This window comes from Streptomyces sp. CAI-85 (assembly GCF_013363615.1).
Taxonomy (GTDB): Bacteria; Actinomycetota; Actinomycetes; order Streptomycetales; family Streptomycetaceae; genus Streptomyces; species Streptomyces antibioticus_B.
Genome location: NZ_JAANNX010000028.1, coordinates 1 through 56,984, shown reverse-complemented (window position 1 = coordinate 56,984; position 56,984 = coordinate 1). Strand labels below are relative to the sequence as shown.

The window sequence follows — 56,984 nt, the reverse complement described above, 5'->3', positions numbered from 1 at the left end:
GCCGGTGTCTGGCGTCCACGGGGTCGACTGGTGGACCATGCGGGCAGCACAGCCCGCTGGGACGAGCGTCCCCGGTCCGTTCGTCTGCAAGGAGTGTCCGGATGACGCAGCTCAGGCCCATGCGCGCGGACGCCCGCCGTAACTACGAGCGGCTGCTGACGGCCGCGGCGGAGGCGTTCGCCGAGCACGGGGAGAACGCCTCGCTCGACGACATCGCCAAACGGGCGGGCGTCGGTTCCGGCACCCTGTACCGGCACTTCCCGACCCGGCGCGCGCTGCTGGAGGCGGCCTACGTCGACCGGATCGAGGCGCTGGCCGCGCGGGCCGATGTGCTCGGCGCGCAACTGCCGCCGGGGGAGGCGCTGGTGGCCTGGCTCGACGAGCTGTGCGTCGGCACGATCGAGGTGCGGGGCATGAAGGCGCTGCTGGGCTCCGCCGTGACGGACGGCAGCGGGGCGCCGGCGACGACGTGCGGGACGCGGATGAAGGGCGCCGCTTCCCGGCTGGTGACGGCGGCACAGCGCGCCGGTGCGCTGCGGCACGACGTCGACGCCATGGACGTGCTGCGGCTGGCGCACGGCATCGCCACTGCGTCCGAACTGGGCCGCGGGGACGCCCGGGTGATCCGGCGCTATGTGGGGCTGCTGATGGAGGGACTGCGGGCGTGACTGCGGCCCGCGGCCACGGAGCCGGGATGCTCCGGGCCGCGAGGCCGTGACGCCGCGAGGCCGTGAGGCCGTGAGGCCGTGAGGCCGTGACGCCGTGACGCGAGAGCCGCAGGGCGCGGCCGTGCGGTCAGAGCGCCTGGGCCGCCGGCTTCACCATGTTGCGGACCGTCCGGGCCTTCACGAAGTCGCCCATCGCGGTCATCTCCCACTCGCCCGAGTACTGGCGGATGAGCTTGGCCATCATCACGCCGGTCTGGGGTTCGGCGCCGGTGAGGTCGAAGCGGACCAGCTCCTCGCCGCTGGTGGCGTCGACGAGCCGGCAGTACGCCTTGGCGACCTCGGTGAACTTCTGTCCCGAGAAGGAGTTCACGGTGAAGACCAGCCCGGAGACCTCCTGCGGGAGCCGGCCGAGGTCCACCACGATCACCTCGTCGTCCCCGCCGCCCTCTCCGGTGAGGTTGTCCCCGGAGTGCTTGATGGCGCCGCCCACGATCGACAGCTTGCCGAAGTAGCAACTGTCGATGTGGTTGCGCTGGGGGCCGTACGCGATGACCGACGCGTCCAGGTCGATGTCCTTGCCGCGGTAGGCGGGCTCCCAGCCGAGGCCCATCTTGACCTGGGAGAGCAGCGGGCGGCCGCCCTTCATCAGGGACACGGTCTGGTTCTTCTGGAGGCTGACGCGGCCCTTGTCGAGGTTGATCTTGCCGGCGCCCGGGGCGGGCGGTGCCGGCGGGGGCGGCGACTGCGGCATCGGCGGGGCGGTCGAGGCGGCGGCCCGGACCGGGGCGGGGGCCGGCGCCGGTGCCGCGGCAGGAGCGGCGGGCGCGGCAGGCTCCTCCACCGACACACCGAAGTCGGTCGCGATGCCGGCCAGCCCGTTGGCGTACCCCTGGCCGACCGCGCGGGCCTTCCAGGCGCCGTTGCGCAGATAGATCTCCACGACCACCAGGGCCGTCTCGGCGCCGAGACGCGGGGGTGTGAAGGTGGCCAGGACGCTGTTGTCGTCGGCGCCGCGGATCGTGGCCGTCGGTTCGATGCCCTGGAAGGACTGACCCGCGGCGTCCGGGCTGGCGGTGACCACGATCTTCTCGATGCCCGGGGGGAGGGCGGCCGTGTCGACGGTGATCGCGTCCGGCGCCGAACCGCCGCCGGAGCGGTAGACCACGCCGGGGCCGGTCGGCTGGTTGTAGAAGATGAAGTCGTCGTCGGAGCGCACCTTGCCGTCGGCGGTGAGCAGCAGGCCCGAAACGTCGAGCCGCACGGGAGCGGAGACGTCCACCGTCACGCGGGTGACGGGGAGAGGGATGTTCGAGCCGGGGGTCATAGCTGTCATGCCGGGTGAACGAACGAGACCACTTTGCCGTTCCCTTACCCACGGGCGGACCCCCGAACGGCTTACGGACGGCCCACGACCAGGCCACGGCCGGCCCGTCGCGGCACGCCGGACGGCTGTCAGACGCGGACCACCTGGGGCCCGAGCAGCGAGTAGCGGTGGGCCTCGGCGGAGGGCAGCAGGGTGCTGGTCACGATCGTCTCCAGCGCGCCGATCTCGGCGAACCGGCAGAAGCTGACCGCGCCGAACTTGGTGTGCACGCCCGCGAAGACCACCCGCCGGGCGGCCCGCACGGCCTGCGCCTTCACCTCGCCGACGGCCGGGTCCGGGGTGGTCAGCCCGTGTTCGCGGGAGATGCCGTTGGCGCCGAGATAGGCGAGGTCGACCACGAAACCGGCCAGCATCTTCGTCGTCCAGTGGTCGACGGTGGCCAGGGTGCCGGAGCGGACCCGGCCGCCGAGCAGCAGCACGGAGACGTTCTCGGCGCCGGCGAGCGCGCCCGCCACCGGCAGGGAGGCCGTCACCACGGTCAGCGCCCGGTCCCCGGGCAGCGCCTCGGCGATGAGCTGCGGCGTGAAGCCCTCGTCCACGAAGACCGTCTCGGCGTCCCCGAGCAGTCCGGCCGCGGCGGCGGCGATCCGGCGCTTCTCGGGCACATGGCTGGTGGCGCGGAAGGCGAGCGTGGTCTCGAACCCGGCGCTCTCCACCGGGTAGGCGCCGCCGTGTGTACGGCGGACCAGGCCATGGTCCTCCAGAGCGCGCAGATCCCGGCGTACGGTCTCGCGGGCCACGCCCAGTTCGGTGGCGAGCGCGGCGACGTCGACCGCGCCGGTGGCACGGGCCGCGCGCACGATCGCGCGCTGGCGTTCCTCCGCCGTCCTCGGCGTCATGTCCGCACCTCGCTCCCTCGCCCGTGCGGGCCCGGTGGGGCCCCTGGGGGCAGTATCGCAGCGGGTGCGGGGGCGATGACCAGGTCCGTTGCGGATCCGGTGGCGCGTGGGCTCAGTACGGCCAGATCGGCGGGTCGCTGACGAAGTGGCCGCCCAGGCACGCGTGCGCGGGGTTGTCCGGATCCAGCTCGCCCTGCTCGGCGATCAGCTTCCCGGCGTACGGCTCGGAGTCGTCCCGCGGTTCGTAGCCGAGCGCCCGCGCGGTCGACAGGTCCCACCACAGACGCGTGTTGGCGGAGGAGCCGTAGCAGACGGTGTGGCCGACGTCCTCGGCGGTCAGGGCCGCGTGGAGGAGACGGGCGCCGTCGGCGGGGCTCAGCCACACCGACAGCATCCGCACGCTGGTGGGCTCGGCGAAGCAGGAGCCGATGCGCACCGACACCGTCTCCAGGCCGTGCTTGTCCCAGTAGAGCTGGGCGAGGTCCTCGCCGAACGCCTTGGACAGGCCGTAGAAGGTGTCCGGGCGGTGCGGGGTGCCGACCGGGATCAGAGGATCGCCGGCGCCGGGGTGGGGGGTGAAGCCGACCGCGTGGTTGGAGGAGGCGAAGACGATCCGGGGGACGCCCTCCTCGCGCGCGGCCTCGTACAGGTGGTACGTGCCCTCGATGTTGGCCTTGAGGATCTTCTCGAACGGGGCTTCCAGGGAGATGCCCGCGAGGTGGATGATCGCGTCGACGCCCCGGACCGCCTCCCGGACGGCCCGCGGGTCGGCGAGGTCCGCGGTGATCGCGTCCGGCGCGCCCTCGACCGGGTGCAGATCGAGCAGACGCAGGTCGTAGCCGTACGCGGGGAGCAGCTCCCGCATCAGGGTGCCGACGCCACCGGCGGCTCCGGTGAGCAGGACGGTGCGGGGAGCGGGCATCCTCGGATCTCCAGAGTCATGAGCAGTCGTAACCATGGACGCTATTCACATGCATGGACAAGCTAAGGATTCCTCCGTGATCCCGTCAAGTGTAGGCTGAGGGTGTTCAGAAATGTGGACATCGGTCAGAAGAACGCACGCGTCGTCCTAGGGAGAGCCGTGACCCCAGCCCCCCTCGCCGCCCGCCTCCGCGACCCCGGCGGGCCGCTGTTCTTCCCCGTCACCGCCTTCGCGTCCGACGGCTCCCTCGACCTCGGCGTCTACCGCGCGCACGTCCGCCGCGGGGTCGAGGCCGGCGCGGCGGCGGTCTTCGCCTGCTGCGGCACCGGGGAGTTCCACGCGCTGACACCCGAGGAGTTCGAGGCGTGCGTGGGGGCCGCGGTGGCCGAGACCGCCGGCCGGGTCCCGGTCGTCGCGGGTGCCGGGTACGGGACCGCGCTCGCCGTGCGCTACGCGCGGCTCGCCGAGGCCGCCGGGGCGGACGGACTGCTCGCGATGCCGCCCTACCTCGTCGTCCCCGCCCAGGAGGGCCTGCTGCGGCACTACCGGGAGCTGGCCGCCGCCACCGCCCTGCCGGTGATCGTCTACCAGCGCGACAACGCCGTCCTCACCCCGGAGACGGCCGTCGGGCTCGCCCGCACCGAGGGGATCGCCGGCCTCAAGGACGGCCTCGGCGACCTCGACCTGATGCAGCGGATCATCAGCGCCGTACGCACCGAGGCACCCGGCGACTTCCTCTACTTCAACGGACTGCCCACCGCCGAACAGACCCAGCTCGCCTACCGCGCCCTCGGCGTCACCCTCTACTCCTCCGCCGTGTTCTGCTTCGCCCCCGCGATCGCCCTCGCCTTCCACCGGGCGCTCGCCGAGGGGGACGGCGACACCGTCCGGCGCCTCCTCGACGGGTTCTACCGGCCCTTCGTCGACCTGCGCGCCGAGGGCCGCGGATACGCCGTCGCCCTCGTCAAGGCCGGCGTCCGGCTGGGCGGCCTCGACGTCGGCGAGGTCCGCCCGCCGCTGCACGAACCGGCCGAGGACCACGTCAAACGGCTCGCCCGGCTGATCGAGCGCGGCCACGAACTCCTGGAGGAGACCCGGTGAAGGCGTCGGCGTTCGTCTACCCCTGGGACGTCGTCGGCGACCCCGCCGCCCCCGACCGCATCGCCGCCCTCGGCGTGGAACAGGTGACGCTCGCCGCCGCCTACCACTCCACCCGCGCCCTCACCCCCCGCCACCCCCGCCACCGCGTCGTCACCGCCGAACACGCCGCCGTGCTCTACCCGCCGGACGACCGCTGGCAAGGGCGCGCCCTGCGCCCCCACCCGGCCGGCGACTGGGCCCCGGGCGACGCCTACGGCACGGCCGCCGACGCCCTCGCCCGGGCCGGTCTGGAGGTGCACAGTTGGGTGGTCCTCGCGCACAACTCCCGCCTGGGCGCCGAGCATCCGGACACCTCCGTCGTCAACGCGTACGGCGACCGCTACCCCTGGGCCCCGTGCATCGCCCAGCCCGCCACGCGCGCGTACCTCGTCGACCTCGCCGCCGAGGCCGCCGTACGCCCCGGCGCGCACGGCACCGAACTGGAGTCCCTCGGCTGGTACGGCCTCCAGCACCTGCACGCCCACGACAAGACCGGCGGGATCGCCCTGGGCGAGGCCGGCACCTATCTGATGGCGCTCTGCTTCTGCCCGGCCTGCCGCACCGGCTACGGCGAACAGGGCGCCGACCCCGACGAGCTGGCCGCCGCCGTCCGTGACGCCCTGGAGCCGCTGTGGCGGGGGACCGCGCGCGACGAGGGCTGGGCCGGGGTCGAGAAGCTGCTCGGACCCGCCCGGGCGGCGGCCACGCGCGCGTGGCGCGACGGCACCGCCCGCACGCTCCAGGAGAGCGCGGTCCGCGCGGTGCGGGCCGCCGCCCCGGACGGCTTCCAGGTGCTGCTGCACGCCGACCCCGTCACCCACCACGTCGGCGCCAACCCCGGCGTCGACCCGGCGCACGTCCTGTCCGTCGCGGACGGTGTCGTGGTGCCCTGCGCGGGCGGCCCGGGGCCGCTCGCCCCCTTCGCCGCCCAGGGCCGCGAGGGCGTGGTCCTCGCCGCCAACCTGGGCGTGGTGTCGGGGATGGGCGGCAGCCCCGGGACCCTCGGCGTCGACATGGCCCGCGCGCGCGGGCTGGGGGCCACGGAGATCCGCCTCTACCACGCGGGACTGGCCTCCGACGACGACCTCGATGCCGTACGGGAGGCACTGGCCGCGCGCTGAGACGGGGCGGGCCGTGCGGCGGGCGATGAGTTTCGCGCCCGCCGGCGGTCCACCCCTCATGACTCCTACGACCGACACCACCAGCGGCACCACGACCGACACCGCCACCGGCACCCTCGACCTCGGCCCCCAGGCCCTGGTCGTGGCCCGTCTCGTGGCCGGTGTGCCGGACGAGCGGCTCAGCGGCCGCACGCCCTGCCCCGGCTACCCCGTCCGCCATCTGCTCGGCCATCTGGCCGGGCTCGCCGTCGCCTTCCGGGACGCCGGCCGCAAGAAGCTGGGCGCCACCACCGACACCAGCCCCGAGGCCGCCCTCCCGGACATCGGCCCCGGCTGGCGCGAGGACCTGCCCCGCGTCCTCGACGAACTCGCCGCCGCCTGGCGCGACCCGGCCGCCTGGACCGGAAAGACCCGGGCCGGCGGCATCGACCTGCCCGGAGCGGTCGCCGGTGCCGTCGTCGCCGACGAACTGGTGATCCACGGCTGGGACCTGGCCCGGGCCACCGGACAGCCGTACACACCCGACCCGGCCGCGCTGCACGCGTCGTACACCTTCCTGCGCGCCGCCGCCGAGTCCGACCGCGGCGACGGCATCTTCGGTCCCGTCGTGGCCGTGCCCGAGGGCGCCCCACTGCTCGACCGGGCGGTGGGCCTGAGCGGGCGCGATCCGGGCTGGACGCCGTAGCCGAACCGGGCGCGGGGGCGTAGACGGGTGCGAAACGGGGCGCGCCGGGGCGGGGCGAAACGTACGCTCGCCCCCATGCCCCTCAGCCTCACCGTCCTCGGAACCGCCTCCCCGCACCCCGGGCCCGGCCGGCCCTGCTCCGGCTACCTCCTGCGCGGGGCGGGGGCCGAGATATGGGTGGACGCGGGGCCCGGAACGTTCGCGGAGTTGCAGCGGCACACGGATCCCGAGCGGCTCACCGCCATCTGGATCTCCCATCTGCACGCCGACCACAGCGCCGATCTGCTGTCCGCCGCCTACGCGTTCGCCTACGGCGGGCTGGTCCCGCCGGTCCCGGTCCCGGTGTACGCGCCGCTGGACTGCGCCCGGCGTCTCGCGGGCTTCTTCGGACGCCCCGAGGTCCGCTTCCTGAGCGGTGTCTTCGACTTCCGTGCCCTGTACGACGGTCATACCGTCCGGCACTGGAACATCCGGCTCACCTCCCGCGCGGTGGCCCACGACACCGAGGCGTACGGGCTGCGCGCCGAGTGCCAGGGGAGCGTCCTCGCGTACTCCGGGGACAGCGGGCCCTGCGAGGCGCTCACCGAACTCGCCTCCGGGGCCGACCTGTTCCTCTGCGAGGCCGACATCGACCGGCATCGCGAGAGCGAAGGGTCGCCCCAGGTCCATCTGACCCCCGAGGACGCGGGGGACGCGGCCCGCAAGGCGGGGGTGCGCGAGCTGTACATCACCCATGTCGGACCCACCCTGACCCGGCAGACGGCGACCGCCCGCGCCGCGGCGGCCTTCGGCGGCCCGACCCGCACGGCACGCGAGGGCGAGACCATCCCGTTCTGACATCCGTTCTGGCATCCCGTTCTGACGTCCCGTCGCCCGACCTCTGTCAGAAGCATTGACGAAACACCATGGCGCTCCTACCTTCGACCGCGTCGTACTTCGTACGTCATATATGAGACGCGATACGCGAGATCCCATACGCGAGATCCGAGAGGCGCGCATGACCTCTGTGCCCACGCCGATCCCCTCCCGCACGCAGTACGTGCTGGAGGAGATCAAACGCCGCATCCTCACCGGGCAGTTGACGCCGGGTCAGGCCCTGGTCGAGACCGAGCTGGCCGCGCAGTTCGGGGTGTCCAAGACCCCCGTGCGCGAGGCGCTCAAGACCCTGGCCGGCACCGGACTGGTCGTCATGAGCCAGTACAAGGGCGTCACGGTGCGCATGGTGGACGCGGACATGGCGCGCGAGGTCTACGACGTCCGGCTGCTCCTCGAACCCGAGGCGCTGCGCCGGGCCGTGGTCCGGGGCGCCTCCCTGGACGCGGCCCGGGACGCGCTGACCCGCGCCGACGAGGCGGCCGACACCGCCGAACGGTCCCTGGCCAACCGGGAGTTCCACCGCGCCCTGTATCTGCCCTGCGGCAACCCGCTGCTCGGCCGGATGCTCGACGAGGTCCGGGACCAGGCCGCCCTGGTCTCCGCCGTCGCCTGGGCGGCCTCGCCGTCCTGGGAGCGCGAGGCCGGCGAGCACCGGGAGATCCTCCGGCTCGCCCTGGCCGGTGACGCGGACGGCGCGGGCCGTGCCCTGCACGCCCACATCGCGTCGTTCGTCGAGCGGGCGTTCCCCGAGGCCGCGAACCAGGAAGGCCAACGATGAGCGGCGTGGCGTTCGAGACCCAGCGTGCGGCCCTGGCCGACGTGGTGGCGATCCCGGTGACCCCGTTCGCCGCGGACGGCACCGTCGACGCGGCCGCCCACCGGGCCCTGCTGCGCCGGCTGCTGGACGGCGGGATCACCACGCTCACCCCGAACGGCAACACGGGCGAGTTCTACGCCCTCACGCCCGAGGAGCGGCGGCTCGTCACGGAACTGACGGTCGACGAGGCCGGGGGACGGGCGGCGATCCTCGTGGGCGTCGGCCACGACGTCCCCACCGCCGTCGCCTCCGCCCGGCACGCCCGCGAGCTGGGTGCCCAGATGGTGATGGTCCACCAGCCCGTCCACCCGTATGTCTCGCAGAGCGGCTGGGTCGACTACCACCGGGCGATCGCGGAGGCGGTCCCCGAGCTGGGCGTCGTCCCCTACATCCGCAACGCGCAGCTCCGGGGCGAACGGCTCGCCGAACTGGCCGACGTCTGCCCCAATGTCGTCGGGGTGAAGTACGCGGTGCCGGACGCGGCCCGCTTCGCCGCCTTCGCGCGGGACGCCGGTCCGGAGCGCTTCGTCTGGGTCGCGGGGCTCGCCGAGCCGTACGCCCCGTCCTACTTCTCGGCCGGCGCCACCGGCTTCACCTCGGGGCTGGTGAACGTCGCCCCCGCCGTTTCGCTGAACATGATCGAAGCGCTTCGAGCGGGAGACTATCCGGCCGCCATGAAGGTCTGGGAGCAGATCCGCCGCTTCGAGGAGCTGCGGGCCGCGAACGGCTCCGCCAACAATGTCACCGTGGTCAAGGAAGCCCTGTCGTCCCTGGGCCTGTGCCGACCCGAGGTCCGCCCGCCGAGCCGCCGGCTGCCCGCGGACGAGCGGGCCGAGGTCGCCGCGATAGCCGCCGGGTGGTCCCTGTGAAGCGCTTCGACGAGAACCCCGGAGAGCCCGGCCGGCCCCGCAAACGCCCCGAGGAACTGCGGAGCCACCAGTGGTACGGCACCGAGGGCCTGCGCTCCTTCAGCCACCGCGCCCGCACCCGGCAGCTCGGCTACCTCCCCGAGGAACACCTCGGCAAGCCGGTCGTCGCGATCCTCAACACCTGGTCGGACATCAACCCCTGTCATGTGCACCTCCGTGAGCGTGCGCAGGCGGTCAAGCGGGGCGTGTGGCAGGCGGGCGGTTTCCCGCTGGAGTTCCCGGTCTCCACGCTCAGCGAGACCTTCCAGAAGCCGACCCCCATGCTCTACCGCAACCTCCTCGCCATGGAGACCGAGGAGCTGCTGCGCTCCTACCCGGTCGACGGCGCCGTCCTGATGGGCGGCTGCGACAAGACCACCCCCGCGCTGCTCATGGGTGCGGCCAGCGTCGACCTGCCGACCGTCTTCGTGCCCGCCGGGCCCATGCTGCCGGGCCACTGGCGCAACGAGGTCCTCGGCTCCGGCACCGACATGTGGAAGTACTGGGACGACAAGCGGGCCGGCCTCATCGGCGACTGCGAGATGGCCGAACTGGAGAACGGCCTCGCCCGCTCGCCGGGCCACTGCATGACGATGGGCACGGCGTCCACGCTGACCGCCGCCGCCGAGGCGCTCGGCGTCACGGTCCCCGGCGCCTCCAGCATCCCGGCCGTGGACTCCGGGCACGACCGGATGGCGGCCGCCGCGGGCCTGCGTGTCGTGGAACTCGTCCACCGGGACCGCAGGCTCTCCGAGATCCTCACCCGCGACGCCTTCGAGGACGCGGTCACCACCGTGCTCGGCCTCGGCGGCTCGACCAACGCCGTGATCCATCTGATCGCCATGGCCGGCCGCGCGGGCGTCACGCTCACCCTGGACGACTTCGACCGCATCGCCCGCACGGTCCCGGTCCTCGCCAACGTCCGCCCCGGCGGCCGGACTTACCTCATGGAGGACTTCCACTTCGCCGGCGGACTGCCCGGCTTCCTCTCCCGGATCCCGGACCTGCTCCACCTGGACCGGCCGACCGTCTTCCACGACACCCTGCGCGAGCAGCTCGCGGGGGCCCGGGTGCACCACGACGACGTCATCCGGCCCCGGGACAACCCCGTCGCGAGCGAGGGCGGCGTCGCCGTCCTGCGCGGCAACCTCTGCCCGGACGGCGCGGTCATCAAGCACATCGCCGCCGAACCGCATCTGCTCAAGCACACCGGCCCCGCCGTCGTCTTCGACGACTACCGCACCATGCAGCGCACCATCGACGACCCGGAGCTGGACATCACCGCCGACAGCGTGCTGGTGCTGCGCGGCTCCGGCCCCAAGGGCGGCCCCGGCATGCCCGAGTACGGCATGCTCCCCCTCCCCGACCGGCTGCTGCGGCAGGGCGTGCGGGACATGGTCCGGATCTCCGACGCCCGGATGAGCGGCACGAGTTACGGCGCCTGCGTGCTGCACGTGGCACCGGAGTCGTACGTCGGCGGACCGCTCGCCCTGGTCCGCACCGGCGATCCGATCACCCTCGACGTCGAGGCGCGCACCCTTCATCTCCACGTGGACGACGAGGAGTTGGAGCGGCGCCGGGCCGATTGGACACCGCCGCCCGCCCGTTACGAGCGGGGCTACGGCGCGCTCTACACCGAACAGATCACCCAGGCCGACACCGGCTGCGACTTCGCGTTCCTCGCCCGCCCGGGAAAGGTGCAGGACCCCTACGCGGGCTGACCGCGGCGGTACGGCCGGGCACACGTCTGCCCGGGTAGAAAGCGCTTCCTGTCTCTTCGAGCAGCAGCACGCTCCACGCACGCACCACGCGACCCGGAGCTCCACGCACGACGCGACCCAGAACGGAGAACAGTCATGGCCCAAGCCGCAGCCGTGGCGAAACCGCCCGCGCCACCCCGGCGGCGCCGTGCCTCCGCCGCGCCCCACAGGCTCCCGTACCTGCTGATCGCGCCGGCGGCCCTGCTGATGCTGGGCTTCATCGCCTACCCGGTGATCAGCGTCTTCTACTACAGCCTCCAGGACTACAACCCCACCAAGCCGTGGCGGAACGGCTTCGCGGGCTTCGACAACTTCGTCCACGCCTTCACCGAGGACCCGCAGTTCTGGGACACGCTGACCTTCAGCGCCCAGTGGGTCGTCGTAGAAGTCGGATTGCAGCTCCTGTTCGGGCTCGCGCTGGCGCTGATCGTCAACCAGACCTTCGTGGGACGGGCGTTGGGCCGCGCCCTCGTCTTCTCCCCGTGGGCCGTCTCCGGCGTGCTCACCTCGGTGATCTGGGTGCTGCTCTACAACTCCCAGACCGGCATCACCCGTTACCTCGCGGACGTGGGCATCGGCTCCTACGGCACGAGCTGGCTGTCGGACCCCTCCACCGTCTTCCCGGCGGCGATCGTGGCCGACCTGTGGCGGGGCGTGCCGTTCTTCGCGATCCTCATCCTCGCCGACCTCCAGTCCGTGTCGAAGGACCTGTACGAGGCCGCCGAAGTCGACGGGGCGAGCAGGATCAAGCAGTTCTGGCACATCACCCTGCCCCATCTCAAGGACGCCATCGTCCTGTCCACGCTGCTGCGCGCGGTGTGGGAGTTCAACAACGTCGACCTGCTCTACACGCTGACCAACGGCGGCCCGGCGGGGGAGACCACCACCCTGCCGCTCTACATCGCCAACACCTCGGTCGACGCCCACAACTTCGGCTACGCGTCCGCCCTGACGACGGTCGCGTTCCTGATCCTGCTCGTCTGCTCGATGGTCTATCTGCGGCTCAGCAAGTTCGGAGGGGGAGGCAAGTGATCACCGAGGAGGCCACCCGGGCCGTGCCCGTCCCCGCGCCCCCGCACCCCGCCGACGACCGGCCGCGGCGCCGCGGGTCCCGCGCCTGGGACGAGGCACCCCGCTGGCAGATCTACGTCCCGCTGTCGCTGTACCTGCTCTTCACCCTGGTCCCGTTCTACTGGATCCTGCTCTTCGCGCTCCGCCGGCCGGGCTCGACCTCGCTCGTGCCGTGGCCGGTCACCTTCGAGCACTTCGAAAAGGTCTGGAACGAACGCGAGTTCGGCGTCTACTTCCAGAACAGCGTGCTCACCGGCGTCGCCACGCTGCTGCTCACCACCCTCGTCGCGCTGGCCGGCGGCTACGCCCTCGCCCGCTTCGAGTTCCGCATCAAGCGCGGCTTCATGATCGCCCTGCTGTGCACCCAGTTCGTGCCGGGCGCGCTGCTGCTGGTGCCGCTGTTCCAGATCTTCGCCGAACTGCGGATGATCAACTCGCTGGCGAGCGTCATCATCGCCGAGACGGTCTTCCAGCTCCCCCTGTCGATGATCCTGATCAGCGGCTTCATCCGGAACGTGCCCTACTCCCTGGAGGAGGCCGCCTGGGTCGACGGCTGCAACCGCTTCACGGGCTTCCGGATCGTGGTGCTGCCCCTGCTGCGGCCCGGACTGATCGCGGTCGGCTCCTTCGCCTTCGTGCACGCCTGGAACCACTTCCTGTTCGCCCTGATGTTCCTGTCCGACCAGAGCAAGCAGACCATCCCGGTCGGCCTCAACACCCTGATGAGCGCGGACAGCGTCGACCTGGGCGCCCTCGCCGCGGGCGGCATCATCGCCGCCGTCCCCGTGGTGATCGTCTTCGCCTTCATCCAGAAGTGGCTGATCACCGGCTTCAGCGCGGGGGCGGTGAAGGGATGACCGCACAGACGGAGCCGCGGGCGATCCCCGTCGTCCTCGCCGGCGCCCGCGGCCACGGCCGCTGGCATCTCGACAACATCCGCCGGCTCCAGGACCGGGGGACCGTACGGCTGGCGGGTGTCTGCGAACTGACTCCGCTGGCCCCCGACGAGATCCCCGACGGGCTCGGCACGCCCGCGCAGTCCGCCGACCTCGGCGCGCTCCTCGACACCACCGGCGCCCGGATCGCCGTGCTCTGCACCCCGATCCCCACCCACACCGACCTGGCCCTGACGGCCGCCGCACACGGTGCGCATCTGCTCCTGGAGAAGCCGCCCGCCCCGTCCTGGGCCGAGTTCCGCAGGATGGCCGACGGGGTCGCCGAGGCGGGTGTCGACTGCCAGATCGGCTTCCAGTCGCTGGGCTCGCACGCCCTCCCGGCGATCCGCGAACTGCTCGCCGACGGCGCGATCGGCGAGGTCACCGGGGTCGGCGGCGCCGGCGCCTGGTCCCGCCCGGAGTCCTACTACCGGCGGGCGCCCTGGGCGGGCCGACGGCGGCTGAACGGCGTCGACGTGATCGACGGCGCCCTCACCAACCCGCTCGCGCACGCCGTCGCCACCGCGCTCGCCCTGGCCGGCGCCACCCGCGCCGAGGACGTCACCGCCATCGAGACCGAACTCGCGCACGCCAACGCCATCGAGTCCGACGACACCTCCTGCGTCCGGATCACCACCGCCGACGGCCTCCCGGTCGTGGTCGCCGCGACCCTGTGCGCCGAGGACCCCGACGAGCCGTACGTCGTCGTGCACGGCAGCCGGGGCCGGATCACCCTCTGGTACAAGCGGGACCGCGTCCTGCTCCAGCGCGCCGGACACGGCCCCGAGGAGCGCGAGTACGGCCGCACCGACCTGCTGGAGAACCTGGCCGCCCGTCTCGCCGACGGCAGGGATCTGCTGGTCCCGCCCGCCGCGACCGAGGCGTTCATGCGGGTCGTCGAGGCGGTCCGGGTGGCCCCCGACCCGGTCCGGCTGCCCGGCACCGCCTGGCACCCGGCCGACGGCGGGGCCCGCAGGGTCGTCCCCGGTATCGACGGCCTGGTCGCGGCGGCCGCCGACGGCCTCGCCCTCTACTCCGAACTGGGCGCCCCCTGGGCGTCCACGACCGTGCACCCGGAAGAGGTGAGCACCCGATGACGGCATCCGGGGCACCGCTCGTCCTGCGCGTCGCGGGCCGCCCGGTCGGCCGGTACGTCGTCCGGCCCGAACTGCCCGCCCGGCTCTCCCCGCGCCCCCATCTGCACCCCGTCACCACGCTGTCCGGCACGGCGGTCACCGAGCTGGCCCCGGCCGACCATCCCCACCACCTCGGCGTCGGTGTCGCCGTTCCCGACGTCGAGGGGCACAACTTCTGGGGCGGGCGCACCTATGTCCGCGGCCGCGGCCCGACCGAGCTGGACAACCACGGCGTCCAGCGGCACGGGTCGTTCCCGCTGCGCGCCTCCGACGGCTTCGTGGAGGAGCTGCGCTGGGCGGCCGCGGGCGGCGGGCTGCTGGACGAGCGCCGAACCGTCGCGGCCGCCGCACTCACCGGCACGGCCTGGGCGCTGGACCTCACCTTCTCCCTCACCAACGTCACCCCGGGCCCGCTGTCGATCGGCAGCCCGGCGACGAACGGCCGCCCCGGCGCGGCCTACGGCGGCTTCTTCTGGCGGGCGCCCAAGGAGAGCGCGGCCCCGCGGGTGTTCACCGCCGACGCGGACGGCGAGGCCGAGGTCCACGGCCGCCGCGCCGACTGGCTGGCCCTCGTGGGCGCGGGCTGGACGCTCGTCTTCGCGGGCGCCACCGACACCACCCGCCGCGACCCCTGGTTCGTGCGCACCGCCGAGTACCCGGGCGTCGGCTCCTCGCTGGCCCCGGCCGAGCGGCTGCCGATCCCGCCCGGCGAGACGGTCGTACGCCGGATCGTCACCGTCGTCGCCGACGGCCGGCTCGGCCGCGACGAGGCGGCGGCGCTGGCCCGGAAGGCGGTCGGCCGATGACCCACCTCGATCCGATGACCCACCGCGATCCGGCGACCGACCGCAGTCCGACGACCGACCGTAATCCGACGCCCCACCGCGATTCGGAGACGTACCGCAATCCGGTGCTCGACGCCGACTGGTCCGATCCGGACGTGATCCGGGTGGGCGACGACTTCTACCTCACCGCCTCCAGCTTCTCCCGCGTCCCCGGCCTGCCGCTGCTGCACTCGCGCGACCTGGTCAACTGGACCCTGGTCGGCCATGCCCTCGAACGCCTGGAGCCGGAGGCCGAGTTCGCCGTCCCGCGCCACGACCGCGGCGTCTGGGCGCCCTCCCTGCGCCGCCACGACGACCGGTTCTGGATCTTCTGGGGCGACCCCGACCGGGGCATCTTCCAGGTCAACGCCCCCGAGATCAGGGGCCCTTGGACCCGGCCGACGCTCGTGAAGGAGGGCCGGGGGCTCATCGACCCGTGCCCGCTGTGGGACGAGGAGAGCGGCGAGGCGTATCTCGTGCACGCCTGGGCGAAGTCCCGCGCGGGCGTCAAGAACCGGATCACCGGCCACCGTATGCATCCTGACGGCACGTCACTTCTCGACGAGGGCAAGGTGATCGTCGACGGCGACCGGCTGCCCGGCTGGTTCACCCTCGAAGGCCCCAAGCTCTACCGGCACGACGGACGGTTCTGGATCCTCGCCCCCGCCGGCGGGGTGGCGACCGGCTGGCAGGGCGCCTTCCGCGCCCGGGACTTCTTCGGCCCCTACGAGGAGCGGATCGTCCTCGAACAGGGGGACACCGACGTCAACGGCCCGCACCAGGGCGGCTGGGTGCGCACCCCGTCCGGCGAGGACTGGTTCCTGCACTTCCAGCAGCGCGGCGCCCACGGCAGGGTCGTCCACCTCCAGCCGATGCGCTGGGGCGCCGACGGCTGGCCGGTGATCGGCGACGCGGGCACCCCGGTCCGCACCCACCGGCTGCCGGATCTGCCCGTCCAGCCGCCCGCCGCGCCCGCCACCGACGACGACTTCCCCGGCGGACGCTTCGGCCGCCAGTGGCAGTGGACGGCCAACCCCCGCGTCGGCTGGGCCACCCAGCACTCCGGCGACGGCCTGCGCCTGACCTGCGTGCGCACCGAGGACGCGACCGGGGCCGCGCACGATCTGCGCCGGGTGCCGAACGTCCTCACCCAGCGGCTCCCCGGTACCCCCTGCGCCGTCGAGACCGAACTGACCCTCCACGGCACCCGGCCGGGCGCCCGCGCCGGACTCGCGGTCCTCGGCGACGCGTACTGCTGGATCGGGCTGGAACGCGACGCCGACGGAGGCGTCCACGTCGTGCACCGGTTCGCCGAGACGGACGCCGGCCGCGAACGCGACGCCGCTCACCCCCGGCCCGCCCCCGGGGGCCGGGTCCGGCTGCGCGTCGAGATCGGCCCGTCCGCGCGCTGCCGTTTCAGCTACGACACCGGCGACGGCCCGCGCCCCTCGGGCCCCGTCTTCACCGCCACCCCCTGGCGCTGGGTCGGCGCCCTGCTCGGCCTGTTCGCCCTCGCCGGACAGCGGGACGCCGGCTCGGCCGTGTTCACCGCGTTCCGCGTCACACCGCTCTGAACTCCGAACTCCCCCCACAGCTCCAGATGTCCACGCATCTCCGCCGTATCCGGAAGAAGAAGAGAGCCGACACATGAAGAGCAGCAGCAACCGCAGAAACAGGCGGGCCGTCCTGGCCGTCGCCCTGGGCTCCGTGCTCGCGCTGACCGCCACCGCCTGCGGTGACGACGGCGGCGGCAGCGCGGGGGACAAGGGGGGCGAGGGCTCGGGGAAGGGCGAGATCACCTTCTGGGACAACAACGGAGGCGTGCGCACCGACATCTGGAAGGAGATCATCGCCGACTTCGAGAAGGCCCACCCCGACATCAAGGTCAAGTACGTCGGGATCCCCGCCGCGAGCGCCCAGTCCAAGTACGACACCGCCATCCAGGGCGGCGGCCTGCCCGACGTCGGCGGCGTGGGCACCGCCATGCTCGCCGAGGTCGCCGTCCAGGGCGCCCTGGAACCGCTGGACGACCGCCTGGAGAAGAGCGCGCTCGACGGCAGGCTGAGCGAGAACCTGCTGGCGGTCAGCCGTGCGGCGGGCGGCGGCGAGGAGCTGTACCAGATCCCGACCTCGTCCAACAACGGCACCCTGTGGTACCGCACGGACCTGTTCGAGAAGGCCGGTCTGGACGCCCCGACCACCTGGACCAAGTTCTACGAGGCCGCCGAGAAGCTCACCGACAAGGACAAGAACGCCTTCGGCTTCACCATCCGCGGCGGCGAGGGCTCCATCGCGCCGGCCCTGGACGCCGCGTACGGCCAGACCGGCATCGACACCTTCTGGAACGGCGACACGACCACCGTCAACGACCCGAAGATCGTCGCGGCGCTGGAGAAGTACGTCGGCCTCTACAAGAAGGCCACCCCGTCCGCCGACGTCAACAACGACTTCACCAAGATGGTCGCCCAGTGGGACAGCGGCACCATCGGCATGCTGAGCCACAACCTCGGCTCCTACCAGGACCACTTCAAGGCGCTGGGCCCGGACAAGTTCCGCGGTATCCCGAGCCCCACCCTGGACGACGGCAGCCGGGTGCAGATCTCCAACCCGGTCGACGGGCTGAGCGTCTTCAAGTCCAGCAAGAACAAGACGGCCGCCTGGACGTTCGTCGAATTCGCCGTCTCGCACGCGGAGAACTCCAAGTACAACGAGTCCGCGGGCCAGATCCCGGCGAACACCGAGGCCGCGAAGGACGCGTGGATCCAGGGGGCGGAGCCGACGAAGCTGGCCGCCGAGGCGCTGAACGGGACCGGCACGAAGATCGTGCAGCTTCCCTACTACCTGCCCGACTGGAACACCATCTCCAAGGCCGACAACGAGCCGAACTTCCAGAAGGTGCTGCTCGGAAAGATGAGCGCGAAGGACTTCCTGGACACCCTGGCCGAGCAGTTGAACGCGGCGCAGGCGGACTGGAAGAAGAACAACGGCTGACACCCGGGCATCGGAAGGAGACCCGCACCATGCGTACACCGAAGCGTCATGCACGTGCCGTCGCCGCCCTCGCGGGATGCACCGCCCTGGTGCTGTCCGCCACCGGCACCGCCTCGGCCGGCCCCCGCACCCCGGCCCACGCCCGCGACCTGGGCCGTCAGGTGCTGCCCGCGAACGACGGGTGGGCCGCGTACGGGACCGGGACGACGGGCGGGGCGGCGGCGGACGCCGCGCACGTCCACACCGTCACCACCTGGGCCCAGTTCAAGGCCGCCCTCGCCGCGGGCGGCTCCGCACCGAAGATCATCAAGGTGAAGGGCGTGATCGACGCCGTCGCCGAGGGCTGTGACTCCTTCGCCGCGCCCGGCTACGACTTCGACGCCTACCTCGCCGCCTACGCCCCCGAGACCTGGGGCCTGGACACCGATCTGACCGGCGAGCCCGACGACAGCCCCGAGGGGCTGCGGCGCGCCTCCGCCGCCGCCCAGGACCGGGCCATCAAGGCGGAGATCCCCGCCAACACCACCATCGTGGGCGTGGGCCGCGGCGCCGGCTTCAAGGGCGTCAGCCTCCAGATCAAGGGCGTCGACAATGTGATCGTCCGCAACCTCACTCTGGAGTCGCCGGTCGACTGCTTCCCGCAGTGGGACCCCACCGACGGCGCCACCGGCAACTGGAACTCCGAGTACGACACCGCCGTGGTGTACGGCTCCACCCATGTCTGGCTGGACCACAACACGTTCACCGACGGCTCCCACCCCGACAGCGCGGCCCCGACCCACTTCGGGATGCTCTACCAGCAGCACGACGGCCAACTCGACATCGTGCGCGGCGCGAACCATGTCACCGCCTCCTGGAACGTCTTCACCGAGCACGACAAGACGATCCTGATCGGCAACAGCGACAGCGAGTCGACGGCCGTCGGCGACCGGGGCCGGCTGAAGGCCACCTTCCACCACAACCTGTTCTCCGGACTGGTCGAGCGCGCGCCCCGGGTCCGCTTCGGCCAGGTCGACTCCTACAACAACCACTTCGTCGCGAACGACGACTACTCGTACAGCCTCGGCATCGGCAAGGAGTCCCAACTCGTCGCCGAGCACAACGCGTTCACCCTGCCCCCGGGGGTCAGCGCGGCCAAGGTGCTCAAGCGGTGGACCGTCGCCCCGGTCACCGCCGCGCACAATCTCGTCAACGGCCGGATCACCGACCTGATCGCCGTGCACAACGCGGAGATCCCCGCCGAGACCCTGGAGTCCGGCGCCGGCTGGACCCCGACCCTGCGCACCCGGGTCGACCCGGTGCGGTCCGTCGCCCGGATCGTCGACCGCGGCGCGGGCGCGGGACGCCTGGGCTGAACCGGCCCCCTCCACACGGCGGCCGGGCCGGTGTTCCCGCTCCGTCCCGGCCGCCCCTCCCAAGGAGCACCCGCATGCATCTGCCCTCCCGACGGCGGTTCCTCGCCACGGCCGTAGGCGCGGCCGCGGGCACCGCCGCCTTCGCCCTCCCCGCCGCCGCGTACGCGGGCCCCGGCGGACACCGCCGTCCGTTCGGCCGCTTCGGCTCTCCGGCCGCCCGCCGCACCCCGGGCACCCTGTACGTCGACCCGCTCGGCCGGGGCGACTTCACCACCGTCCAGGACGCGGTCACCGCCGCCACCGGCAGCGGCCGGACCCTCGTCCTGGCCCCGGGCGTCTACCGGGAGACGGTCCTCCTCGACCCCACCCGCACCGAGGCCACCTGGATCGGCGCCACCGAGAACGCCCGGGACACGGTCGTCGTGTACGACAACGCGGCCGGCACCCCCAAGCCGGGCGGCGGCACCCACGGCACCACCGGATCGGCCACCACGACCGTGCAGGCCGCCGGCTTCACCGCCCGCTGGATCACCTTCGCCAACGACTGGCTGCGCGCCGACCATCCCGAAACCACCGGCACCCAGGCCGTCGCCCTCAAGGTGCAGGGCGACCGCTCCGCCTTCCACCACTGCCGCTTCCTCGGCCACCAGGACACCCTGTACGCCGACTCGATCGCCGTGACCGCCGTCGCCCGGCAGTACTACGCCCACTGCTACACCGAGGGGGACGTCGACTTCGTCTTCGGGCGGGCCACCGCGGTCCATGAGCACGGCCACTTCCGCACCCTGCGCCGTACGGACCTGGCCGGGCCGCCGTACGGCTTCGTCTTCGCCCCCTCCACGGCCGGTGCCACCCCGTACGGCCATCTGGTCGTCCGGAGCCGGATCAGCAGCGCCGCCCCGGACGGGTACTTCAAGCTGGCCCGCCCCTGGGTGCCCAGCTCCGATCTCACCGCCCGCCCGAGCCTCGTCGTCCGCGACAGCCACCTCGGGCCCGGCATCGACGCGGTCGCGCCCTACGCCGACATGTCGGCCGCGTTCCCCTGGCAGGAGCAGCGGTTCGCCGAGTACCGCAACACCGGGCCGGGCGCGGCCATCACCGTCCCCGCCAACCGGCCCCAACTCACGCCCGAACAGGCCGAGTCCGCCACCCGTGCCGCGTACCTCGGCGACTGGGAGCCGTGGAAGAAGGTTGCTTGACCCGGTTTTTGCCCGTCGGGGCTCGCGCCGTTGGGGGTGACGCGCGTAGAAAGCTGTGTCATGCAAAAGTCACTGCGTTTCGCGGCCGCCACCGCCGCCGCTGTCGTCGCCGGTGCCGCCCTCTACGGTGCCGGCGCGGCCACCGCCGGGCAGTCCACGGCGAACTCGACCCACGAGCCGTACAACATCGGCGTGCTGGTCAAGGACATCGACACCTACTACGGCACCACGGCCGACGCGAACGGCGTCTACCAGGCGTCGCCGACGAGCCCGTACGCGAAGGACCTCGCGGCGATCGACAAGGCCGCGAAGAAGTACATCGACCAGGCGGCCCGCAAGGCCCTGCACCAGGGGAAGAAGCCCGCGGTCGTCTTCGACATCGACGACACGCTGCTGCTCAGCCTGGACTACGAGAAGCGCTACAACTACACGTACAACTCGGCCACTTGGGCCGCCTACGTCGACCGGGCGGACCGTCCCGAGGTCTTCGGCAGCCCCGGCCTCGTGCGGTACGCCGCGAAGCGGGGCGTCACGGTCTTCTACAACTCCGGGCTGAGCGAGGCACAGCGCTCGGCGGCCGTCGCCAACCTGACGAAGGTCGGCGCGGACGTGAACCTCGACGCCGGGCACATGTTCCTCAAGAACGCCGCCAACCCGCCGTCCTATCTGAGCGGTTGCGCCACGCCCGGCACCTGGACCTGCACGACCGTGCAGTACAAGGCGGGCACCCGCCGGCACATCGAGCGCGACCTCGGCTACGACATCGTCGCCAACTTCGGCGACCAGTACTCGGACCTCGACGGCGGCTACGCCGACCGCACGTACAAGCTGCCGAACCCGACGTACTTCGTCGGCTAGCCGTACCTCCCCGCGCGGCCCCACGGCCGCGCGGGGCGGCGGCGGGGCCCGATCCGTAACACGGCGAAAACCTGAACCGGGTTTGACGCGTACACAATCCAGCCAGCATCCGCACACGATCACCTGGCAGCGAGGAGCGACGCGTCATGTCCGAGACCAAGCAGGCGGCCGACCGGGGGAGCGCACCACCTCCGTCGGCGAACGGCGTCGACCGGTTCTTCAGGATCTCCGCACGGGGGTCCACCTTCGGCCGGGAGATACGCGGCGGCTTCGCCACGTTCTTCACCATGGCCTACATCCTCGTCCTGAACCCCCTCATCCTCGGCAGCGCGAAGGACAAGTACGGCCACTCGCTCGACTTCGTCCAGCTCACCACAGCCACCGCCCTGGTGGCAGCCGTGATGACGATCATCATGGGCGTCGCCGGCAATCTGCCGCTCGCGCTCGCCGCCGGACTCGGCCTGAACGCCGTGGTCGCCTTCCAGATCGCCCCGCTGATGAGCTGGGACGACGCGATGGGCCTCGTGGTCCTGGAGGGGCTGCTGATCTGCGCGCTGGTGCTGACCGGTCTGCGCGAGGCCGTCATGCACGCGATCCCGCAGCCCCTCAAGCAGGCGATCAGCGTCGGCATCGGCCTCTTCATCGCGTTCATCGGCCTGGTCGACGCCGGTTTCGTCAGCCGTGTCCCGGACGCCGGCGGCACCACCGTGCCCGTCCAGCTCGGCGGCGCGGGCACCCTGTCCGGCTGGCCCGTCCTGGTGTTCTGCCTCGGGGTGCTGCTGACCTTCGGACTGCTCGCCCGCAAGGTCAAGGGCGCCCTCCTGATCAGCATCGTGACCATGACCGTGCTCGCGATCGTCATCGACTCGCTCGCCGACATCGAGTCCTGGGGCCTCACCACCCCGTCCTGGCCCGACAAGATCGTTGACACCCCCGACTTCGGACTGCTCGGCGACTTCAGCCTGTTCGGCGCGTTCGGCGCCCCCGGCGTCGGGATCGTCACCGTCGTCCTGCTGATCTTCACCCTGATCCTGTCGGACTTCTTCGACACCATGGGCACGGTGGTCGGCATCAGCGCGGAGGCCGGGCTGCTCGACGAGGAGGGCAAGGTCCCGAACCTCGGCCGGGTGCTGTTCATCGACGGGGTGGCGGCGGCCGCGGGCGGCGCGGCCTCGTCGTCCTCCGCGACCTCCTACATCGAGTCCGCGGCCGGTGTCGGCGAGGGCGCGCGCACCGGTTTCTCCAACCTGGTCACCGGCTCCCTGTTCGCGCTGGCGCTGTTCCTGACGCCGGTCCTGACGATCGTCCCGCTCCAGGCGGCCGCGCCCGCCCTGGTCGCCGTCGGCTTCCTGATGATGACCCAGGTCAAGAACATCGAGTGGGACCGGTACGAGATCGCCGTCCCCGCCTTCCTCACCATCGCCGTGATGCCGTTCACCTACTCGATCACCAACGGCATCGGCGCCGGCTTCCTGGCCTACGTCGTGATCAAGACGGTGCTGGGCAGGGCCAAGGAGGTCCACTGGCTGCTGTGGCTGACCTCGGCGCTGTTCCTGGTGTACTTCGCGATCGACCCCGTCGAACAGTTGCTCGGTGTGAAGTGAGGCGCGCGGCGCGGCCGGCCCGAGTGGATCGCGCCGGCCGCGCCGCCTCTCGCGCCTATCCGTCCAGCGCGGCCTTCATCATGGCGCGGGCGACGGGGGCCGCCAGGCCGTTGCCGCTGACCTCCGAGCGGGCCGCGTCCGACTGCTCGACGACCACCGACACGGCGACGCTCCTGCCGCCGGCCGACCCGTACGAGGTGAACCAGGCGTACGGCGCCTTGCTGTTGTTCTCGCCGTTCTGCGCGGTGCCCGTCTTGCCGCCGACGGTGACGCCGTCGATCCGCGCGTTGGTGCCGGTGCCCTTCTCCACGACCGTTTCCATCGCCGACCGGAGCTGCTCGGCGGTGCCGGAGCTGATGACACGGGTGCTCGACGCGTCGTCGTCGTAGTCCTTGAGCACATCGCCGCCGCCGTCGGTGATCTGGGAGACCATGTGCGGCGAGACCAGCTCGCCGTCGTTCGCGATCACGGCCGACACCATGGCCATCTGGAGCGGGGTCGCCGTCACGTCGAACTGGCCGATGCCCGTCAGCGCGGTGGACGAGGCGTCCATCCCGGTCGGGTACACGCTCGCGTACGCCCGCACCGGCACGTCGAGCGTCTCGTCGTTGAAGCCGAACTTCTCGGCCATGGCCCGCAGCTTGTCCTGTCCGAGCTGGACGGCGAGATGCGCGAAGACGTTGTTGCAGGAGTACTGGAGCGCCACCCGGATCGTGGCGTCCTCGCAGGGCGCGGAGGCGTTCTCGTTGCGCAGGACCGTCCGGGTGCCCGGCAGGGTGTAGGGGTCCTCGCTGTCGGTCCTCTCGTCCACCGAGGAGTACAGCCCCTCCTCCAGCGCGGCGGCCGCCACCACCAGCTTGAACGTCGAGCCCGGCGCCAGCGGCTGGCGCAGCGCCCGGTTGGTGAGCGGCTTGTCGGCGTCCGCGGTCAGCTTCTTCCAGGCGGCCCCCGCGGTGTTGGCGTCGGTCAGCGCCGACGGGTCGTACGACGGGGTGGAGACGACCGCGAGGATCCTGCCGGTCGCCGGGTCGATCGCGACGGCCGCGCCCTTCTTGTCGCCCAGCGCCTCGTACGCCGCCTTCTGCACGTCCGGCTCGATGGTCGTGACCACGTCACCGGGGTCGGCCCGCTTGCCGGTGACCGTGTCCGTCACGGTCTTCAGCCGGGTGTCCGTGCCGTTGAGCAGGCTCTGGTAGATGCCTTCGAGCTGGGTGGGCGCGTAGCTCTGCGAGGCGTAGCCCGTCACCGCCGCGTACAGCTCGCCGTCGGTGTAGGTGCGCTTGTATCTGAGGTCGCCGCCCGAGGTGGGGGCCGAGCCGGTGACCGCCTTACCGGCCACGACGATGTTCCCGAGCGGTGCCGCGTACGTCGCGATCGCGGTGCGCCGGTTGTCCTTGTCGTCCGCGAGCGCCCGGCCTTCGTAGAACTGCACCCAGGTCGCCCGGACCAGCAGGGCGAGCACCAGCAGCAGCGCGAAGACCGAGGCGCGCCTGATCGTCTTGTTCATTGCGAACAGGAAGACGAGCGGAGAGCGGCGAATCGTTCCGTCCGCCCGCTTTTCTCATCTTTCTCATCGTGCCTTCGGCCGGGGGCACGCTGGGGCGCGCTCACCCCTCCAGCCGCAGCACGACCTCCTCGATCTCCGCGCCGCGCGCCTGCGCGAACCCGGAGGTCCGCTCCGTCGCGCGGAACCCGCACTTCTCCAGGACCCGCAGCGACCCGGCGTTGTCGGCGGCGGCCCGCGCGAACAGCGGCCGCTCCGTGACCTCGGCCAGCAGCGCCCGCAGCGCGGCCGTCGCGATGCCGCGGCCCCAGTACGCCCGGTCGATCCAGTACGTCACCTCGCGCTCGCCCGGCTCCCCGTACACCGCCGCGCTGCCGACCACGTCCCCGTCGGCCAGGACCGCGCGGTTCACGGCGGTCGAGGCGCGGATCCGCTCCCAGTGGGCGTCGAAGGCGTCCCGGTCCTGCGGGTCCTTCGGGGTGAACGCGGCCATCACGAGGGCCTCGGGGTCGTTCAACTGCCGGAAGAACACCGGCAGATCACTGTCGTGCACGGGGCGCAGGGCGATTTCCATGCCGAGAGCCTACGTCCGCCGGCTCAGAGCCGCCGGGTCGCCAGGGTCAGCCGGTCGCGGGCGTCGAACAGGGCGTCCTTGACCATCTGTTCGTGCGCGGGCGTCAGCCGGGCCACCGGCACCGAACAACTGATCGCGTCCCGGGCCGGCGTGCGGTACGGGATCGCCACGCCGAAGCAGCGCAGCCCGAGGGTGTTCTCCTCCCGGTCCACCGCGAACCCCTGCTCGCGCACCTGGTGCAGCTCCTCGATGAGCTTCTCCCGGTCGGTGATGGTGTGCTCGGTGAGCGCCGGGAGGGTCTCCGGGAGCAGCTTGCGCACCTGCTCGTCGCTGTAGGTGCTCAGCAGCGCCTTGCCCAGCGAGGTGGAGTGCGCGGGCAGCCGGCGGCCGACCCGGGTGAAGGGGCGCAGATAGTGCTGCGACTGGCGGGTGGCGAGGTAGACGACGTTGGTGCCGTCGAGCCGGGCCAGGTGGATGGTCTCGGTGGTGTCGTCCGAGAGCCGGTCCAGGGTGGGGCGGGCGGCCGCGACCACCTCGTCGCCGTCGATGTAGGAGGTGCCGACCAGCAGGGCGCGCACCCCGATGCCGTACCGCGTGCCGGTGGCGTCCGTCTCCACCCAGCCCAGCTCCACCAGGGTGCGCAGCAGCATGTAGAGGCTGGACTTGGGGTAGCCGACGGCCTCCTGGACCGACGCGAGGGAGTGCATCCCGGGGCGGCCGGCGAAGTATTCGAGCAGCTCAACCGTCCGCACCGCGGACTTGACCTGCGCTCCGCCCCCCGTCTCGACAGCCGACATCGCCCTTGACCCCTTCGTTCGACGGGAAATAGTCTCCAGCGTATTCACCATCAGAGACAGCGTTCAGTATATCGAACGAGCTGGTGGGGAACGAGCCTGAGGGCGAACGATCCTGAACCCAGCACGTGGAGGGACCCGCGGTGGCAGCAGCACCAGTCTGGAGTGTCGACCCCCGAACCGGGAAGCAGCGGGAACAGGTTGCGGTGGAGGCGACGGCCCAGGAGGTGGACACCGTCGTCCGCGCGGCGCACGCCACCCGCGCCGCCCTCGCCGACCGCGGTGTCCGCGCCGCGTTCCTGCGGGCCGCGGCCGCCCGTCTGGAGGCGGCCAGGGACCTGCTCGTGGAGGTGGCCGACGCCGAGACCGCGCTCGGCCCGGTCCGGCTCAACGGCGAACTCGCCCGCACCTGCTACCAGCTCCGCGCCTTCGCCGGCCTCGTCGAGGAGGGCGCCTTCCTGGACGTCGTCATCGACCACCCCGACGACACCGCCACCCCGCCGGTTCCCGACCTGCGCCGCTACAAGGTGCCGCTCGGGGTCGTCGCCGTCTACGCGGCCTCCAACTTCCCCTTCGCCTTCTCCGTCGCCGGCGGCGACACCGCGAGCGCGCTGGCGGCCGGCAACCCGGTCGTCGTCAAGGCGCACCCCGACCACCCGGGCCTGTCCGAGCTGGTCGCCAAGGTGCTGCGCACCGCCGCCGCCGAGCAGGGTGTCCCCGAGGGGGTGCTCGGCCTGGTGCACGGCTTCGAGGCGGGCGTCGAGCTGATCGGGCACCCGCTGGTGGCCGCGGCCGGGTTCACCGGGTCCGTGCGGGGCGGCCGGGCGCTGTTCGACGCGGCGGCGGCCCGTCCGGTGCCGATCCCGTTCCACGGCGAGCTGGGCTCGCTCAACCCGGTCGTGGTGACCGAGGAGGCGGCCGCGGAGCGCGCGGAGGCCATCGGCGCCGGGCTCGCCGGGTCGATGACGCTGGGCGTCGGCCAGTTCTGTGTGAAGCCGGGCCTGGTCCTCGTGCCGTCCGGCGCGGCCGGCGACGGGCTGCTCAAGTCGCTCACGGACGCGGTCAGCGCCACCGAGGCGGGCGTCCTGCTCGACCACCGGATGCGGGACAACTTCGTCGCCGGGGTCGCCGAGCGGGCCGCGCTGCCCGACGTGGAGTCGCCGGTGACGCCCGGCGCGGGCGGCGAGCACACCGTCAGCGCGGGCTTCCTGACCGTGCCCGCGGCCCGGCTGGCCGACGGCGGCGACCACGATCTGCTCCTGGAGGAGTGCTTCGGCCCGGTCACCGTCGTGGCCCGCTACGAGGACGACGACGAGGTCAGGGCCGTCCTGTCGCGGCTGCCCGGCAACCTCACGGCGACCGTCCAGCTCTCCGAGGCGGAGGCCGCGGGCGCCGGACGGGGCGGCGAGATCCTCGCCGAACTGACCCCGCTCGCCGGACGCGTGCTGGTCAACGGCTGGCCGACCGGGGTCGCCGTCGCCCCGGCCCAGCACCACGGCGGCCCGTACCCGGCGACGACGTCCACCTCGACCTCGGTCGGCGGCACGGCGATCGAGCGGTGGCTGCGGCCGGTCGTCTACCAGAACACCCCGGCGGCGCTGCTGCCGCCGGAACTGCGCGACGAGAACGAGCTGGGACTGCCCCGGCGGTACGACGGACGGCTCGAACGCTGACCTCGCGGCCCGGGGTCCGGCCCCCGGCTGGATAATCGGGCCATGGACGTCGAGCTTCCCGAACTGCCTTTCCCCTTGCGGACCTACGGGCCCGACGGGCACTGGTCCTACGAGGACGGTGTGCTCACCGGATGGGCCGGGCCGCGGCAGGACCGTTTCGTGCCGCCCACCGGGGAGGCACTGGAGCCCGCCGGGGACGCGCCGCGCCTGCTGGGCGCGCCCGAGGGCGACTTCCAGCTCATCGCCCGCGTCACCGTCGGCTTCAACTTCGCCTTCGACGCGGGGGTGTTGTACGTCCATGTCGGGGAACGCGCCTGGGCCAAGCTGTGCCTGGAGTACTCCCCGGACGTGCCCACCGTCTGCACGGTCGTCACCCGGGGACACTCCGACGACGCCAACTCCTTCACCGTGGAAGGCAGTTCGGTCTGGCTGCGGGTCAGCCGCACCGGCCGGGCCTTCGCCTTCCACGCCTCCCGCGACGGCCTGCGCTGGACCTTCGTCCGGCTGTTCACGCTGGGCGACGAGAAGGAGACCGACGCCGCGCTGGTCGGCTTCATGACCCAGTCGCCGCTGGGCCAGGGCTGTGTGGTGACGTACGACCACCTCGCCTACCGCCCCGCCTGGCCGGACGACCTCCGCGACGGCGGCTGACCCCCTCGGCCGCGCCGGGCCGGGCCGGGCCGCCCGTACGGAACCGGACAGGCGGCCGGAACGTCCTCCGTTGCATGATCGGAGAACGCCCCGGCACGGGCACCGTCATCCGCACCGTGGTGCCCGCCGAGACGGGCACCGTCGTCGCGCTCCACGCCCGGGCCCGCGCCACCTACTACCCGGACGGCATCCCGCAGGACGGCACGGACTGGGCCGCCGTCTGGCACGCGGCGATCACCCGTCCCGACGGACAGGTGCTGTGCGCCGTCCGCGCGGGCCGGATCGCCGGCCTCGCCTCCTTCCGGGTGCCGGAGGGGGCGGACACGGACACGGTCAAGCTGTTCCAGTTCCACGTCGACCCCGACCACTGGCGCACCGGCGTCGGCACCGCCCTGCACGCCGCGTGCGTGGAGCAGTGGCGCGCGGACGGCCACCGGACGGCCGTGCTCGACGTCCACACCGACAACCACCGCGCCCAGGCGTTCTACGCCCGCCAGGGCTGGACCCCCGACCCGGCCCACCCGCCGGCCGAGGGCGACCACCATCTCTTCCTGCGGTTCCCGGTGCACGGGGAATGAAAGCGACCGGTTGAAGGTTCACACACCGGGCGGAGAACGTCTCCGCACCCCTGTGAACCGGAGAGAGCCGAGAATGCGCGTCGAGATCTGGAGCGACATCGCCTGCCCCTGGTGCTACGTGGGCAAGGCCCGCTTCGAGAAGGCGCTCGCGGCCTTCCCGCACCGTGACCGGGTCGAGGTGGTGCACCGCTCCTTCGAGCTGGACCCCGGCCGGGCCAAGGGCGACGTCCAGCCCGTGATCACGATGCTCACCAAGAAGTACGGCATGAGCGAGGCACAGGCCCGGGCCGGCGAGGAGAACCTCGGCACGCAGGCCGCAGCCGAGGGCCTCGACTACCGCACCGAGGGCCGCGACCACGGCAACACCTTCGACCTGCACCGCCTGCTGCACCTCGCCAAGGAGCACGGACGGCAGGACGAGCTGATCCAGATCCTCTACCGGGCCAACTTCGCCGAGGAGCGCTCCCTGTTCACCGAGGGCGACGAACGGCTCGTCGAGCTGGCCGTCGAGGCCGGACTGGACGCCGGCACCGTCCGCGCGGTGCTCGCCGACCCCACGGCCTACGCCGACGACGTCCGGGCCGACGCCCGCGAGGCCGCCCAGCTCGGCGCGAACGGCGTCCCCTTCTTCGTCCTCGACCGCACCTACGGCGTCTCCGGCGCCCAGCCCGCCGAGGTCTTCACCCAGGCGCTCACCCAGGCATGGGGCGACCGCTCCCCGCTGAAGATCGTCGACGACGGCGGCGCGGAAGCCTGCGGCCCGGACGGCTGCGCGGTCCCGCAGACCTGAGAAGCGGCAGGTCGGAGCGTACGTATAAGCGGCGCTTGGAGACATCGCGCAGAAATCGGCAATGGACGGGGACATCCATCGGCCCCACAGTGGAGCCATGGAGACCTTCGAGACCCTCGTCCGCGCCGAGTTCGCCCCGAAGAACACCTTCCTCAACACCGCGAGCAACGGACTGCTGCCGGCCCGCGCCGTCACGGCCCTGCACGAGGCCGTACGGCTGCGGGCCGAGGGCCGGCCGCTGACCCCGCTCTACGCCGACGTCGAGGCGGCCCGTGCCTGCTTCGCCCGGCTCGCCGGAGTCGCCGTGGACCGGGTGGCGGCCGGGGCCTCGGTCGCCGCGCACACCGGGGTGATCGCCGCCTCGCTGCCCGCGGGCGCCGAGGTCCTCACCGCCGAGGACGACTTCACCTCCGTCCTCAACCCGTTCCACGTCCGCGGCGACCTCAAGGTGCGCGCCGTGCCCCTGGAGCGGATCGCCGAGTCCGTGCGGCCCGGCACCGCGCTCGTCGCGGTCAGCGCCGCGCAGTCCGCCGACGGACGGCTCGCCGACCTGGCCGCGCTGCGCGAGGCGGCCCGCGAGCACGGCGCCCGGACCTACGTCGACTGCTCACAGTCCGCCGGCTGGCTGCCCACGGACGCCGCCGCCGACGACTACACCGCCACCGTCGGCTTCAAGTGGCTGCTCGGCCCGCACGGCGCGGCCTTCCTCGTCGTCCCCGAGGACCTCGGCGGGCTCTCCCCGGTCCTGGCCGGCTGGGTCGCCGGCGAGCGGCCCTGGGAGAGCTGCTACGGCCCCGTCACCGAACTCGCCCGCTCCGCCCGCCGGTTCGACATCAGCCACGCCCTCTTCAGCTACGCCGGACTGCGCCGCTCCCTCGAACTCGTCGAGGAACTCGGCGTGGACGCCGTGCACGCCCACGACGTACGGCTCGCCGACCGCTTCCGTGAGGGCCTCGCCTCCCTCGGACACGAGACCGTGCCCGCCCCCGGCTCCGCGATCGTGTCCGTCCCCGGACTGGGGCACCGCCAGGCGGAGTTGAGCGCGGCGGGCATCGAGGTCTCCGACCGCGCCGGCCATCTGCGCGCCTCGTTCCACCTCTACAACACGGACGCCGACGTCGACCGTCTGCTGGACGTGCTCGGCGGGCGGCGGCTCAGCGCACCGGAGTGAAGTCCCGGGCACCGATGTACTCCGGGCGGCGCACGGGCGCCGCGAACGGCTCCACCGCCGTGTTCTCCACGCTGTTGAACACGATGAAGACATTGCTGCGCGGGAACGGTGTGATGTTGTCCCCGGAGCCGTGCATGCAGTTGCAGTCGAACCAGGTCGCCGACCCGGCCGGGCCGGTGAACAGCCGGATGCCGTACTCACCGGCCAGTTCGGTCAGCGCCTCGTCCGACGGGGTGCCCGCGTCCTGCATCTGGAGCGACTTCTTGTAGTTGTCCTTCGGCGTCGCCCCGGCGCACCCGAGGAACGTCCGGTGCGAACCCGGCATGATCATCAGGCTGCCGTTGGTGTCGCGGTTCTCGGTCAGCGCGATCGACACGGACACGGTCCGCATGCTCGGCAGCCCGTCCTCCGCGTGCCAGGTCTCGAAGTCGGAGTGCCAGTAGAAGCCCCCGGCGCCGAAGCCCGGCTTGACGTTGATCCGCGACTGGTGGACGTACACGTCCGAGCCGAGGATCTGCCGGGCCCGCCCGACGAGCCGCTCGTCCCGCACCAGCGAGGCGAACACCGGACTCAGCCTGTGCACCTCGAACACGGACCGGATCTCCTGCGAGCGCGGCTCCACGATCGACCGCGGGTCCGCCCGCACCTGGGGGTCGGAGACCAGCCGCTCCAGCTCGCGCCGGCAGACGGTCACCTCGTCGTCGCTGATCAGCCGGTCGACGGTGAGGAAGCCGTCGCGTTCGTACGCCGCGAGACCGGCCGCGGGGACCGGGCCCGGGGTGCCGGGCGGGCCCCAGACGACCGGGTCCCGCCGGGGCACGGACACCTCGGTGGTGCCGCGGGTGGGGTAGAGATCGGTGACGGTGGTGGTGGTCATGACGGTCACACCTCCTCGGGTTCGGTGAGCAGCGGGTAGACGCCGTTCTCGTCGTGGTCCTCCCGCCCGGTCACCGGGGGGTTGAACACGCAGAGGCAGCGGAAGTCCTCCTGGACGCGCAGCGTGTGCCGCTCGTGTCCGTCGAGGAGGTACATGGTCCCGGGAGTGATCGTGTGGGTTCTCCCGGTCTCGTGGTCGGTGAGTTCGGCGGCTCCCTCGACGCAGACCACGGCCTCGACATGGTTGGCGTACCACATCGACGTCTCGGTGCCCGCGTACAGGACCGTCTCGTGCAGGGAGAATCCGACCCGCTCCCGGGCGAGCACGATCCGCTTGCTCTCCCAGGTGCCGGACGCGGACCGCACATGGCGGTCGGTGCCCTCGATGTCCTTGAACGAACGGACGATCACGGTCGCTCCTTTCGCTTCAGCTTTCGCTCTCGTGTCGGTCAGATGGCCAGACGGCCAGACGGTCAGGCGGTCTCGCGGACGGCGCGGGCCACGACGCTCAGCCCCTCGTCCAGCTCCTCCGGCGTGATGGTCAGGGCCGGCAGCAGCTTGACGACCTCGCTCTCCGGCCCCGACGTCTCGATCAGCAGCCCGAGTTCGAAGGCCCGGCTAGCCACCCGCCCGGCGCGTTCCTTGTCGTGGAACTCCAGACCCCACACCAGCCCCCGCCCGCGGTACTCCTTCACATCGGCGAGGTTCTCCTCGGTGATCGAGATGAGCCCCTCCTCGATCTGCTCGCCGCGCGCCCGGGTCTGCTTCTCCATGGCCGCCCCGTCGGTCCAGTACGCCTCCAGCGCGGCGGTGGCGGTCACGAACGCCGGGTTGTTGCCGCGGAAGGTGCCGTTGTGCTCGCCCGGCTCCCAGACGTCCAGCTCCGGCCGGAACAGGCAGAGGGACATGGGCAGTCCGTAGCCGCTGATGGACTTGGACACCGTGACGATGTCGGGGACGATCCCGGACTCCTCGAAGGAGAAGAACGCCCCGGTGCGCCCGCAGCCCATCTGGATGTCGTCGACGATCAGCAGCATGTCCTGCCGCTCGCACAACTCCTTGAGCGCGCGCAGCCATTCGGGCCGGGCCACATTGATGCCGCCCTCGCCCTGCACGGTCTCCACGATCACCGCGGCCGGCTTGTTGAGCCCCGACCCCTGGTCCTCCAGCAGCCGTTCGAACCACAGGAAGTCGGGGACCGTGCCCTCGAAGTAGTTGTCGAACGGCATCGGCGTCCCGTGCACCAGCGGTATCCCGGCGCCCGCCCGCTTGAAGGCGTTGCCGGTCACCGCGAGCGACCCGAGGGACATGCCGTGGAAGGCGTTGGTGAACGACACGATCGCCTCGCGCCCCTTCACCTTCCGGGCCAGCTTCAGCGCGGCCTCCACCGCGTTGGTCCCGGTCGGCCCCGGGAACATCACCTTGTACGGCAGATCGCGCGGCCGCAGCACCAGGTCCTGGAAGGTGTTCAGGAACGTCCGCTTGGCGACGGTCGACATGTCGAGCCCGTGCGTGACGCCGTCGCGCAGCAGATAGTCGATCAACGCCCGTTTCAGCACCGGGTTGTTGTGGCCGTAGTTGAGCGATCCGGCCCCGGCGAAGAAGTCCAGGTGACGGCGGCCGTCCTCGTCGTACATGACGCTGCCCTGCGCGCGGTCGAAGACGGCGGGCCAGCTCCGGCAGTAGCTGCGCACCTCGGATTCGAGGGTCTCGAAGACACTGAGGTCGGGCTGGGTGATGGTCATGGTGTCGCTCCTCAACTCGAGAACGGGCCGATGCGGTACAGGACTTCGGGGTCGTGCGGACCGTCCGGGAACAGCCCCGCGCCGAACAGGACCTCGCGGCGGACGGGCGCCCCGTGCCGGGCGGCGTACGAGGTGAACAGCCGCTCGGAGGCGGTGTTGCCCGGGGTGATCGTGGTCTCGACGGTGGTGAGCGGGGCGGTGTGCGCACGCTCGGCGGCGATCCGCGCGGTCAGCGCGTCGAGCAGCGCGGCGGCGAGACCGCGGCCCCGGTGCGCCCGGTCCACGGCCACCTGCCAGACCAGCAGGGTCCCCGGGGCGTCCGGCCGTACGTACCCGGTGACGAAACCGACCGCTTCGCCGTCCTCGTCGCGGGCCACCGCGGAGGTGGCGGCGAAGTCACGGCACCACAGCAGATAGCTGTAGGAGGAGTTCAGATCGAGCGTTCCGGACTCCTTGGCGATACGCCAGATGGCGGCCCCGTCCGCCACCGACGGGAGGTCGATTCGCAGGTCTGCTTGTGCGGCAGTCATGCGGAAGGAACTTACCCAGCGAAATTCGATATCGCATGGAGGGCCGGTGGGGATCGCGTGATGCGGGGGAGGCGGGAGGAAGTTATGGGGCGTTTTGCACCCCGCATAAGGTGCAAAAATGCGCACCTGTGGAATGGATCACGTACGCGGAATCGCCCGGAAAATCCCCGGGTTTACCTCCGGGAAATCAGGGCAGGAGCACTAGGGAAATCTATCCGAAGCGAATTCCGGTGAATTTGATATTCGGTCGCCTTGAATTCAGCGCTTCAGCGCTTCAGCGCTTCAGCGCTTCAGCGCTTCAGCGCTTCAGCGCTTCAACGCGTCAGCGCCAGGCCGCTTCCGCCGCCTTCAGCGCCGCCGGCAGATCGGTCGTCAGACCCCGTTCCGTCAGGGCCGCCGCGAGCGCCGTCAGGGCGGCGCGGACCGTGGCGAGGGTGGCGGCCGGGCCGTAGTGGTTGACGCGGATCATCTCCGCGGCCAGCGCGCCACCGCCCGCGGCCAGCGGAAGCGTGGTGTCGGCGGCCAGGGCGTGGGCCACCAGCTCCGCGGCCGGCGCCCCCGCCGGTGCCCGCAGGGTCGTGGCGACCGGCGCCGCGTCCCGCGCCTCGTACACGTACGGTTCGAGACCGCCGCCCAGCGCCGCCGCGCCCGCGCGGGTCGCCGCCGCGGCGGAGGCGTGGCGGGCCGTCACCGTCTCCAGGCCGTCCGCCTCGATCCGCTCGACGCACGCCTCCAGACCGAGCATCTCCAACTGCGCCGGGGCGTGCGGCAGGGCCTTGCGGCCGCCGTCCAGCCAGCGTTCCTTCCAGTCCAGCAGCGAGAGGTACGAGCGGCGCGGCGCCCGGGGGTTCGCGGCCATCCGCGCCCACGCCCGCTCGCTCACCGACACCGCCGACACCCCGGCGGGGCCGCCCATCGCCTTCTGCGCGCCGATCACGCACAGGTCCACGCCCCACGCGTCCGGCAGCACCGGCTCGGCCCCGACCGAGGCCACGGCGTCCAGATAGAACAGCGCGCCCTGCTCCCGCACCACCGCGCCGATCTCCGCGACCGGGTTGGTGTTGCCCGTGGCCGCCTCCGCGTGCACCAGCGAGACGAAGTCGATCTCCGGGTGCGCGGCGAACGCCTCCCGGATCTGCGCGGCCGTCACCGCCGTGTGGAAGGGCACCGCCAGATCGATCACCGTGGCGCCGCAGTCGCGCAGCCAGTCCCCGAAGGTCTGCCCGTAGGGGCCGGTGATCACGTTCAGGGCCGTGGTGCCGGGACCCGCGGCCGCCCGGATCGCCCCCTCCAGCGGCAGCAGCGCCTCGCCCTGCATGATCACGACGTCCTGTCCGGTGCCCAGCAGCCGGGCCACCCGGTCCTCGATCGACGCGAAGCGCGCGGCGCTGAGCGGGGCCAGGTCCAGGAACGGGTGTGTCACGACGGTGCTCTCTTCGACGTACGGGGTAGAGGTGACGAGAGTATCCGCCCCCACCCGCGCCCCCACGCACACCGCCGACCGATGACTTCGCAGGTCGACCGGCTGCATGACCATCGGATTGGTTTGAGACACTCAAACTTCTCCTTATAATCGGATCCTCAGGTCCCCAGGACCTCGCTCATCCCCCCACCTCCCCCACAGGAAGGCCCGCCGTGAAGACCCTCTCCGGGCGACGGACCCGCGTCCTGGCCGCCGGCACCGCCGCGGCCGCACTGATGCTCGTGGCCGCCTGCACCTCCAGCGACGACGGAGGCAGCGGCTCCAAGACCGCCGCCGGCGGGGTGGAGCTTGCCAAGGCCGGCCGGCTCACCACCTGCACCCACCTGCCCTACCCGCCCTTCCAGTCGGAGATCGACGGCAAGGTGCAGGGCTTCGACGTGGCCCTGATCGACCTGGTCGCCGAGGACCTCGGCGTGAAGCAGGTCGTCCTCGACACCCCGTTCGAGAACTTCAAGACGGGCGCCTTCCTCAACTCCGGCGAGTGCGACGTCGCCGCGGCCGGTATGACCATCACCGAGGAACGCAAGAAGAACGTCGACTTCTCCGACCCGTACTTCGAGGCCACCCAGGCCCTCCTGGTCGACAAGGGCAGCGGGATCACGTCCCTCGCCGACGCCAAGGCCAAGAAGGTCAAGCTGGGCGCCCAGGCGCAGACCACCGGCGAGGACTACGCCAAGCAGCAGGGCTTCGACCCGGTCTCCTTCGAGTCCTCCGACGCCGTCCTCAACGGCCTGCGCTCCGGCCAGGTCAAGGCCGTCGTCATCGACTTCCCGGTGGTCCAGGGCTGGCTGAAGGACAAGGCCAACGCCGACGCCTTCGAGGTCGCCGACAACATCAACACCGGTGAGCAGTACGGCTTCACGGTGAAGAAGGGCAACACCAAGCTGCTCGCCGCGATCGACAAGGCGCTGGCCGGGGCCAAGGCGGACGGCACGTACAAGGAGATCTACGAGAAGTGGATCGGCCCCTACGACGAGTCCGCGGCCTCCCCGGCCGCGACCGCCTCGGCCTCCTGACCCGATGGCCGGGACCGGCAAGGACACACCCCTGGAGCCGCTTCAGCCCAAGCGGAAGGGCCTGAGCCGACGGCAGCGGCGCAGCCTCTCGCGGGGCGTCCAGTACGTGCTCTTCGTCGCGGCCGTGATCGCCGTCGCGGTCTCGGCCGACTGGGGCCGGCTGAAGAACCAGTTCGCCCAGGGAAGCATCGCCAAGGAGATGTTCCCGGACGTCATCACGCTGGCGCTCAAGAACACCGTGCTCTACACGCTGTCCGGCTTCGCCGTCGGACTCGTGCTGGGCATGGTGATCGCGCTGATGCGGCTGTCGTCGGTGGGCCCCTACCGCTGGTTCGCCGGGGTCTACATCGAGATCTTCCGCGGACTGCCCGCCCTGCTGATCTTCATCTTCATCGGGGTGGCCGTCCCGCTCGCCTTCCCCGGCACGGAGATCGTCGGCGGCACCTACGGCAAGGTCGCCCTCGCGCTCGGCCTGGTGGCCGCCGCCTACATGGCGGAGACCATCCGCGCCGGCATCCAGGCCGTCCCCAAGGGGCAGATGGAGGCGGCCCGTTCCCTGGGCTTCTCACCGGCCAGGGCGATGGTCTCGATCATCATCCCGCAGGCGTTCCGGATCATCCTGCCGCCGCTCACCAACGAACTGGTCCTGCTGTTCAAGGACTCCTCGCTGGTGCTGTTCCTCGGCGTGACCCTGGAGGAACGCGAACTGTCCAAGTACGGGCGCGACCTGGCCAGCCAGACCGCCAACTCCACGCCGATCCTGGTCGCCGGCCTGTGCTATCTGCTGGTGACCGTCCCGCTCGGCTTCGTCGTGCGCCGTATGGAGGCCAAGGCCCAGGAGGCCGTGAAATGAGCCGACCGGAGATCCAGGTCAGGGACCTGCACAAGTCCTTCGGCGCCAACGAGGTGCTGCGCGGCATCGATCTGGAGATCGGCCAAGGCGAGGTCGTCTGTGTGATCGGCCCGTCCGGCTCGGGCAAGTCGACGCTGCTGCGGTGCGTGAACCTGCTGGAGGAGCCGACGAAGGGGCAGGTGTTCGTCGGCGGCACCGAGATCACCGACCCGGACGTCGACATCGACGCCGTACGCTGCCGGATCGGCATGGTCTTCCAGCAGTTCAACCTCTTCCCGCATCTGTCGGTGACCGAGAACCTCACGCTGCCGCAGCGCCGGGTGCTGCGCCGGGGCAGGGCGGAGGCCGCGCGGGTCGCCGCCGAGAACCTGGCCCGGGTGGGCCTGTCGGAGAAGGCGGACGCCTACCCGGCCTCCCTGTCCGGCGGCCAGCAGCAGCGCGTCGCCATCGCCCGCGCGCTCGCCATGGGCCCCGAGGTGATGCTCTTCGACGAGCCGACCTCGGCGCTCGACCCGGAGCTGGTCGGCGATGTCCTCGCCGTCATGCGCATGCTCGCGGACGAGGGCATGACGATGATGGTCGTCACCCACGAGATGACCTTCGCCCGCGAGGTCGCCGACCGGGTCGTCTTCATGGACGGCGGAGTGATCGTCGAGGACGGCACCCCGGAACAGGTCATCGGCGCCCCCTCCCACGAACGCACCCGCCACTTCCTCTCCCGCCTCCTCGACCCGGCGATGGCCCAGGTCGAGAAGGACAACCCGGCCGACCGGGTGGAGAAGAGCGGCCACTAGTTAGGGTGCATCGCATGAGCGATCACCCGGTGCTGCACGTGAAGGGGCGGGTCCTGGCCGGGCCCGACGACGTCCGCGACGAGCTGTGGGTCGTCGACGGCCGGATCAGCCACGACCGTCCCGGCGGCGCCCGCGACGTGCGGACCGTGACGGGCTGGGCGCTGCCCGGTCTCGTCGACGCCCACTGCCATGTGGGCCTCGGCGCGCACGGGCCGGTCGACGCCGACGAGGCGGAGAAGCAGGCGCTGGCCGACCGCGAGGCCGGCACCCTGCTGATCCGCGACGCGGGATCGCCGTCCGACACCCGCTGGGTGGACGACCGCGACGACCTCCCGAAGATCATCCGGGCCGGCCGGCACATCGCCCGCACCCGCCGCTACATCCGCGGCTACGCCCATGAGATCGAGCCCGACGACCTGGTCGCGTACGTCGCCCAAGAGGCCCGGCGCGGCGACGGCTGGGTCAAGCTGGTCGGCGATTGGATCGACCGCGAGGTGGGCGACCTGGCCCCGAGCTGGCCCCGGGAAGCGGCCGAGGCCGCCATCGCCGAGGCCCACCGGCTGGGCGCCCGGGTCACCGCGCACTGCTTCGCCGAGAACTCCCTGCGCGACCTCGTCGAGGCGGGCATCGACTGCATCGAGCACGCGACGGGCCTGACCGAGGACCTGATCCCGCTCTTCGCCGAGCGCGGCGTCGCGATCGTCCCGACCCTCGTCAACATCGCGACCTTCCCGCGGCTCGCGGACGGCGGCGAGAGCAAGTTCCCGCGCTGGTCGGCCCATATGCGCCGGCTCCACGAACGCCGCTACGACACCGTGCGGTCCGCCTACGACGCCGGCATCCCGGTCTTCGTCGGCACGGACGCCGGCGGCACCCTCCCGCACGGCCTGGTGGCCGCCGAGGTCGCCGAGCTGGTCACCGCCGGCATCCCGCCCCTGGACGCCCTCGCGGCCACCACCTGGACCGCCCGCGCCTGGCTCGGCCGCCCCGGCCTGGAGGAGGGCGCCCCCGCCGACCTCGTCGTCTACGACACGGACCCCCGCACCGACGTCCGTGTCCTCGCCGACCCCCGCCGGGTGGTCGTCAACGGGCGCGTCACGGCCTGACCTCCGGACCGGCGGCCCGCCGTGACGTGCGCCCCGCACGGGTCGTTGTGCACCCCCGTCCACGCGCCGGTGCGACGGGGCTCCGGTCGCCGCATCGGGTGACACGGAGGGGACGACGGGGAACACCCGTGCCGCGAGATTCGAACAGGTCCACGGAAACCCCCCTTTGGGGTGAAGTCCCGCGAGATCGCTGACTGTTCACCCGTCATGCGTAATTCTTTCCGGGTCCCAAGCATGTCTCTCTGGGGGTCCCATCACCTTGAACGGCCAGCACTTCCGCATGCCCGCACGCCGTCTCGCCTCCGTCGCGGCGGCCACCGCCCTGGCCGCCGGTCCCACGGCCCTGGCCTGCGCGGGCACCGCCCACGCGACCTCCGGCCACGGCCACGGCCGCGCGAGCGCCGTCGTCCTGCGCACCGCGCTCGACGTGAACCTGCTCAACAAGACCGTCGACGTCCCGCTCGCCGTCACCCTCAACGAGGTGACCGCGCCGCAGAGCGCCGAGAAGACCGCGCTCACCGCCGAGCTGGACGGCGTCGCCGGCGGACGGCCCTTCACCGTCCTGCGGGCCAAGGTCGCCGAGGCCAGGGCGACCGTCGACGACACCAGGGCCGAGGCGTCCACCCGCCTCGCCCACGCCCGGCTGCACGTCCCCGGCCTGCCGCTGCTCTCCGTCATCGAGGTCGGTGCCGTCAGCTCACGGGCCACCTGCGAGGCCAGCAAGGCGCCGGTCGCCGAGTCCAGCATGCCCGGCTCGGTGACGGTCCTCGGCAAGAAGGTCTCGGTGAGCGCCGGCGGCACCACCGACGTCAAGGTCCCCGGCGTCGGCGAGGTCCGCCTCGATCTGTCCCAGCGCGAGACGACCTCCCGCACGGCCGCCGCCACCGCCCTCGAACTCACCGTCTCCGTCAACCCGTTGAAGCTCAACGTCGCCGAGGTCACCGGCAAGCTCACCCTCGCCCAGGCCACCTGCAAGACCCCGAAGGCACCCGAGCGGGAGCCCGAGGAGGAGGCCGAGGAGGAGACCGGCACCGGCACCGGCACCGGCACCGAGGAGGAGACCGGCACCGGGGACGACAGCGGTACCGAGGAGAACGGCGGCACGGAGGACAACAGCGGCACCGAGGCGAGCGAGGCGCCGGCCGCCGACGACAGCGGCGCCGAACCCGCCACCGACGTCAAGGCGCAGGGCGCCCCCGCCGGGTCCGGGCTCGCCGAGACCGGCGGCAGCTCCACGACGCCGTACATCGCGGGCGGCGCCGTGGCCCTGCTGGCCGCCGGCGGGGGAGCCGTGGCCCTGGCCCGGCGCAACCGCGGCTGATCCACCGGTCCGACACGGCCCCGCCGTACGGGAGTTCACGCGTCCCGTACGGCGGGGCCGCGCCGTTTCAGCGGCTCGCCAGCACCATCGCCCGGTCCAGCGCCTGGAGGAACGCGTTGACCGTCGGCCGGTCCCGCACCGCCAGCCGCAGCCACTCCTCGTTCAGCCCCGGGAAGGTGTCCCCGCGCCGCACCGCGAACCCCAGGTCCCGCAGATGCCGGCGCACCGCGGCCGCGCGCTCCACCCGCACCAGCACGAAGGGTCCCTCCGCCGGTTCCGCGACCCGCAGCCCGTCCGGGGCGAACTCCCGCAGCCCCGCCACCAGATGGGCCCGGTCCACGGCGATCCGGTATGCCGCGTGCGCCGCTTCCGCCAGCGCGCGCGGCGACACACACGCCTCCGCCGCGGCGAGCGCCGGCGTGGACACCGGCCACAGCGGCTGCGCCCGTTCCAGCTCCGCGACCGTCTCCGGCGCGGCCAGCACGTACCCGATCCGCAGCCCCGCCAGACCCCAGGTCTTCGTCAGACTGCGCAGCACCACCAGCCCCGGTACGTCGGTCCGCCCGGCGAGGGCCTCGCGCTCGCCCGGCACCGCGTCCATGAACGCCTCGTCCACCACCAGCGTCCGCCCCGGCCGGGCGAGAGCGGCGAGAGCCACCGCCGGATGCAGCACCGAGGTGGGGTTCGTGGGATTGCCGATCACCACCAGGTCGGCGTCCTCGGGGACGGCCGCCGGATCCAGCCGGAACCCGTCCTCGGCGCGCAGCAGCACCCGCTCCACCCGGTGCCCGGCGTCCCGCAGCGCCGCCTCCGGCTCGGTGAACTGGGGGTGCACCACGACCGGCCGGCGTACGGCCAGAGCCCGCGCCAGCAGGACGAACGCCTCCGCCGCGCCCGCCGTCAGCAGCACCCGCTCCACCGGCAGCCCGTGCCGCGCCGCCACCGCCGCCCGCGCGGCCCGCCCGTCCGGATAGGCCGCGAGTCCGGTCAGCGACGCCGCGATGTGCTCGCGCAGCCAGCGCGGGGGAGTGCCGGCGCGGACGTTCACCGCGAGGTCGACGAGCGCGGCGCCGTCGTCGCGCACCTCGGCGTCGCCGTGGTGGCGCAGGTCGTGCCGGTCAGTCGTGGGCATGGGAATCCGCCAACCCGTCGATGGTCATGTCGGTACCGCCGGCCGCGAGCCGCTCGAGCCCGGGGAGCCGCCGTACGACCGCGCAGGTCGCTCGGGCCGGCACCCCGGCCGACCGGCGCTTGGGGACGAGGAGTTCGCCGCCGCGGGCCAGGGCGGCCGCCTCCGCGACCGAGGGGGCGCCGACGGCGGCGAGCGGCGCGGCGGAGGGGTTCGGCACCTCGACGGCCGCCAGCTCCGCCGCGGAGTAGGTCACCAGCGGCACCCCGAGGCGGGCCGCGGCCGCCACGATCCCGGGCTCCGCCGCCTTGCCGTCGACGGTGGCCAGCTCGGCGACGCACCGGGCGGACAGGCCCGCGTCCCGCAGGGCGTCCTCGATCATGCCGAGCACCTCCCCGGCCGGGACGCCCCGGGACGCCCCCACGCCGACGACCAGGATGTGCGCGACCGGGGCCGGATCGGATACCAAGGGGCCATGGCCGTCCTCGTCGCGCTCGGCGCGTTCCTCATGACGCTCGCCGGCGGCTGGACCGCCCAGCGTGTCACCGACCGCCGCCATCTGGTCCTCGGCCTGGCCGGCGGCCTGATGCTCGGCGTCGTCGGCCTGGACCTGCTGCCGGAGGCCCTGGCGGCGGCCGGCACCGAGGTGTTCGGCGTCCCGGCCGCGCTGCTGCTGTTCGTGGCCGGCTTCCTGCTGGCCCATCTGGTGGAACGCCTCCTCGCGGTCCGCCAGGCCGCGCACGGCGCCGAGGAGGTCACGGGCCGCGCCCCCGAGGTGGGTCTCACGGCGGCCGCCGCGATGGTCGGCCACAGCGCCATGGACGGTGTGGCCATCGGCGCCGCCTTCCAGATCGACGACGGCATGGGCGTGGCCGTGGCCCTCGCGGTGATCGCCCACGACTTCGCGGACGGCTTCAACACGTACACGATCGCCAGCGTCTACGGCAACGCCCGCCGCAAGGCCCTCGCGATGCTGTTCGCGGACGCGGCCGCACCGGTCCTGGGCGCGGCCTCGACGACGTTCGTCACCATCCCGGAGCCACTGCTCGGCGGCTATCTCGGCTTCTTCGCGGGCGCGTTGCTCTACCTCGCCGCCGCCGAGATCCTCCCCGAGGCCCACCACCAACACCCGGCCCGTTCGACCGTCCTGTGCACGATCGCGGGCGCGGCCTTCATCTGGCTGGTGGTGGGCCTGGCGAGCTGACGTGCCGCCCCCCACCGCCCGCCCGCCCGTCATGACGTCCCGCACCTCTCCACGAACCGTCGGGCCACGCCCGGGGCGGCCGCCCAGTGGGTGTGCAGATAGCTCGCGTGGACGCCGCCGGTCACGAAGCCCTCGACGCGCGGCTGCGGGGTCCGCAGTCCCCAGGCGGGGGTGCCGCCCGCGCCTGGCTCCACCACCGTCCGGTGGAACTCGTGGCCGCGCAGCCGGGTCCCGGCGGCGGCCAGCACACTGTCGGTGACGGCGACGGCGTCCCGGTAGCCGAGCGTCAGCCGGTCCGTCATCCGGGCGCTCGCGTCCAGCACCCCGCACATCGGCCGGCCGTCCAGCTCCCGGCACAGATACAGCAGCCCGGCGCACTCAGCGGCGACCGGCGCGCCGGACTCCGCGAGCGCGGCGACGGCCTTGCGCAGCGGCTCGTTGGCGGACAGTTCGGCGGCGTACATCTCGGGGAAGCCGCCGCCCACGACCAGCCCCCCGGTCCCCTCGGGCAGCGCCTCGTCGCGCAGCGGATCGAAGGTGACGACCTCGGCCCCGGCGGCGGTGAGCAGCTCGGTGTGCTCGGCGTAGGAGAAGGTGAACGCGGGCCCGCCGGCGACCGCGACCACCGGACGCCGCCCCGGTACCGGCGGCCCGGCCGGCGGCGCCCAGGCCGCGTCCGGCAGCGGCCCCGCCGTCCGGGCCAGCGCCATCAGCCCCTCCAGATCGCAGCCCCGCTCGACCTGCGCCGCCATCGCCGCGACCGCGTCCAGCGCCGCCGCCCGCCGCTCGGCGACCGGCACCAGCCCCAGATGCCGGGACGGCGTGTCCACCTGAGGGGCCCGCCGCAGCACTCCGAACACCGGTACCCCGGCCTCGTCCAGCGCGTCCCGCAGCAACTCCTCGTGCCGGTCCGAGGCGACCTTGTTCAGGATCACGCCCGCGAGCCGCGCCTGCGGATCCCAGGCCGCGAACCCGTGCACCAGCGCCGCCACCGACCGCGACTGCGACGAGGCGTCCACGACCAGCACCACCGGCGCCCGCAGCAGCTTCGCCACATGCGCGGTGGACGCCAGCTCCCCCTGGCCCGACGCCCCGTCGAACATCCCCATCACGCCCTCGACCACGGCGAGTTCGCACCCGGCCGCGCCGTGCGCGAAGAGCGGGCCGATCAGCTCGGGCCCGCACAGATACGCGTCGAGATTGCGCCCCACCCGCCCGGTGGCGAGCGCGTGGTACCCGGGGTCGATGTAGTCGGGCCCGACCTTGTGCGGGGACACGGCGAGCCCCCGCGCGGTGAACGCGGCCATCAGCCCGGTGGCGACGGTGGTCTTGCCGCTGCCGGAGGACGGCGCGGCGACGACCAGCCGGGGCACGGAGGTCGAGGAGGACGGAGAAGACGGGGTGGTCAGCACGGCGTCACCACTCGATGCCTCGCTGGCCCTTCTGCCCGGCGTCCATCGGGTGCTTGACCTTGGACATGTCGGTGACGAGGTCGGCGAGGTCGACGATCTGTGCGGGGGCGTTCCGCCCGGTGATCACCACGTGCTGGGTGCCGGGCCGGTCCCGCAGCACCGACACCACCTCGTCCGGATCCACCCACCCCCAGTGCATCGGGTACGCGAACTCGTCGAGCACGTACAGCTTGTACGTCTCGGCCGCCAGGTCGCGCTTGACCTGCTCCCAGCCCTCGCGGGCCTTCTCCTCGTTGTCCATCTGGCCGTCGCGCTGCACCCACGACCAGCCCTCGCCCATCTTGTGCCAGTCGACGGTGCCGCCCTCGCCGCTGGCGCCCAGCACCCGCAGCGCGTTCTCCTCGCCGACCTTCCACTTGGCCGACTTGACGAACTGGAACACCCCGATCGGCCAGCCCTGGTTCCAGGCCCGCAGCGCGAGCCCGAACGCGGCGGTCGACTTGCCCTTGCCGATCCCGGTGTGCACCAACACCAGTGCCCGGTTACGGCGCTGACGGGTCGTCAGTCCGTCGTCCGGTACGACACTCGGCTGTCCCTGCGGCACTACGCGGCCCTCCTCGAAGTCGAAACAGTCGAAACAGTCGAAACAGACGGAGCCACGGAGGCTCCCTGTACGTCCCTGACCAGCCCGGCGATCGACTCCGCCCGCAGCTCGTCCAGGGTCACCGCCGTCCCGCCCAGCTCACCCGCGAGCCGCCCCGCGAGCCCGAGCCGCACCGGCCCCGACTCGCAGTCCACGACGACGGAGGCGACGCCCTCGGCGGCGAACAGCCGGGCCGCCCGCCCGGCCAGCGCCACCGGATCCGGACCGCCGGTGGCCCGGCCGTCCGTCACGACCACCACCAGCGCCCGGCGCGCCGGGTCCCGCAGCCGCTCCACCCGCAGCACGTCGTGCGCCCGCAGCAGCCCGGCGGCCAGCGGGGTGCGCCCCCCGGTGGGCAGCGACTCCAGCCGTACGGCGGCGGCGTCCACCGAGGACGTGGGCGGCAGCGCCACCTCGGCCGCCGACCCTCGGAAGGTCACCAGGCCCACCTTGTCGCGCCGTTGGTAGGCGTCCAGCAGCAGGGAGAGGACGGCGCCCTTCACCGCGCTCATCCGCTGCCGGGCCGCCATCGACCCGGAGGCGTCCACGACGAACAGCACGAGGTTGCCCTCGCGCCCCTCCCGGGTCGCCTGCCGCAGATCGTCCCGGCGCACCACCAGGCCCCGCCCGGACCGTCCCCGCGCCCGCTGGTGCGGCGCGGCGGCCAGCACGGTCGCCGCCAGATGCAGCTTGGTCAGCGCGCCCCGCGGCCGGCGCGCGCCGGTGGTGCGCCCGTGCTCGGTGCGTGCCCGCGAGCGCCGCCCGGCGGCACCCTCACCGATCCCGGGCACGCTGAGCACCTTCGTACGGAACGGTTCGGCGGCCCGTACGGCGGACCGCTCGCCCGCGCCGGCACCGGCTCCGGCTGCGGGGGAGTCCTCGGGCTGCCCGTCCGCACCGGCCTCGGGCGGCGCCCCGGCGTCGGCCCCGGCCGCATCGTCGGGCCCTCCGGCGTCCGGGGCCGGACCCCCGCCCCCGCCCCCGTCGTCGGGCCCACCGGGATCCGTGTCCGGGTCGGGCTCGGGATCCTCGTCGTCGCCCGCGAACTCCTCCAGCGTCTGATCCAGCCGGTCCTCGTCGAGCCCCGGCGCGTCGAACGGATTGCGCCGGCGCCGGTGCGGCAGCGCGAGCAGCGCCGCCTGCCGCACGTCCTCGGCGAGCACGTCCGTGCGCCCGGCCCAGGCGGCCAGCGCCGTCGCCGTACGGGCCATCACGATGTCGGCGCGCATGCCGTCCACCTCGAACGCGGCACAGGTCGCCGCGATCTGCCGCAGCGCCCCGTCGCCCAGCCGCACCGACGGCAGCAGCTCCCGCGCGGCCGTGATCCGCTCCCGTACGGCGGCCTCCTCGTCCGCCCACCGGGCGGTGAACCCGGCCGGGTCGTCGTCGTAGGCCAGCCGGCGCCGGACGACCTCCACCCGCTGGTCGGGCTCGCGCGAGGCGGCCACCTCCACCGTCAGCCCGAACCGGTCGAGCAACTGCGGCCGCAGCTCGCCCTCTTCGGGGTTCATCGTCCCGACGAGCAGGAAACGGGCGGCGTGCCGTACGGAGACGCCCTCGCGCTCCACGTACGAGGCGCCCATCGCGGCCGCGTCCAGCAGCAGGTCGACCAGATGGTCGTGGAGCAGGTTGACCTCGTCGACGTAGAGGATCCCGCGGTGCGCGTCGGCCAGCAGGCCCGGCTCGAACGCCTTCACGCCCTCGGCCAGGGCCCGTTCGATGTCCAGGGCGCCCACCAGCCGGTCCTCCGAGGCGCCGACGGGCAGCTCCACCATCCGCGCCGGCCGGGTCTCGGACACCCCCGGCTCGTGCGGACCGTCCGGGCAGCCGGGGTCGGGGGCGGCGGGGTCGCAGGAGAAGCGGCAGCCGGAGACCACGTCGAGGGCGGGCATCAGCGCCGAGAGCGCGCGCACGGCGGTGCTCTTCGCGGTGCCCTTCTCCCCGCGCACCAGCACCCCGCCGACCGCCGGTGACACGGCGTTCAGCAGCAGCGCGAGCCGCAGATCGTCCTGGCCGACGACGGCCGTGAATGGGAAGGGGGTGGTCACTGGTTCTCCTCCAGGTCGCCGGCCGGCTCCGGACGCGGGACGGGCGGACGGGACGGCACGGTGGTCACGCGGGACGGCGCAGTGTTCACGCAGGACGGCACGGTGTTCACGCGGGCGCCCCCGGTGGCACGAAGGGAAGTCCCGGCGGCGCGCCCGACTCCACGAGCCGCCACAGCGCGTCCGTGTCCGCGTGCTGTTCGATCAGATCGCCGAGCCGGTCGAGCTGTTCCTCGCGCAGCGCGGCGAAGGAGGTGTCGGGGGCCGGCACGAACCGGCGGCCCGCCGCGGCGGCGACCTCGCGCAGGAAGGCCCGCCGGAAGCCGTCCGACTCCAGCGAACCGTGCCAGTGCGTGCCCCACACCGAGCCCGCCCGGCAGCCGTCGAGGAAGGGCTCCCCGCCGGTCACCGTCGCGACCCCGTGATGGATCTCGTACCCCTCGACCCGCTCGCCGAGGGCCTCGCCGGCCGGCCGGGTGAGGGTCTTCTCCGGGGCGAACCGCACCCGGACCGGCAGCAGTCCGAGCCCGTCGACCCGCCCGCGGCGGCTCTCGACGTCGTCCTCGATGTGCTCGCCGAGGATCTGAAAACCGCCGCAGATCCCGAGCACGGGCCGCCCCTCGGCCGCCCGCCGGGCGAGCGCGTCGGCGAGCCCCCGCTCGCGCAGCCACTCCAGCGCCCGCACGGTCCCCCGGGTGCCGGGTACGACGACGAGATCGGCGTCCGCCAGCTCCTCGGGCCGGTCCACGAACCGCACGACGACACCGGGCTCGGCGGCCAGCGCGTCCACGTCCGTGAAGTTGGACATCAGCGGGATCGCGCACACGGCGACCCGCAGCACGTCCTCGCCCACCGGCGGCGACACGTTCGACTCGCGCACGGTGCCGCGCAGCGACACCCGCAGACCGTCCTCCTCGTCGATCCCGAGCCCGTGCCGGAACGGCAGCACCCCGTAGGTGCGGCGGCCGGTGAGCCCGTGCAGCATGTCGAGCCCGGGTTCCAGCAGGCTGACGTCCCCGCGGAACTTGTTGACGAGGAACCCGGCGACCAGCTCCTGGTCCTCCGGCGACAGCAGCGCGACGGTGCCGAAGAAGGAGGCGAAGACGCCCCCGCGGTCGATGTCGCCGACCACCAGCACCGGCAGCCGCGCGCTGCGCGCGAGGCCCATGTTCACGATGTCGGTGCGCCGCAGGTTGATCTCGGCGGGACTGCCCGCCCCCTCGCAGATCACCGCGTCGTACGTGCCGCGCAGCTCGGCCAGACAGTCGACGACCGTCCCGAGGAGCCGCTGCTGACGGCCCCCGTGGTAGCCGCGCGCGCTCATCTCGCCGACCGGCCTGCCGAGCAGCACGACCTGGCTGCTGCGCTCCCCGCCGGGCTTGAGCAGCACCGGGTTCATCAGCGCGCTCGGCTCGATCCGGCACGCCTGCGCCTGCATGGCCTGGGCGCGCCCGATCTCGGCGCCCTCCTTCGTCACGAAGGAGTTCAGGGACATGTTCTGCGCCTTGAACGGCGCGACCTTCACCCCCTGCCGCACCAGCCACCGGCAGATCCCGGCGGTGACGACGCTCTTGCCCGCGTCGGACGTGGTGCCGGCGACGAGCAGCCCCCCGCCCGTCATGACGCCCGCCCCCGCACCCGCGCGGCGGCGGCCCGCCCGGCGACGGTGACGCCGAGCGCGAGCAGCGCGACCCGGCGGGACAGCCGTACCGCCCGCTCGATGTCCTTGACCTCCACGGAACGCCCCTCCTGGTTCAGCACCGGCCGGTGTTCGACCCGGCCCCCGTACGACAGCGTCCCGCCGAGCCGCACCCCGAGCGCCCCCGCGAAGGACGCCTCCACGGGCCCGGCGTTGGGACTGGGATGCCGGTGGGCGTCGTCCCGCCAGGCCCGTACGGCGCCCCGCGGATCGTCCCCCGCGAGGGCGGCGAGGACGGCGGTGAGCCGTGCCCCCGGCCAGCCGGCGAGGTCGTCCAGGCGCGCGGACGCCCACCCGAAGCGCAGATGGCGCGGCGAGCGGTGTCCGACCATGGCGTCCAGCGTGTTGACGGCCCGGAACCCGAGCAGCCCGGGCACTCCGGCGGCCGCTCCCCACACCAGGGCCCCGGTGACGGCGTCGGAGGTGTTCTCGGCGACGGACTCGACCACGGCGCGGGCGATCCCGTCGGCGTCCAGGGCCTGCGGGTCGCGCCCGCACAGATGCGGCAGTCGGGCCCGCGCCGCGTCGACGTCCCCGCTCTCCAGGGCCTGCCCGACGGCCCGTGCCTCGCGCGCGAGGGAGGTGCCGCCGACGACGGCCCAGGTGGCGGCGGCGGTGAGGGCGACGGACCCGGCGGGGGAGGAGCGCACGGCGCGCGAGGCGGCGGCCCCGAGCGCTACGGCGCCCCCGGCGCACACCAGGGTGTGCAGGGCGCCCCGGCCCCGGTGGTCGCGCCACAGCACGCGCTCCACGGCACCGGCGGCCCGCCCGAATCCGGCGACCGGATGACCCCGGCGGGGATCGCCGAGGAGCAGGTCGCCGAGGAGGCCGAGCGCGGCGCCGTACGCGTGGACGCGGTCGGCACGCACCGGCTCAGCCGGCCGTGCGGCCGGGCAGTGGCCTGGTGCGGTACCTCAACGACCGAGCGCGCATGGCGATATGTCCTCACTCAGGGTGTCCGCGCCCTGGTTCGACGAGACCGGCGGTGAGAGTTCCTGGCTCCCGGGGGTTCCTACCCCGGTGACAGTGGCGGGACCGCGCCGGATTCGCACCGGCTTCCTCTTCTGCCGCCGTAGCTGGCCCCGGCAGTCCACCACGGGCCCCGAAGGGCCGTCAACTTGCCGTTGACCTGCGGGGGGAGAGTGTGCAGAACCCCACACCGCCCGTCCGCGGACCGGGCCGCACACGAAGGCGCGCCCGGTCCGGGACCCCGGGAAGGGGCCGGACCGGGCGCGCCCGGGGACGGTCGTCGTGGCCTCAGGCCACGATCAGCGAGATCCCGTAGGCCACCGCGGCCGTGCACGCCGCGAAGCAGGCGTACGCGCCGGTGAGGGCGAGGGTGGCGGAGCCGCCCCGCGCGGTGGCCCGTTCGCGGTGGGAGAGGGCCATGATGCCGAGGGTGAAGAGGCCCACGAGGGCCACGGTGACCACGAGGCTGACGCCGAAGACGGAGCCCAGGGCTGCCCAGTCGATCTTCATAGGGATGCTGTTCCTTCGCGTTCCTGCGTATCCGGGCGGGGCTTGGCCCTAGACCGTGGGGGCGGGTGAGGCCGCCGGCTCGGTCGCCGGGGAGGCGATCGTGGCGGTCAGGGTCTCGGAGACCGGCTCGTGAGCCGACTCGGTCATGGCTGCGGTGGGCGGCGGGGTCACCGCGGCGATGGCGGTGGTGACGACACCGGCCGGCTCGTCCGGATGGTCGTTGACGTTGGTGTGGTCGACGTGCTCACGGCGGGAGATCTTCCAGATGGCGGCGCTGGAGGCGATCAGGAAGACCGCGACCACCGCGGTGCCCCAGGAGCCGAAGCCGGTCACGTACTCGGCGAGCGCGCCCACCAGGGCGGCGGCCGGGAGCGTGAGGCCCCAGGCGACGAACATCCGGGTCGCGGTGGACCAGCGGACCACCCCGCCCTTGCGGCCGAGGCCCGCGCCCATCACGGAACCGGAGACCGAGTGCGTGGTGGAGAGGGAGAAGCCCAGGTGGGAGGAGGCCAGGATGACCGTCGCGGCGCTGGTCTGGGCGGCGAAGCCCTGCTGCGGCTGGAGGTCGGTGAGGCCCTTGCCCATGGTGCGGATGATGCGCCAGCCGCCGAGGTAGGTGCCGAGCGCGATGGCCAGGCCGGCGGTGAGGATGACCCACAGCGGCGGGTCGGAGTCGGGGGCGACGGCACCGCCGGCCACCAGGGCCAGGGTGATGATGCCCATCGTCTTCTGGGCGTCGTTGGTGCCGTGGGCGAGGGAGACCAGGCCCGCGGAGGCGATCTGGCCGGCCCGGTAGCCCTTCTCGGCCGCCTTGCCGTCGGCCTTCCTGCCCAGGCGGTAGGAGAGCCGGGTGGCGAGCATCGCGGCGACGCCCGCGACCAGCGGGGCCGCGATCGCCGGGATCAGGACCTTGGTGACCAGGACGTCACCGTGGACCGCGCCCATGCCCGCGGAGGCGATGGTGGCGCCGATCAGACCGCCCATGAGGGCGTGGGAGGAGCTGGAGGGCAGGCCCACCAGCCAGGTCAGCAGGTTCCAGAGGATCGCGCCGACCAGGGCGGCGAAGATGACCTCGGGACGGATGCCGGTCTCGTCGACGAGACCCTTGGAGATCGTGTTGGCGACCTCCACGGAGAGGAAAGCGCCCACAAGGTTCAGCACGGCGGACATGGCCACCGCGACCTTGGGCTTGAGCGCACCGGTCGAGATGGTGGTGGCCATCGCGTTGGCGGTGTCGTGAAAACCATTCGTGAAATCGAACGCGAGTGCGGTGACCACCACAATCGCGAGGATCAGCGAGAAGTTTTCCATTTACCCAGGCAATCTTTCGAAGTCATTGGTCGGCTGACCGTAGGCAACCTGGGTGAACGGAAGGTGAACTGAGGCGGTCTCTGCGGTGTCCACATCCGGGGGTCGTCACCCCATATCGCGGCGGCCCGTAGCGGGTGCTCCACGATGCGTGATCCGGCCGGTGTTGTATGCGATGAAAGGCCGTGCGCTGGCAGGATCGGGGCATGGCTGAACAGCGGTACGGACAGCGTCGGCGGGACCCGCTCCCCGAGGAGACGGACGCCTGGGAGGCCCTGGTGACGGCGGCCCGCCGCACGGTCGCGGACGGCCTCGTCGTCGGCACCTCGGGCAACGTCTCGGTGCGCGTCGGCGACACCGTGCTGGTGACCCCGTCGGGGGTGCCCTACGACCGGCTCACCCCGGACGACGTCACCGGCGTCGACCTCACCGGGCGGCAGGTGCTCGGCACCCTCGTCCCGACCAGCGAACTGCCCATGCACCTCGCCGTGTACGCCACGACCGACGCCCGCGCCGTGGTCCACACGCACGCCGTCCACGCCACCGCCGTCTCCACGCTCGTCCTCGAACTCCCGTCCGTCCACTACATGACGGGCGCCCTCGGCGGCCCGGTCCGCGTCGCCCTCTACGCGCCCTACGGCACCCCGGAACTGGCCGAGCACGTCCTGCGCGCCCTCGAAGGACGCACCGGCTGCCTCCTCCGCAACCACGGCACGCTCACTTACGGCACCACCCTCGACCTGGCCTACGACCGCACGGCCCAGCTCGAATGGATGTGCAGCGTCTGGCTCAAGGCGTCCTCGGTCCCCCACCACACCCCGTCCCTCCTGACGGAGGCCCAGATCACGGACGCGACCACCCGCCTGCGCACCTACGGCCAGCCGAGCTGACCCCACCCCTACGGCTGCCGGGGCACCTGCCGGCTGCCGGGGCACCTGCCGTGCCTCGCCCGCCCCGGCGCCGGCCGCCCGCCGTGCCGGCAGGCGGCCCCCGCCCGGAAATCCGCGCCGCCTCGCTTGTGCGTCGGGGTGCCTGCCATGCCCTGTGCTCCGCGTGCCTGCCGAGCCTTTCGCGCCCCCGCCCAAGAGCTGCCGCGCCTTCTCAGTCCCGCGCCCCGGCTGCCCGCCACGCGCAAGCCCCCCGCGCTGGGGTCTGCCGTGCCCTGCGGATGCCCCGTGTTGGGAGCCGCGCCTGGCTCGGGTTTCGCGCCCGGGTGCCCGGCACCGGTGGGCCCTCCGTGCGGGAGTCCGCCGCGCCTTGCTCGCGTCTTGTGTCCGGGTGTCCGGGTGTCCGCCGAGCCTTGGCCGCCCCCTCGTCCGGGAGCCGCTGTGCCTTGCTCGGGCCCCGCCAGGGTGCCCGCCACCCGCATGCCCCCGCCAGGGTGCCCGCCGTGCCCTGTGCCCCTCGCGCCCGGGAGTCTGCCGCGCCTTGCATGCCCTCCGCCTGGGCGCCGCCATGCCCCGCTCGCCCCCTGCCCAGTACGGACCCCGCAACCGGGGTGCCTTCTGTGCCCCCTGTATCCACGCCGCCCCCCGGGACACCCGCTCAGCCGCACGCCCCCCGGCCCCTGAGACCCGCCGCACCACCCCGCACGCCCCCCCGGCCCCGCCCTCCACTGGCCGCCAAGAGGATTGGCCAGGACACTGGACGGGTGCGCACTGTCACCGCGACGGCCGCCGCCGTCACCGCAGCCCTGGCCGCCGGCGCCGCGAGTGTCGCCGCCGGGCGGCTCGCCAGCGACGCCGCGCTGAAGGCGCCGCCCGGGCGGCCCCTGCCCACCGAACCCCGGCTCACCGTGCACGGCACCGCCGCGGGCCAGATCGCCCTCACCCGCCATCTGGCCAGCCTGCGCCCCGGCACCTACGGGCTCGCGGGTGACGGCTCCCACGCGGTCGTCGGGCCCGTGCTGCCCGAGGCCGCCGGCTCCGCCGACACCGTCGTACGCCGTCTGGAACGCGTCACGCACGGCAGCCTGAGCCCCGGCGACGCGGTGTGGCTCACCCCCAACCTCTACGTCGGCAACCCGAGCGCCGCCCTCGGCCTCGACCACGCCGACGTCGACGTGCCCGGCGAACTGGGCCCGCTGCCCGCCTGGTTCGTGCCGGGCGCCCGGAGCACCTGGGTGATCGCCGTGCACGGCCTCGCCGCCACCCGCGAACACGCCCTGAACCTCCTGGACTTCCTGCACGGCCGCCGCTTCCCGGTCCTCGCCCTCTCCTACCGCGGCGACCTCGGCGCGCCCCGCCCGCCGGACGGACTGAACCACCTCGGCCAGACCGAGTGGCGCGACCTGGACGCCGCGATGCGCTACGCCGTCCGCTACGGCGCCGAACGCGTCGTCCTGCTCGGCTGGTCCACCGGCGCCACCATGGCCCTGCGCGCGGCCGCCCACTCCGGACTGCGCGACCGGGTCTCCGGGCTCGTCCTGGACTCCCCGGTGCTCGACTGGCAGGCCACCCTGCGCGCCCTGGCCGCCGCCAGGCACACCCCCGGTGTCCTGCTGCCGCTCGCCGTCCGCGCCGCCCAGGGCCGCACCGGACTGCACGACGGCCCCGGCGGCTCCGGCGACCCGGGCGACGGCGCCGACCCGGCCGCCGGACTGCGGGTGCCGACCCTCGTCTTCCACGGCCCCGACGACACCGTGGCCCCCTGGGAGGCGTCCCGCCGGCTCGCCGCCCGCCGCCCCGGCCTGGTCTCCCTGCACACCGTCGCCCGGGCCCCGCACGCCGCGATGTGGAACGCCGGCCCGAAGGACTACGAGGAGACCCTGCGCCGCTTCCTCATCCCCCTGAGCTGAGCGGCCGCGAGGACCGTCCCCGAAGGTTCCGTTTAAGGCCGTACCACTGGCCTGAACCGGCCCCGGCGGGCCCCCGCGCACGCCGTGCGTTGGCCAGTCCCGTCGCCCGCCGTGACATTCCGTTTGGGTTTTCGGACCGTCAACCGGAAGACTGCACCCGTGACGTCCCGTATCCCGCGCGACTCCAGGCTTCGACTCGTCCGCCCGCGACCCCTGGCCGCCGCCCCCACCGCTGTGAACGAGCGGCGCCCGCGCCGCCCCGCGCCCCGCCCCCCGGAAGGCACTCCGGCCCCGGCGGAGCTGGCCAGAATGGCACGCTCAGGTCTGGCCGCCGCGGCCCGTGTCGCCCGCTGGGCCGACAGCGCCCTCGGCCCCGGCCGTGACGCCGCGACCGCCGACGGCAAGGCCACCCTGTCCGACCCGTCCGCCGAACGCGCGGCCCGCGATCTGGGCCTGACCCGGGACCAGGTCCGCCACGACTGGGACATCGCCCGCCTCGCCGGACTCATCGAGGTGCACGGCGACAGCGCCCGCCCCGGCTGGCGGCTGCGCGCCTGGAACCGCGACGACGGCGCCGTGCTCCGCGGCTGGGTCGCCCTCTTCGACGCCTGGTCGCTCGCCACCCCCGAACCCGCGGGGGAGGAGCCCGCCGCCGTCGCCGAGGTCGTCTCGGCCATGCCGCAGGTGCTCTCCTTCCTCCAGCTCTCCGCCGGCCCCGTGCCCGTGGAGCAGCTCCTCGACCTGCTGCGCCAGCGCGTCACCGAACTGCGCACCGAGCGCTGCGAGGTCCCCTACGCCGCCGACGCCGTCAGCCCCGCGGCCGCCGCGCCCGCCGCCGACACCGACCCGGCGGAGCCCGCCCGGGACGCCGAACTCGCCCCCCTCCTCGACTGGGCCCTGCACGCCCTCGCCTCGGTGGGCGCGCTGACCTGCGGCGCCGGCCAGGCCACCCTCACCCCGCTCGGCAACTGGGCGGTCTGGGTCAAGCTGGAGCAGATCTGCGTCGCCGCGCAGAGCCCCGCCGGCAACATCGAGCAGGCGGCCGAGGACATGCTGCGCGGCTGCGCCCAGCTCCGCCCCAACGCGGCCCGCGCCGAGTACCGCGCCTGGCTCGCCGCCCGGACCGTCGGCGGCGCCGTCACCGAACTCCTGGCCGCCGCCCGCGGCGAGGACGCCCTGCTGCGCGGCCTCGCCTTCGAGGCGCTGCGCGTCGTCGGCGCCCCCGCCGAGGCCGAGGTCCGCGCCGCCGTCGACGAGCCCGCCCTGCGGCCCTACGCCCTGCTGTGGCTGGCCGAGCACGACGGCGTGGACGCCGAGGACGCGCACGAGGTGCTCACGCGCCAGGAGGCCACCTGGCTGTGGGTGGACACCGCCGCGGCCGTCGCCGACCACGGCGAGGCCCCGATGCTGGTACGGCATCTGGAGTCCGCGCTCCAGCCGACCGTGCCCGCGCTCCTGGACGAGGTGCGGGCCGTGGGACACCCGCGCACCGTGCAGGTCCTGGTCGCGCTCGCCGCCGCGCACCCCGACCCGGCGCTGGCCAAGGCCGTCCGCCGGGCCGCCTTCCAGGTGCACACCGGCGGAAGCTGAGCCGGGCCGCCCGGCCCCGCCCGGCGGCTCAGCCCTGGAGATCCGGCGCGTACGTGCCGAAGCTCCAGATGTTGCCCTCGGCGTCCCGCGCCATGTAGTCGCGGGAGCCGTAGTCCTGGTCCGTCGGGGGCATCAGGATCTCCGCGCCCTGCTCCACGGCCCGGCGGTGGTGCGCGTCCACGTCGTCCACCACCACGTACACCCCGGCGGGGCCCGCGTCCTTCATCGCCGCGTCGAAGACCCCGCCGCGGCCCTTCGAGCCCAGCATCACCACGCCGTTGCCCTGGGCCAGCTCGGCGTGCAGCACCGCGCCGTCCTCGCCCTCGTACACCGACAGCTCGGTGAAGCCGAACGCCTCCGTGAGCTGCCGGACCGCCGCCTTCGCGTCGGCGTACAGCAGTGTCGGACAGATGCCCGGTCGGGCGCCCTGCGTCCCTGTCATGCCGATCACTCCTCATGTGTGGCCACCGGGGCCACCGCCGGAAATGTCATCCGCCGCCCAGTGTGACAGCCGCCACTGACAACGCCCCGGCGTGACGGGACCACCGCCCGGACCGGCCCTTGATCGAACACGCGAACGCAGAAAACTGCTTGCACGGTCCCGTTAGACTGGCCCCATGGCCATTCTCCTCGCGCATTAGACGGCGGGAACGTCCTCAGCCGCCCATCCCGCCACCGACCCCGCACAGGAGTCTGACCGTGATCTCCGCCTCCGGCATCGAGCTGCGCGCCGGTGCCCGCATCCTCATCGAAAGCGCCTCCTTCCGTGTCGCCAAGGGCGACCGCATCGGCCTGGTCGGCCGCAACGGCGCGGGCAAGACGACCCTGACCAAGGTCCTGGCCGGCGAGGGCATGCCCGCCGCGGGCCAGGTCACCCGCTCCGGCGAGGTCGGCTACCTCCCGCAGGACCCCCGCACCGGCGACCTCGACGTCCTCGCCCGCGACCGCATCCTGTCCGCGCGCGGCCTCGACCTCCTCATCCGCAAGATGCGCGAGAACGAACAGCGGATCGCCGTCGGCCAGGGCGCCACCCGCGAGAAGGCCCTGCGGCAGTACGAGCGCCAGGAGACCGAGTTCCTCACCAAGGGCGGGTACGCCGCCGAGGCCGAGGCCGCCACCATCGCCG

General features: G+C 73.1%; 53 protein-coding genes, 1 pseudogene and 1 riboswitch. Of the genes and pseudogenes, 33 read left to right on the top strand and 21 right to left on the bottom strand.

What is annotated here, in order from left to right:
• Positions 1-101: 101 nt before the first annotated feature.
• Positions 102-668, top strand: coding sequence for a TetR/AcrR family transcriptional regulator (locus G6W55_RS25180; RefSeq protein WP_175523109.1), 567 nt, complete (start codon positions 102-104; stop codon positions 666-668).
• Positions 669-795: 127 nt separating this feature from the next.
• On the opposite strand, the gene G6W55_RS25175 is transcribed toward G6W55_RS25180, so the two are convergent.
• The 3 genes from G6W55_RS25175 to G6W55_RS25165 form a co-directional block, all read right to left on the bottom strand.
• Entirely contained in the window at positions 796-1,992 is a 1,197-nt protein-coding gene (locus G6W55_RS25175) for a TerD family protein (protein WP_175523122.1), read from the bottom strand.
• Positions 1,993-2,120: 128 nt separating this feature from the next.
• Complete coding sequence (locus G6W55_RS25170; RefSeq protein ID WP_030791182.1) at positions 2,121-2,891, bottom strand: DeoR/GlpR family DNA-binding transcription regulator; 771 nt, start codon at positions 2,889-2,891, stop codon at positions 2,121-2,123.
• 112 nt (positions 2,892-3,003) lie between these two features.
• Complete coding sequence (locus G6W55_RS25165) at positions 3,004-3,813, bottom strand: NAD(P)-dependent oxidoreductase (protein WP_175523108.1); 810 nt, start codon at positions 3,811-3,813, stop codon at positions 3,004-3,006.
• Positions 3,814-3,972: 159 nt separating this feature from the next.
• On the opposite strand from G6W55_RS25165, the gene G6W55_RS25160 reads away from it, so the two are divergent.
• From G6W55_RS25160 to G6W55_RS25080, 17 genes are all read left to right on the top strand, one after another.
• Positions 3,973-4,914, top strand: coding sequence for a 5-dehydro-4-deoxyglucarate dehydratase (locus G6W55_RS25160; protein WP_175523107.1), 942 nt, complete (start codon positions 3,973-3,975; stop codon positions 4,912-4,914).
• Entirely contained in the window at positions 4,911-6,074 is a 1,164-nt protein-coding gene (locus G6W55_RS25155) for a hypothetical protein (protein WP_175523106.1), read from the top strand. Before G6W55_RS25160 ends, G6W55_RS25155 begins: the two co-directional genes overlap by 4 nt.
• Positions 6,075-6,132: 58 nt before the next feature.
• Complete coding sequence (locus G6W55_RS25150; protein WP_175523105.1) at positions 6,133-6,759, top strand: TIGR03086 family metal-binding protein; 627 nt, start codon at positions 6,133-6,135, stop codon at positions 6,757-6,759.
• 75 nt (positions 6,760-6,834) lie between these two features.
• Complete coding sequence (locus G6W55_RS25145) at positions 6,835-7,596, top strand: MBL fold metallo-hydrolase (RefSeq protein WP_175523104.1); 762 nt, start codon at positions 6,835-6,837, stop codon at positions 7,594-7,596.
• 160 nt (positions 7,597-7,756) lie between these two features.
• Positions 7,757-8,413, top strand: coding sequence for a GntR family transcriptional regulator (locus G6W55_RS25140; RefSeq protein ID WP_175523103.1), 657 nt, complete (start codon positions 7,757-7,759; stop codon positions 8,411-8,413).
• Positions 8,410-9,321, top strand: coding sequence for a dihydrodipicolinate synthase family protein (locus G6W55_RS25135; RefSeq protein WP_175523102.1), 912 nt, complete (start codon positions 8,410-8,412; stop codon positions 9,319-9,321). Before G6W55_RS25140 ends, G6W55_RS25135 begins: the two co-directional genes overlap by 4 nt.
• On the top strand, positions 9,318-11,081 hold the full coding sequence (araD, locus tag G6W55_RS25130; RefSeq protein ID WP_175523101.1) for an L-arabinonate dehydratase: 1,764 nt from the start codon (positions 9,318-9,320) through the stop codon (positions 11,079-11,081). Before G6W55_RS25135 ends, araD begins: the two co-directional genes overlap by 4 nt.
• Positions 11,082-11,216: 135 nt before the next feature.
• Positions 11,217-12,152, top strand: a complete 936-nt coding sequence (locus G6W55_RS25125) for a carbohydrate ABC transporter permease (RefSeq protein WP_175523100.1) — start codon at positions 11,217-11,219, stop codon at positions 12,150-12,152.
• On the top strand, positions 12,149-13,048 hold the full coding sequence (locus G6W55_RS25120) for a carbohydrate ABC transporter permease (protein WP_175523099.1): 900 nt from the start codon (positions 12,149-12,151) through the stop codon (positions 13,046-13,048). Before G6W55_RS25125 ends, G6W55_RS25120 begins: the two co-directional genes overlap by 4 nt.
• Entirely contained in the window at positions 13,045-14,223 is a 1,179-nt protein-coding gene (locus tag G6W55_RS25115) for a Gfo/Idh/MocA family protein (protein WP_175523098.1), read from the top strand. Before G6W55_RS25120 ends, G6W55_RS25115 begins: the two co-directional genes overlap by 4 nt.
• Positions 14,220-15,068, top strand: coding sequence for a PmoA family protein (locus G6W55_RS25110; protein ID WP_175523097.1), 849 nt, complete (start codon positions 14,220-14,222; stop codon positions 15,066-15,068). Before G6W55_RS25115 ends, G6W55_RS25110 begins: the two co-directional genes overlap by 4 nt.
• The gene (locus G6W55_RS25105) at positions 15,065-16,660 is read left to right on the top strand and encodes a glycoside hydrolase 43 family protein (RefSeq protein WP_254876435.1); all 1,596 of its coding nucleotides are present in this window, start codon (positions 15,065-15,067) and stop codon (positions 16,658-16,660) included. Before G6W55_RS25110 ends, G6W55_RS25105 begins: the two co-directional genes overlap by 4 nt.
• A 73-nt stretch (positions 16,661-16,733) precedes the next feature.
• Positions 16,734-18,077: a sugar ABC transporter substrate-binding protein gene (locus G6W55_RS25100; protein ID WP_175523096.1), complete on the top strand. Its 1,344-nt coding sequence runs from the start codon at positions 16,734-16,736 to the stop codon at positions 18,075-18,077.
• Between the two features lie 29 nt (positions 18,078-18,106).
• A complete protein-coding gene (locus tag G6W55_RS25095) occupies positions 18,107-19,432 on the top strand; it encodes a polysaccharide lyase family 1 protein (RefSeq protein WP_175523095.1) in 1,326 nt (441 codons plus the stop codon).
• Positions 19,433-19,506: 74 nt separating this feature from the next.
• Positions 19,507-20,631, top strand: coding sequence for a pectinesterase family protein (locus G6W55_RS25090; RefSeq protein ID WP_175523094.1), 1,125 nt, complete (start codon positions 19,507-19,509; stop codon positions 20,629-20,631).
• Between the two features lie 60 nt (positions 20,632-20,691).
• The gene (locus G6W55_RS25085; protein ID WP_175523093.1) at positions 20,692-21,489 is read left to right on the top strand and encodes an HAD family acid phosphatase; all 798 of its coding nucleotides are present in this window, start codon (positions 20,692-20,694) and stop codon (positions 21,487-21,489) included.
• Between the two features lie 146 nt (positions 21,490-21,635).
• The gene (locus tag G6W55_RS25080) at positions 21,636-23,093 is read left to right on the top strand and encodes an NCS2 family permease (protein ID WP_175523092.1); all 1,458 of its coding nucleotides are present in this window, start codon (positions 21,636-21,638) and stop codon (positions 23,091-23,093) included.
• A 55-nt stretch (positions 23,094-23,148) separates the two neighbouring features.
• Here the strand turns inward: G6W55_RS25080 and G6W55_RS25075 are convergent, their stop codons facing one another.
• The 3 genes from G6W55_RS25075 to G6W55_RS25065 form a co-directional block, all read right to left on the bottom strand.
• Complete coding sequence (locus G6W55_RS25075; protein WP_175523091.1) at positions 23,149-24,600, bottom strand: penicillin-binding protein 2; 1,452 nt, start codon at positions 24,598-24,600, stop codon at positions 23,149-23,151.
• Between the two features lie 100 nt (positions 24,601-24,700).
• Positions 24,701-25,171, bottom strand: coding sequence for a GNAT family N-acetyltransferase (locus tag G6W55_RS25070; protein WP_175523090.1), 471 nt, complete (start codon positions 25,169-25,171; stop codon positions 24,701-24,703).
• Positions 25,172-25,194: 23 nt separating this feature from the next.
• A complete protein-coding gene (locus G6W55_RS25065) occupies positions 25,195-25,968 on the bottom strand; it encodes an IclR family transcriptional regulator (protein WP_085213778.1) in 774 nt (257 codons plus the stop codon).
• Between the two features lie 140 nt (positions 25,969-26,108).
• On the opposite strand from G6W55_RS25065, the gene G6W55_RS25060 reads away from it, so the two are divergent.
• The 5 genes from G6W55_RS25060 to G6W55_RS25040 all read left to right on the top strand — a co-directional run bounded on the left by G6W55_RS25060 (position 26,109) and on the right by G6W55_RS25040 (position 30,828).
• Positions 26,109-27,638, top strand: coding sequence for an aldehyde dehydrogenase (NADP(+)) (locus G6W55_RS25060; protein ID WP_175523089.1), 1,530 nt, complete (start codon positions 26,109-26,111; stop codon positions 27,636-27,638).
• A 42-nt stretch (positions 27,639-27,680) separates the two neighbouring features.
• Complete coding sequence (locus G6W55_RS25055; RefSeq protein WP_085213780.1) at positions 27,681-28,289, top strand: DUF1349 domain-containing protein; 609 nt, start codon at positions 27,681-27,683, stop codon at positions 28,287-28,289.
• A gap of 74 nt (positions 28,290-28,363) precedes the next feature.
• Positions 28,364-28,867, top strand: coding sequence for a GNAT family N-acetyltransferase (locus tag G6W55_RS25050; RefSeq protein WP_175523088.1), 504 nt, complete (start codon positions 28,364-28,366; stop codon positions 28,865-28,867).
• A 73-nt stretch (positions 28,868-28,940) separates the two neighbouring features.
• Complete coding sequence (locus G6W55_RS25045; RefSeq protein ID WP_175523087.1) at positions 28,941-29,657, top strand: DsbA family oxidoreductase; 717 nt, start codon at positions 28,941-28,943, stop codon at positions 29,655-29,657.
• 97 nt (positions 29,658-29,754) lie between these two features.
• Positions 29,755-30,828: an aminotransferase class V-fold PLP-dependent enzyme gene (locus G6W55_RS25040; RefSeq protein WP_175523086.1), complete on the top strand. Its 1,074-nt coding sequence runs from the start codon at positions 29,755-29,757 to the stop codon at positions 30,826-30,828.
• Here the strand turns inward: G6W55_RS25040 and thpD are convergent.
• The 5 genes from thpD to G6W55_RS25015 form a co-directional block, all read right to left on the bottom strand.
• Positions 30,812-31,705 carry an ectoine hydroxylase gene (gene thpD, locus G6W55_RS25035; protein ID WP_175523085.1) on the bottom strand — a complete coding sequence of 298 codons (894 nt, stop codon included), beginning with the start codon at positions 31,703-31,705 and terminating at the stop codon, positions 30,812-30,814. The genes G6W55_RS25040 and thpD overlap by 17 nt on opposite strands.
• Positions 31,706-31,710: 5 nt before the next feature.
• Positions 31,711-32,115 (bottom strand): ectoine synthase, encoded by a 405-nt coding sequence (locus G6W55_RS25030; protein ID WP_030791097.1) that lies wholly within the window; start codon positions 32,113-32,115, stop codon positions 31,711-31,713.
• Between the two features lie 62 nt (positions 32,116-32,177).
• Positions 32,178-33,449: a diaminobutyrate--2-oxoglutarate transaminase gene (gene ectB / locus G6W55_RS25025; RefSeq protein WP_175523084.1), complete on the bottom strand. Its 1,272-nt coding sequence runs from the start codon at positions 33,447-33,449 to the stop codon at positions 32,178-32,180.
• 11 nt (positions 33,450-33,460) lie between these two features.
• On the bottom strand, positions 33,461-33,979 hold the full coding sequence (gene ectA, locus G6W55_RS25020; protein WP_175523083.1) for a diaminobutyrate acetyltransferase: 519 nt from the start codon (positions 33,977-33,979) through the stop codon (positions 33,461-33,463).
• A 322-nt stretch (positions 33,980-34,301) separates the two neighbouring features.
• Positions 34,302-35,402: an aminotransferase class V-fold PLP-dependent enzyme gene (locus tag G6W55_RS25015; protein ID WP_175523120.1), complete on the bottom strand. Its 1,101-nt coding sequence runs from the start codon at positions 35,400-35,402 to the stop codon at positions 34,302-34,304.
• Between the two features lie 212 nt (positions 35,403-35,614).
• Here G6W55_RS25015 and G6W55_RS25010 point away from each other — a divergent pair, with 212 nt between their 5' ends.
• From G6W55_RS25010 to G6W55_RS24990, 5 genes are all read left to right on the top strand, one after another.
• A complete protein-coding gene (locus G6W55_RS25010) occupies positions 35,615-36,478 on the top strand; it encodes an ABC transporter substrate-binding protein (RefSeq protein WP_175523082.1) in 864 nt (287 codons plus the stop codon).
• A 4-nt stretch (positions 36,479-36,482) separates the two neighbouring features.
• Positions 36,483-37,331: an amino acid ABC transporter permease gene (locus tag G6W55_RS25005; RefSeq protein ID WP_175523081.1), complete on the top strand. Its 849-nt coding sequence runs from the start codon at positions 36,483-36,485 to the stop codon at positions 37,329-37,331.
• Positions 37,328-38,125 carry an amino acid ABC transporter ATP-binding protein gene (locus G6W55_RS25000; protein WP_175523080.1) on the top strand — a complete coding sequence of 266 codons (798 nt, stop codon included), beginning with the start codon at positions 37,328-37,330 and terminating at the stop codon, positions 38,123-38,125. Before G6W55_RS25005 ends, G6W55_RS25000 begins: the two co-directional genes overlap by 4 nt.
• Before the next feature lie 14 nt (positions 38,126-38,139).
• Complete coding sequence (locus G6W55_RS24995) at positions 38,140-39,231, top strand: amidohydrolase family protein (protein WP_175523079.1); 1,092 nt, start codon at positions 38,140-38,142, stop codon at positions 39,229-39,231.
• 259 nt (positions 39,232-39,490) lie between these two features.
• Positions 39,491-40,552: an SCO1860 family LAETG-anchored protein gene (locus G6W55_RS24990; RefSeq protein ID WP_175523078.1), complete on the top strand. Its 1,062-nt coding sequence runs from the start codon at positions 39,491-39,493 to the stop codon at positions 40,550-40,552.
• Positions 40,553-40,619: 67 nt separating this feature from the next.
• Here G6W55_RS24990 and cobC read toward each other — a convergent pair whose 3' ends face one another.
• Together cobC and G6W55_RS24980 are read right to left on the bottom strand one after the other, a co-directional pair.
• Positions 40,620-41,684 carry an Rv2231c family pyridoxal phosphate-dependent protein CobC gene (cobC, locus tag G6W55_RS24985; RefSeq protein ID WP_175523077.1) on the bottom strand — a complete coding sequence of 355 codons (1,065 nt, stop codon included), beginning with the start codon at positions 41,682-41,684 and terminating at the stop codon, positions 40,620-40,622.
• 34 nt (positions 41,685-41,718) lie between these two features.
• A pseudogene (locus G6W55_RS24980) lies at positions 41,719-42,117 on the bottom strand (cobalamin biosynthesis protein); the annotation flags it as partial.
• A gap of 39 nt (positions 42,118-42,156) precedes the next feature.
• Between G6W55_RS24980 and G6W55_RS24975 the strand changes: the two are divergent.
• The gene (locus G6W55_RS24975) at positions 42,157-42,885 is read left to right on the top strand and encodes a ZIP family metal transporter (protein WP_175523076.1); all 729 of its coding nucleotides are present in this window, start codon (positions 42,157-42,159) and stop codon (positions 42,883-42,885) included.
• A 29-nt stretch (positions 42,886-42,914) separates the two neighbouring features.
• Here G6W55_RS24975 and G6W55_RS24970 read toward each other — a convergent pair whose 3' ends face one another.
• The 7 genes from G6W55_RS24970 to G6W55_RS24940 all read right to left on the bottom strand — a co-directional run bounded on the left by G6W55_RS24970 (position 42,915) and on the right by G6W55_RS24940 (position 51,474).
• Entirely contained in the window at positions 42,915-44,297 is a 1,383-nt protein-coding gene (locus G6W55_RS24970) for a cobyrinate a,c-diamide synthase (RefSeq protein ID WP_175523075.1), read from the bottom strand.
• Positions 44,298-44,301: 4 nt separating this feature from the next.
• Positions 44,302-44,901 carry a cob(I)yrinic acid a,c-diamide adenosyltransferase gene (gene cobO / locus G6W55_RS24965; protein ID WP_175523074.1) on the bottom strand — a complete coding sequence of 200 codons (600 nt, stop codon included), beginning with the start codon at positions 44,899-44,901 and terminating at the stop codon, positions 44,302-44,304.
• A complete protein-coding gene (locus tag G6W55_RS24960; protein WP_175523073.1) occupies positions 44,901-46,988 on the bottom strand; it encodes a putative cobaltochelatase in 2,088 nt (695 codons plus the stop codon). The genes cobO and G6W55_RS24960 overlap by 1 nt, the downstream gene beginning before the upstream one ends.
• A 106-nt stretch (positions 46,989-47,094) precedes the next feature.
• Positions 47,095-48,606, bottom strand: a complete 1,512-nt coding sequence (locus tag G6W55_RS24955) for a cobyric acid synthase (RefSeq protein ID WP_175523072.1) — start codon at positions 48,604-48,606, stop codon at positions 47,095-47,097.
• Positions 48,603-49,553: a cobalamin biosynthesis protein gene (locus G6W55_RS24950; RefSeq protein ID WP_175523071.1), complete on the bottom strand. Its 951-nt coding sequence runs from the start codon at positions 49,551-49,553 to the stop codon at positions 48,603-48,605. The genes G6W55_RS24955 and G6W55_RS24950 overlap by 4 nt, the downstream gene beginning before the upstream one ends.
• 99 nt (positions 49,554-49,652) lie before the next feature.
• Positions 49,653-49,795: riboswitch (cobalamin riboswitch) on the bottom strand.
• Positions 49,796-49,941: 146 nt separating this feature from the next.
• Positions 49,942-50,163 (bottom strand): hypothetical protein, encoded by a 222-nt coding sequence (locus tag G6W55_RS24945; RefSeq protein WP_175523070.1) that lies wholly within the window; start codon positions 50,161-50,163, stop codon positions 49,942-49,944.
• Between the two features lie 48 nt (positions 50,164-50,211).
• Entirely contained in the window at positions 50,212-51,474 is a 1,263-nt protein-coding gene (locus G6W55_RS24940) for an inorganic phosphate transporter (protein WP_175523069.1), read from the bottom strand.
• A gap of 203 nt (positions 51,475-51,677) precedes the next feature.
• Here G6W55_RS24940 and G6W55_RS24935 point away from each other — a divergent pair, with 203 nt between their 5' ends.
• The 3 genes from G6W55_RS24935 (at position 51,678) to G6W55_RS24925 (ending at position 55,858) form a co-directional block, all read left to right on the top strand.
• Positions 51,678-52,361, top strand: a complete 684-nt coding sequence (locus tag G6W55_RS24935) for a class II aldolase/adducin family protein (RefSeq protein WP_175523068.1) — start codon at positions 51,678-51,680, stop codon at positions 52,359-52,361.
• Positions 52,362-53,122: 761 nt separating this feature from the next.
• Positions 53,123-54,268: an alpha/beta hydrolase gene (locus G6W55_RS24930; protein WP_175523067.1), complete on the top strand. Its 1,146-nt coding sequence runs from the start codon at positions 53,123-53,125 to the stop codon at positions 54,266-54,268.
• 159 nt (positions 54,269-54,427) lie between these two features.
• Positions 54,428-55,858 (top strand): hypothetical protein, encoded by a 1,431-nt coding sequence (locus G6W55_RS24925; protein ID WP_175523066.1) that lies wholly within the window; start codon positions 54,428-54,430, stop codon positions 55,856-55,858.
• A 28-nt stretch (positions 55,859-55,886) separates the two neighbouring features.
• Here the strand turns inward: G6W55_RS24925 and G6W55_RS24920 are convergent, their stop codons facing one another.
• The gene (locus tag G6W55_RS24920) at positions 55,887-56,300 is read right to left on the bottom strand and encodes a VOC family protein (protein WP_175523065.1); all 414 of its coding nucleotides are present in this window, start codon (positions 56,298-56,300) and stop codon (positions 55,887-55,889) included.
• A 257-nt stretch (positions 56,301-56,557) separates the two neighbouring features.
• On the opposite strand from G6W55_RS24920, the gene G6W55_RS24915 reads away from it, so the two are divergent.
• The coding region (locus tag G6W55_RS24915) for an ATP-binding cassette domain-containing protein (RefSeq protein WP_175523064.1) at positions 56,558-56,984 on the top strand (427 nt) is incomplete at its 3' end.

Bases quoted from the DNA above. Each gene is read 5' to 3' on its own strand.
- G6W55_RS25180 (WP_175523109.1), top strand. From the start codon at position 102: ATGACGCAGCTCAGGCCCATGCGCGCGGACGCCCGCCGTAACTACGAG.
- G6W55_RS25175 (WP_175523122.1), bottom strand. From the start codon at position 1,992: ATGACCCCCGGCTCGAACATCCCTCTCCCCGTCACCCGCGTGACGGTG.
- G6W55_RS25170 (WP_030791182.1), bottom strand. From the start codon at position 2,891: ATGACGCCGAGGACGGCGGAGGAACGCCAGCGCGCGATCGTGCGCGCG.
- G6W55_RS25165 (WP_175523108.1), bottom strand. From the start codon at position 3,813: ATGCCCGCTCCCCGCACCGTCCTGCTCACCGGAGCCGCCGGTGGCGTC.
- G6W55_RS25150 (WP_175523105.1), top strand. From the start codon at position 6,133: ATGACTCCTACGACCGACACCACCAGCGGCACCACGACCGACACCGCC.
- G6W55_RS25145 (WP_175523104.1), top strand. From the start codon at position 6,835: ATGCCCCTCAGCCTCACCGTCCTCGGAACCGCCTCCCCGCACCCCGGG.
- G6W55_RS25140 (WP_175523103.1), top strand. From the start codon at position 7,757: ATGACCTCTGTGCCCACGCCGATCCCCTCCCGCACGCAGTACGTGCTG.
- G6W55_RS25135 (WP_175523102.1), top strand. From the start codon at position 8,410: ATGAGCGGCGTGGCGTTCGAGACCCAGCGTGCGGCCCTGGCCGACGTG.
- G6W55_RS25125 (WP_175523100.1), top strand. From the start codon at position 11,217: ATGGCCCAAGCCGCAGCCGTGGCGAAACCGCCCGCGCCACCCCGGCGG.
- G6W55_RS25115 (WP_175523098.1), top strand. From the start codon at position 13,045: ATGACCGCACAGACGGAGCCGCGGGCGATCCCCGTCGTCCTCGCCGGC.
- G6W55_RS25110 (WP_175523097.1), top strand. From the start codon at position 14,220: ATGACGGCATCCGGGGCACCGCTCGTCCTGCGCGTCGCGGGCCGCCCG.
- G6W55_RS25105 (WP_254876435.1), top strand. From the start codon at position 15,065: ATGACCCACCTCGATCCGATGACCCACCGCGATCCGGCGACCGACCGC.
- G6W55_RS25100 (WP_175523096.1), top strand. From the start codon at position 16,734: ATGAAGAGCAGCAGCAACCGCAGAAACAGGCGGGCCGTCCTGGCCGTC.
- G6W55_RS25095 (WP_175523095.1), top strand. From the start codon at position 18,107: ATGCGTACACCGAAGCGTCATGCACGTGCCGTCGCCGCCCTCGCGGGA.
- G6W55_RS25090 (WP_175523094.1), top strand. From the start codon at position 19,507: ATGCATCTGCCCTCCCGACGGCGGTTCCTCGCCACGGCCGTAGGCGCG.
- G6W55_RS25085 (WP_175523093.1), top strand. From the start codon at position 20,692: ATGCAAAAGTCACTGCGTTTCGCGGCCGCCACCGCCGCCGCTGTCGTC.
- G6W55_RS25080 (WP_175523092.1), top strand. From the start codon at position 21,636: ATGTCCGAGACCAAGCAGGCGGCCGACCGGGGGAGCGCACCACCTCCG.
- G6W55_RS25075 (WP_175523091.1), bottom strand. From the start codon at position 24,600: ATGAACAAGACGATCAGGCGCGCCTCGGTCTTCGCGCTGCTGCTGGTG.
- G6W55_RS25070 (WP_175523090.1), bottom strand. From the start codon at position 25,171: ATGGAAATCGCCCTGCGCCCCGTGCACGACAGTGATCTGCCGGTGTTC.
- G6W55_RS25065 (WP_085213778.1), bottom strand. From the start codon at position 25,968: ATGTCGGCTGTCGAGACGGGGGGCGGAGCGCAGGTCAAGTCCGCGGTG.
- G6W55_RS25055 (WP_085213780.1), top strand. From the start codon at position 27,681: ATGGACGTCGAGCTTCCCGAACTGCCTTTCCCCTTGCGGACCTACGGG.
- G6W55_RS25050 (WP_175523088.1), top strand. From the start codon at position 28,364: ATGATCGGAGAACGCCCCGGCACGGGCACCGTCATCCGCACCGTGGTG.
- G6W55_RS25045 (WP_175523087.1), top strand. From the start codon at position 28,941: ATGCGCGTCGAGATCTGGAGCGACATCGCCTGCCCCTGGTGCTACGTG.
- G6W55_RS25040 (WP_175523086.1), top strand. From the start codon at position 29,755: ATGGAGACCTTCGAGACCCTCGTCCGCGCCGAGTTCGCCCCGAAGAAC.
- thpD (WP_175523085.1), bottom strand. From the start codon at position 31,705: ATGACCACCACCACCGTCACCGATCTCTACCCCACCCGCGGCACCACC.
- ectB (WP_175523084.1), bottom strand. From the start codon at position 33,449: ATGACCATCACCCAGCCCGACCTCAGTGTCTTCGAGACCCTCGAATCC.
- ectA (WP_175523083.1), bottom strand. From the start codon at position 33,979: ATGACTGCCGCACAAGCAGACCTGCGAATCGACCTCCCGTCGGTGGCG.
- G6W55_RS25005 (WP_175523081.1), top strand. From the start codon at position 36,483: ATGGCCGGGACCGGCAAGGACACACCCCTGGAGCCGCTTCAGCCCAAG.
- G6W55_RS25000 (WP_175523080.1), top strand. From the start codon at position 37,328: ATGAGCCGACCGGAGATCCAGGTCAGGGACCTGCACAAGTCCTTCGGC.
- G6W55_RS24995 (WP_175523079.1), top strand. From the start codon at position 38,140: ATGAGCGATCACCCGGTGCTGCACGTGAAGGGGCGGGTCCTGGCCGGG.
- cobC (WP_175523077.1), bottom strand. From the start codon at position 41,684: ATGCCCACGACTGACCGGCACGACCTGCGCCACCACGGCGACGCCGAG.
- G6W55_RS24975 (WP_175523076.1), top strand. From the start codon at position 42,157: ATGGCCGTCCTCGTCGCGCTCGGCGCGTTCCTCATGACGCTCGCCGGC.
- G6W55_RS24955 (WP_175523072.1), bottom strand. From the start codon at position 48,606: ATGACGGGCGGGGGGCTGCTCGTCGCCGGCACCACGTCCGACGCGGGC.
- G6W55_RS24945 (WP_175523070.1), bottom strand. From the start codon at position 50,163: ATGAAGATCGACTGGGCAGCCCTGGGCTCCGTCTTCGGCGTCAGCCTC.
- G6W55_RS24940 (WP_175523069.1), bottom strand. From the start codon at position 51,474: ATGGAAAACTTCTCGCTGATCCTCGCGATTGTGGTGGTCACCGCACTC.
- G6W55_RS24935 (WP_175523068.1), top strand. From the start codon at position 51,678: ATGGCTGAACAGCGGTACGGACAGCGTCGGCGGGACCCGCTCCCCGAG.
- G6W55_RS24920 (WP_175523065.1), bottom strand. From the start codon at position 56,300: ATGACAGGGACGCAGGGCGCCCGACCGGGCATCTGTCCGACACTGCTG.